This window comes from Polaromonas sp. YR568 (genome assembly GCF_943369675.1).
Lineage (GTDB): Bacteria > Pseudomonadota > Gammaproteobacteria > Burkholderiales > Burkholderiaceae_C > Polaromonas.
The window spans coordinates 57672-115342 of the sequence record NZ_CALROB020000012.1; the positions used below are offsets into that span (position 1 = coordinate 57672).

Below are 57671 nucleotides of genomic sequence, written 5' to 3' on the forward strand. Positions count from 1 at the left end.
GTGCTCGGTCATGGGCAGCGCGTCCATGTCGGCACGCAAGCCGACCATGGGCCTTGCACCCGGCTTGCCGGACTGCTGGCCCTTGATGACGGCCACCACGCCGGTCTTGCCGATGCCGGTGTGCACTTCGTCGACCCCGCAAAGCTTGAGCGCATGCACGACGCGGCTGGAGGTGTAGACCTCTTCAAAGCCGAGTTCGGGATGGGCGTGAAGATCGCGGCGGAAGGCGGTCAGCTCGGGGTGGTACTGCACGATCTGTGCAAAGGCACGGCCGGTGGCGCGCAATTGGGGCGGGCGGTCCCGGCTGTCGGCGGTGTCTACCGTCTCGGCCGGTTGGAGGGATGAGGCACTTGGAAGGGTTGCCGGAGCGCGCATGTCAGTGAGGTCCCGAGTCAGGAGGTTAAATATTAGTCTTGAAGGGATGGCGGCGCAAACACGGGACTTTGCGAGAGCTTCACCGATACCGCAGTCATCGCCGGGCCGGCGGCGTCAGGCATCGGCTTGCTCTGCAAGCGAAGCGGCCCGTACCAGGCCTTGGTCTTTTGCCGGGTGTTGTCGCTGTCTGTCATGATGGCAATGCCGACCAGCGCTCCGGGCGCCTCGCCGAAAGCCTTTTCATAGTCGGCGCGAATGTCGCGCTCGTAATCCAGCCAGTGGTCAAGCCGCGCGGGCCCGGATTCAATCACCACCTTGCGGATCCGGTCGGTACGGGTATTGATGAGCACGCTCTCCGGCGCACTGTGGCTGCCCCACACGTACATGAGGGTGGCGTACGGCAGCGGCTCACCCGTCAGAGCCAGCGCCAGTTCCGACAGCATGGCGTTTTTGGCAGAGAACTTCGAGCGGTCGCCTTCGAAAGCGAGCACCACGCGCACCGGGGAGTCGTCACCATCGCGCTGTGTCATGTCGGCGCCTGAGATCATCTTTGGCACCTTCCAGGAGAAACCGAGTTTGCCCAGATCTGAAGGCTCGACTCGAAGCTGCTGCCGCAGCATGCTGGCGGCGCTGTCTGATTCGCTGAGGACCGCATCGCGTCCGTCCAGCCGCACAGCGCGATAGCGTGTGGATTTTTTACCCGGGAAGGCGCAATGCTGCCAAGTAATAATGTCCGGCTTTGAAGGGAGATCCGAGTTTGGGTTGGCAGGCGACGTTGAAGTCCAGTTCACGTCCTGGCTGGCTGCGGGCGCGGAAGAACCTACTCCGGCACAAGCCGCAAGCACGGTCACGCAAGCGACAGCCGTCAAGCTACGAAGCGATCTCAAGGAAAAGTAATGCAGCGATAGTGTCATGAGAAAGCAAGCTGGGGGCGACGACAACATACTTTTGTGATCTGTAAGCAGCGGGCAGACAAAGAAGGCCTGACAGTTTTAACGCGGCTCAAGCACAAAAGTTTCAGAATCCGTGGAATTTATGGCGCACTCATTCAACCCATAAAAAAAAGCCGCCTCGGGTTTCCCCGGGGCGGCTTTTAGATCTTCATAAGAAACTGGCGTCAGGCCAGCTTCAAATTAGAACGTGTGGCGAATGCCAGCTGCGTACGTGGTGGTACGGGTGATGTTGCTGGTAGGAGCGATCACCATGGTGTTGGCAGCCACGTTTTCGTAGTTCTTCGTGCTCACGCCGCCGACGTACAGGGTCGTGCGCTTGCTCAAAGAGTACAGAGCCTGGACGCCCCAGCCGGTGCTGGAACCCAGATCGTCACCCTTGGAACGTGCATAACCAGCGCTCAGGGTCGTCGCGCCCAGAGGCACTGCAACGCTCAAGCTGTACTCTTTTTGTGCTGCCAGTTCATGGGCAACACCAGTACGGAAGGTCGTGGTGACGTCCTTGAACTTGGCGCGGTTGGCACCGAAGCCGACCTTGGCAACGCCGAAGTCATAGGAAACGTTCAACAGCGTGTTGGTCAGAGCAGGCTTGGCCGTTGCGGTGCGGGTAGCGCCTTCAGACTGGTAACCGCCGGAAATCAGCAGAGGACCATTGGCGTAACGCAGGTTGGCGGACGTCGAGTTGCTTGCGCCAACAGTGGTCGTCTTGTCTTCGCCGAAGGCGTACATGAACGAACCGGTGAAACCACCGAAGTTAGGCGAGACGTACTTGACGCTGTTGTTGAAACGGGTGTTGAAACCAACCCAGGTCACGTGAGCGCCAGAGCCGTTGACACCGTGGTTCAGCAGCACAGCATTGCCAGCCAGGGTGCCGATGGCGCCAGCTTGAGCGGTGGTGAAGCCGTTGTTGGTGTTCGAAGGATCGAACAGGGTAGCGCCCATCATGGCGTGGTCAGCAGACACGTCATCGTAGGAGCTGGAGTTGCGACCCAGGGTCACAGTACCAAAGCCGCTGGAAATACCCACGTTGGCACGACGGCCGAACAGTGCGCCTTGACCTTGAGCGCCGGTATCGATGCTGAAACCGCTTTCGAGGTTACCGACAACGGACATGCCGCCACCGATGTCTTCTTTGAGGCGAATGCCCCAACGCGAACCGTTCAGGCCGCCAGAGTCAATTTTGGACTGGCTGATGCCGGAGATGGCCGTTGCAGCAGCATTGACCTGGTTGGTCTTGTAGCTGCCGATGTTGGCGTCGAGCAAACCGTAAATGGTCACGGTCGACTGAGCTTGTGCTGCACCAGCCATCGCGCCGAGTGCGGCCAAAGCGATAAGGGTCTTTTTCATTGAGAGTTTCTCCAAGGTTAAACATAGGGCTCCGGCACGGGGGCTACGTCGGACTTGCGTCTTTGCGGCTCCACCAGAGACCCGGGCCAACCCCCTTTCGGGAAGTTGGCTCTATTGCACCAGACTGGGCTTCAATGCGCAAAGGAATGCCCAAAAAAACCACCAACCCGTTGTGATCAAGCCACAGAGGAAGACAACACGTGGAAAAGAAACAACGCTCGCAAACATCGGGAAGTCCCTATTGCCAGAATCCGGTTTTCCAACTTCGCCTCAGTCGACCTCATGAAAAAAGCCGCTTCAATGAAGCGGCTTCTTAGGAAAAACCCGCACACGCGGGGTTCAGATCAACCCTGGATCAGAACGTGTGGCGAATGCCAACGCCGTAGGTGCTGGTCTTGCGCTCGGTCGCGCCGCCGGTTTCCTTGCCGGTCTGGACACCTGCGTACAGGTTCGAACGCTTGGACAGGGCGTACAGGCCTGCGATACCGTAGCCGGTGCGCTTCAGGTCAGGAACGCCACCCAGCAGGGTGCTCTTGGAGCGGGCATAACCGCCGGACAGCGTGAAGGTGCTGGAGACGGGGAAGTCCAGGCCGATCTGGTATTCCTTCGTCTTGTCCGCTGCCACACCGGTGATGGGGGTGGTGCCGTTCTTCACGTTGCCGTATGCGCCGAGCAGCTTGACCACGCCGAAGTCATAGGAACCGTTCAACTGCGTGTACTTGATCGACGTGGCATTGCCGTTGGCTTTTTCGGTCTGGTAAGCCAGGGATGCGCCGATGGGGCCGTTCGCGTAAGCGACGTTCATGCTGGCGATTTTGCCGGCGCTGACAGCGGTGGTCTTGTTCTCACCAAAGCTGTACATCGCAGCAGCCGAGAAACCGCCGAAATTCGGGGTTTCGTAGTAGATCGAATTGCCGGGACGATCCTGGTAGCTGTTGCTGGACCAGACGCTGGTGGAAGGCGCGAACAGCAGCGAGTCGAAGTTGGCGGAACCGGAACCCTTGACCATGTCGTATGGGGTCCACATTTTGCCGAGTTTCAGTTCACCGAAGCCGCCAGAAAGGCCGACCCAGGACTGGCGTCCAAAGATCGCGTTGGAGGTTGCGTTCGTGAAGGGGTTGGTGTAGCTGTTGGCAACGCCGGTGCTGGGGTCAAAGCCGGCTTCCAGCAGGAAGTTGGCTTTCAGGCCGCCACCGAGATCCTCGGTGCCCTTCAAGCCGAAACGGCTGGTCTGCAGGCCGCCGCCGCTACCGGAAAAAGGATGCGCAACGTTCACGCCGGACTGGCTGAGGTTGTTGTCCTTCACGGTACCAACCCAAGCGTCCACGAGACCGTAAATGGTCACGGTGGACTGCGCGGAAGCGATGCCGGAAACGGCCAGCACGGCCAAAGCAACTAGGCTTTTTTTCATCATTTCGAAATCTCCAAAAAGGTGGGAAACATACATTGCGAAACACTTTTTAAAGGGCTGTCCGATCGACCCTGGTTCGATTTAACCAAACTGTCACAGGCTGCACCAAGCCCTTATCCGTTCAATTAGCAAAATTCATACCCAAGTGTTGGCCTCCAGCGACACCCGCCTCCAAGGCTGCGCTTTAGGGGTGCCCGCAAACCCATTCGGTGCGTCAAAACACACCAAAATGGCGCATTTTTTACCCGTGCATCGCAATGGGTCATACCTTGATGGCTGCGGTGATCCCGGTTCGCGCACATCCCTGAATGAACCGCTGGACATGGATAGTTCCGGCGATTCAGACCCTCCAGATGTGGCTCTCGTACCACGCGGCATAAAAAATAGAGATGAAGCCCTAAGCGACGTTCAACACCCTGCTCAAACGCCTTCAGGCCATTCTCCGCCAAGGCGGACGCATCACTGCACCAGAGGGGAACGGGGAAGAAACGGGGTGCTTGCCCGGGGATTTTCCGGGCTTTGCCCTAGCGGCAACAACCTCGGGTTTTCCCCTGTCGCGAAAGTGATACCCCCCGTAGTGGCACTCTTTACGGTTCACGGCATCGCCATTAATCTTTCCTTCACAAAGACGGCCTGCAGGGTAAAGACAGGCGCCAAATTTTTCCGCCAATCGACCGCTTCCTTATCAATTACAACTCCTGGAGACTCCATGAAAAAACTGACCCTCGTTGCAACTGCGATCATGGGACTTTTGTCCACCACGGCCGCCATGGCGCAAAGCACCGTGACCGTCTACGGCCTTCTTGATGGCGGCTACAACCGCGTCACCGGCCTGCGCAACGGCACGGCCAACCATATCGCCAGCGGCATCATGGAAGGTTCGCGTTTCGGCCTTCGCGGCACCGAAGACATCGGCGGCGGCTACAAGGCCATCTTCACACTCGAAAACCGTTTTGAGCTGGACACGGGCAGCACGTCAAATACGCCACCCTCGGGCACGCAGCTTCCAGACCGGATGGTATTTGCCAATCTATTGGTCCCGACCCTTACTGCAGGACAACAAGCTGCACTGCAGCCCGTGTTCACCGGAATTGCCGCCAATGTCGGCGCAGGCGTTGGCGTCAACATCTCGCCTAACGCTTTGTTTGACCGGCAGGCATTTGCAGGCCTGATCACGCCAGTCGGCGCCTTTACCCTGGGCCGCCAGTACACGCCGGGCTACCTGGTAGGCGCAACCTTTGACGCATCGCAAACCCAGTCCAGCCTTGCCGCAGGCCAGGTTGGCAGCTTTCCTCCGACCTTTGACATTCGCCTGAGCAACACGATCCAGTACGGCATCCAGGCCGGTGGCGTCACGGCCGCGCTGATGTACGGCGCCGGTGAAGTCGCAGGCGCCGGCAATTCCGCCGGCCGCTTCTTCGGCGGCATGGTCATCTACAAGGGCAACGGTTTCTCGGTTGGCTTTGGCCACAACGAGAAAAACAACCGCGTCGGCCAGAAATCCCTGACCAACAATGTTCTGGGCGGGACAGTTGATATTGGCCCCGGCACGCTGTACGGCCAGTACGCCACGATCAAGGATGAAAATCCGGATCTGCTCGAAGCCATACGCCCGGGCTTTGCTCTGGCGGGTGCATTCTCGGGCGTTGTGGCGAACGCTTACTCCAATGCGCTGCGGCAGGATGCCAATCTGGCACATATCGGCTACAGGATGACCACTGGCCCGCACACCTGGGTTGTGGCCTATAACCGTCTTGACGACAAGCGTCCGAACAATGCGGACACCAGCTCTTACGGCGCCACCTACACCTACGCCCTGTCCAAGCGGACCAATCTGAACGCTGTATTGACCCGGTTTAGCAATAAAGGCCTTGGCCAGGCAGCTCCAGGCGGCAACGGCTTCCTCGGTGGCGTGACGTCCAGCGCCGGCGTCGGCTCCACCAACCTCGCCCTGGGCATTCGCCACACGTTCTAAGCACAGCAGGCCCCGGATCACTCCGGGCCCTCTGGCAAAGCAAAGCCTCCTTCGGGAGGCTTTTTTCATGGGCGCCTCCATTGCGCGCAAGCGGCGCTAACATGGCGGCATGACCACCGCACTCGACACCGTGCTCAATGCCGCCGACGGCGCATTGCGCACCCTCTTCGCCACGCCGCATGCCAGCCGCACCTGCCCCACCGTGCCCGGCGAAAAAACCGAGCTCGCCCTGCAAGACAAGGCCTTGTCAGGCGCGCTGATGCGGGTCAACCATGTGGGCGAAGTCTGTGCACAGGCCCTGTACGCGGCGCAGGCGCTGGGCACCCGCGACCCGGCGCTGCGCGAGCATTTCCTGCAGGCCAGCCGCGAGGAAGGCGATCACCTTGCCTGGACCAAAGCCCGGCTGGACGAGCTGGGCGCGCGCCCCTCGCTGCTCAATCCACTCTGGTACGCCGGTGCCTTCGGCCTGGGGCTGGTGGCCAGCCGGCTGGGCGACCGCCTGAGCCTGGGTTTTGTCGTCGAGACCGAGCGCCAGGTCGAGGCGCACCTGGCCGGCCACCTGGAGCGCCTGCCGCAAGGCGACCATGAATCGCGCGCCATCGTGGCGCAGATGAAAGACGATGAGGCCTTGCATGCGCGGGAGGCCGAACAGGCCGGCGCCGTGCAGTTGCCGGCTCCCGTCAAGGCGCTGATGCGCTCGGCAGCGCGCGTCATGACGACGACGGCGCATTACCTCTGAGATTCGGCGCTTAAACCTCCACCACCTCAAAGCTGGTGGTGATCTCCGCGGTTTTGGCCAGCATGATGGTGGCCGAGCAGTACTTGTCGTGGCTCATGGCCACGGCGCGCTCTACGGCACTGGCGGCCAGGCCCTTGCCCGTCACCACGAAATGCATGTGGATTTTGGTGAAGACCTTGGGATCCACCGGCGCCCTTTCGGCGCTCAGCTTGACCGAGCAGCCGCGCACGTCCTGGCGGCCGCGCTTGAGGATCAGCACCACGTCGTAGGCGGTGCAGCCGCCGGTGCCGGCCAGCACGGTTTCCATGGGCCGCGGCGCGAGGTTGGCGCCGCCGTTTTCAGGCTTGTCCGCGTCGGGCGCGCCGTCCATCACCAGGGTGTGGCCGCTGCCGGTTTCGGCGAGGAAACTCATGTTGGAGCGTGACCCTGTGCTTGCGCTGTTGCCCGTCCAGCTCACCGTGCATTCCATAAAATCCGCTCCTTATGCATAAAATTTATAACTAAAACCGTGAAAAATGTCGAGTTTGCGCCACAAGATATTGTGCAGCGCAACATTGCTCCGCTATACTGAAATCATCGCACCAATACTGATTGCCCTCGCGTCACAAGGTATTTTGTGCCACTGGTTGTCTCCTCCACCTCCTCTAAGGGTGGATTTACAGGCCCAGACCGCAAGGTCTGGGCCTTTTTTCTTGGCCGCGCAGCTTCCGCTGCCGTCTCTTGCGGCGCTTTTTCTTGCGCCACTATGATGTCAGGCTGCGAGAAAACCATGCCCACCCCGACCAAAACCGCCAAAAGCCTCCCCAAAACAGCCCCCGCCGGCAAGCCGCTCAGCCCCGCCGACTACCTGAAAAAGATTCTCACGGCGCGGGTGTATGACGTGGCGGTGGAATCCAGCCTGGAGCCCGCCAAGAACCTGGGCTTGCGGCTGAAGAACACGGTGCTGCTCAAGCGTGAAGACCAGCAGCCGGTGTTCAGCTTCAAGCTGCGCGGCGCCTACAACAAGATGGCCCACCTGAGCCCGGCCCAGCTCAAGAAAGGCGTGATCTGCGCGTCGGCCGGCAACCACGCCCAGGGCGTGGCGCTCAGCGCGCAAAAACTCGGCACGCGCGCCGTCATCGTCATGCCCACCACCACGCCGCAGCTCAAGGTCGACGCGGTGCGCGCCTGGGGCGGCGAGGTCGTGCTGCGCGGCGACAGCTATTCGGATGCCTACGCGCACGCCGTGGTGCTCGAGAAAAAACAAGGTCTCACCTTCGTCCACCCCTTCGACGACCCGGACGTCATCGCCGGGCAGGGCACGATCGCGATGGAAATCCTCATGCAGCTGCAAAGCCTGGGCTCCAGCCGGCTGGACGCCGTGTTCGTGGCCATAGGCGGCGGCGGGCTGATCTCCGGCGTGGCCAACTACATCAAGGCCGTGCGGCCCGAGATCAAGGTCATCGGCGTGCAGATGAACGATTCCGACGCCATGATGCAGTCGGTCAGCGCAAAAAAGCGCGTCACCCTGAGCGACGTCGGCCTGTTCGCCGATGGCACGGCCGTCAAGCTGGTGGGCGAGGAAACCTTCCGCATCAGCCGCGAGCTGGTCGATGAATTCATCACCGTCGACACCGACGCCGTCTGCGCCGCCATCAAAGACGTGTTTGTCGACACACGCAGCATCGTCGAGCCCTCGGGCGCGATGGCCGTGGCCGCCGTCAAGCAGTACGTGGCCAGGCACAAGACCAAAGGCGAGACCTACGCCGCGATTTTGTGCGGCGCCAACATGAACTTCGACCGCCTGCGCTTCGTCGCCGAGCGCGCCGAAGTCGGCGAAGAGCGCGAAGCCCTGTTCGCCGTGACGATTCCTGAAGAGCGCGGCAGCTTCCGGCGCTTTTGCGAGGTCATCGGCGAGTTGCCCGGCGGGCCGCGCAGCGTGACAGAGTTCAACTACCGCATCAACGACGATGCCAAAGCCCACGTCTTCGTCGGCCTGACGACCTCGGCCAAGGGCGAGAGCGGCAAGATCGCCGCGAATTTTTCACGCCACGGCTTCAAGACCCTGGACCTCACGCATGATGAGCTCGCCAAGGAACACATACGCCACATGGTGGGCGGGCACAGCGCGCTCTCCAAGGAGGAACGCCTGCTGCGTTTCATCTTCCCCGAGCGTCCCGGCGCGCTGATGAAGTTCCTCTCCAGCATGCGCCCGGGCTGGAACATCAGCCTGTTCCACTACCGCAACCAGGGCGCCGACTATGGCCGCATCCTGGTGGGCCTGCAAGTGCCCAAGGCCGACAACAAGGCCTTCAAGGACTTCCTCGACACGCTGGGCTACCCCCATGTCGAGGAAACCGCCAACCCGGTTTACCGGCTCTTTCTTCAAAGCTGAAGCAAAGCCGACCCGGCACACCCGCCATGAACGCACAAGGCGCATCCCCGACAAAGCCCGCATCGGCCGACACCTCGGTGTGCCCGCGCTGCGGCGCCGGCCTGCGCTGCGGCATGGTGGCGGGCGATGCCGAATGCTGGTGCGTGCAACTGCCCCACGTCATGCCGGTCCCCGCCGAACGCTCCCCCTCACCGGAAGGCAGCGCGCTGTCCTGCTTCTGCCCCGCCTGCCTCAAGCTGATCACCGATGAACGCTCCCGACTTTCCGCCCCTGCTGCTGCCCGCGATTGAGCCCACCGCCGATGCCTTGCTGGAGGCGAAGCTGCGGCACAAAATCGACAACAAGACCAAGCCGCCGGGCGCGCTCGGCCGGCTCGAAAGCCTGGCGCTGCAGCTGGGCCTGATCCAGCGCAGTGACACCATCACATTGCGCGAGCCCCAGATGGTGGTGTTCGCGGCCGACCACGGCATTGCCGCCGAAGGGGTCTCGGCCTACCCGCAGGCCGTCACCGTGCAGATGGTCGGCAATATGCTGGCCGGCGGCGCCGCCATCAACGTGTTTGCGCGCCAGCACGGCTTTGCGCTGCAGGTGGTGGATGCCGGCGTGGCGGCTGACTTTGCGCCGCACCCGCAACTGCTGCAGCGCAAGATCGCGCACGGCACACGCAACATCCGCAGTGAGCCCGCCATGACGGCCGCGCAGGCGCGGGCCGCCCTGCAGGCCGGCATGGACGTGGTGAGCAGCCTGCCCGGCAACGTCGTCGCCTTCGGCGAGATGGGCATTGCCAACACCTCGTCCGCCGCGCTGCTGTTTGCGCGCCTCGCAGGCGTCGGTATCGAGGAAGCGACAGGCCGCGGCACCGGGCTTGACGACGCCCAGCTTGCGCACAAGCGCCAGGTGCTGGCAAATGCCCTGGCCCGCCACGCCGGCGTCACGCAGCCTCTTGATGCCCTGGCCGCGCTCGGCGGCTTTGAAATCGCCATGATGGCCGGCGCCATGCTGCAGGCCGCGAGCGAGCGACGCGTCGTGCTGGTCGACGGTTTTATCGCCGGCGCCGCCGCGCTGGCGGCCCGGGCCCTGGCGCCCGCCGTGCAGGACTACATGGTGTTCTGCCACCGCGGGGACGAACACGGCCACCGTCTGCTGCTGGCGCACCTCAAAGCCCAGCCGCTGCTGGACCTGGGCTTGCGCCTGGGTGAAGGCACCGGCGCGCTGCTGGCCTGGCCGCTGCTGCAGTCGGCGGCGAATTTCCTCCATGAGATGGCCAGCTTCGAATCCGCCGGCGTGAGCGGCAAAGAAGGCGCCTGAACCGTCATGGGCACCGTATGACCGCCATCGCCCAGTTCGTGCGCGAGTACCTGCTCGCCGTGCAGTTTTTCACCCGCATCCCCATCACCGGGCGGCTGGCCGACTGGGTGAGCTACAGCCCCGAGCTGCTGCGTGCCAGCGCCGGGCATTTCCCCGGCGTGGGCATCCTGGCCGGCGCCTTCGCCGCTGCGGTGTACGCCCTTGTGCAGGCCCTGCTGCCCGACACCACCTTCACGCCGCTGGTGGCCGCCGCGCTGTCCACCGCCGCCACCGTGCTGCTGACAGGCGGCTTCCACGAGGACGGCCTGGCCGACACGGCCGACGGCCTGGGCGGCGGCTACGACAGGGAACATGTGCTGCAGATCATGAAAGACTCGCGCGTAGGCGCTTTCGGCGCCATGGCGCTGGTGCTGGCCGTGCTGTGCAAGGTCTCGCTGCTGTCCATCCTCGGCTCGGTCGAAGGCGCGCCCACCGGCTGGGAAGAAGCCCCGTTCGACAGCTGGTACGTCTGCGCCGCACTGTGGACGGGTCACGTCGTCTCGCGCGGCCTGCCGCTGCTGCTGATCTACCTGCTGCCGCACGTGGGCGACACGGCCGCCTCCAAATCCAGGCCCCTGGCCGACCAGATCGCGCCGGGCGCGCTGCTGGTTGGCTTTGCCTGGTGTTTTGTCGCGCTGGCGCTGGCCGTCCTCGCGCTGGACGCCTGGAACCTGATCGTCGCCTGCAGTTTTGCCATGATTGCCCTGCTGTGGATGGGGCGGATGTTCAAGCGCCGGCTGCAAGGCTTTACCGGCGACTGCCTGGGCGCGACCCAGCAGGTCTGCGAGATCGCCTTTTATCTCGGCCTGGCGATCAGTTTGTGAGCACCGGCAAGCCATGAAACTCTGGCTGGCCCGCCACGCAAAACCCCTGATAGACCCCGGCATCTGCTACGGCCGGCAAGACGTGGCAGCCGATCCGGCCGCCACGGCCGAATGCGCGCAGGCACTGGCCGGCTTGCTCCCCGCCGGCACCCGCGTCACCCACTCCCCGCTGCAACGATGTGCGCAACTGGCGCAAGCCCTGCGCGAACTGCGGCCCGACTTGGCGTACCAAACAGATCCACGACTGCAGGAAATGGACTTCGGCGCCTGGGAAGGCCGCGCCTGGAGCGACGTCGCCCCCGCCGAGCTGCAGGCCTGGACCGACGCCTTTGCCGAACACGCCGTGGGCGGCAGCGGCGAAAGCACCCGCCAGGTCATGGCGCGCGTCGCCTCGGCCTTTGACGGCTTGCAAGGCCACACAGACACGCTGTGGATCACCCACGCCGGTGTCATCCGCGCGGCGGAACTGATTGCACGCGGCGTGCGTCAGATCGCCAGGGCCGATGAGTGGCCAATAGACGCACCGGCCTACGGCCAATGGTGCACACTCGAACTTCAAACACCCTCCTGAAAAAACCGCAAGGCAAAACACATGGCAGCAAATCTGGATGGTCAGCTCGTGGTGGCGATCTCGTCGCGCGCGCTGTTTGACTTTGAGGAAGAAAACCTCGTCTTTGAAACCGGCATGACGGCCGAGCCGCCGCCCGGCGTCAAAAGAGACGCGGCCTACATGAAGCTGCAGCTCGAACGCCTGGACGTTCCGGCCAAGCCCGGCGTGGCGTTTTCGCTGGTCAAGAAGCTGCTGGCCTTCAACGACGCGCCTGAAAGCGCCGGCGAGGCCGCCAGCCCGGCGGCGCCCGCGCAGCGCGTCGAAGTCGTGATCCTCTCGCGCAACGACCCGGTCTCGGGCATGCGCGTGTTCCGCTCGGCCCAGCACTACGGCCTCAAGATTGAGCGCGGCACCTTCAACCGCGGCGAGGCGCCCTGGCGCTACCTCAAGCCGCTGCACGCCAACCTGTTTTTGTCGGCCCACCTGAGCGACGTGCGCGACGCCCTGCTGGCGGGCGTGCCGGCGGCGCAGGTCTACCCGCATTCGGTGCGTGCCAGCGACGCCCATCCCAACGAAGTGCGCATCGCCTTCGACGGCGACGCGGTGCTGTTTTCCGACGAGGCCGAGCGCGTCTTCCAGGCCCAGGGCCTTTCCGCCTTCCAGCAGCACGAGCGCGACAAGGCCTCGCAGCCGCTGCTGGCCGGCCCCTTCAAGCCCCTGCTGGAAGCCCTGCACCGGCTGCAGCAGGCCGGCACCTCGCGTATGCGCATACGCACCGCGCTGGTCACCGCGCGCAGCGCCCCCGCGCATGAGCGCGCCATCCGCACGCTGATGGACTGGAACATCGAGGTCGACGAGGCCATGTTCCTGGGCGGCCTGGCCAAGGGCGAGTTCCTGCGCGAATTCGAACCCGACTTTTTCTTTGACGACCAGACCGGCCACGTCCATTCCGCCGCCCAGCACGTGCCCTCGGGCCATGTGGCCAGCGGCGTTTCCAACCAGCTTTCCTGAATTTCAAAAAACAAAACCACCATGAACCCAACGCCTACGCCCAGCCTTTCCGCCAGGTTCAGCGCTTTTCGGCACTTTGTGGGCCGCATCGTCGCGCTCGCCGCGCCCTATTTCCGGTCCGAGGAAAAGTGGAAGGCACGCGGCCTGCTGCTGGCCATCGTGCTGCTCAACCTGGGCACGGTCTACATGGCGGTGCAGTTCAACGACTGGTACCGCGTGTTTTACGACGCGCTGGAAAAACGCGACCAGGCCGTCTTCTGGCAACAGCTGGCCAGGTTCGGCTACCTGGCCTTTGGCGCGATCATCATCGCCGTCTACAAGTTCTACCTGACCCAGCTGCTGCAGATGCGCTGGCGCGCCTGGATGACACGCGACTACCTGCGCCGCTGGCTGTCGCACCATGCCTTCTACAAAATGGAGCTCGCCCGTTATTCGGCCACCACCGACGTCAACGCCAGCCCCGACAACCCGGACCAGCGCATCCAGGAAGACGTGCAGTCTTTCACCGCGTCCACGATCACCTTGACCATGGGCGTGCTCAACGCCGTCGTGACCCTGGTCAGTTTTGTCGGCATTCTGTGGACCCTGTCGGGCCCCTTCGGTTTCACCCTGGGTGGCAGCAGCTACAGCATCCCGGGCTACATGGTCTGGGCCGCGGTCGCCTATTGCCTGGTCGGCAGCGTGCTGGCCCACTACATCGGCAGGCCGCTGATCAAGCTCAACTTCATGCAGCAGCGCTACGAGGCCAACCTGCGCCACCACCTGGTGCGGGTGCGCGAATACAGCGAATCCATTGCGCTGGACCACGGCGAGGCCGTGGAGGGCGGCCAGCTCGACGGGCGCTTCACCACCGTGCTGGCGAACTACCTGAACCTGATACGCGCCAACAAAAAACTCATCTGGTTCCAGAGCTTCTTCGGCCAGGCGGCCGTGATCTTCCCCTTCATCGTTGCGGCGCCGCGCTTTTTCGGCGGCGCGATCCAGCTGGGGCAATTGATCCAGATTTCCTCGGCATTCGGCAAAGTGCAGGATTCGCTGAGCTGGTTTGTGGACAACTACGACGCCCTGGCCAGCTGGCGCGCCACCACCGACCGCCTGACCAGCTTTGAAGACAGCATGACGGCCCAGACACAAGACAACAACGCGCTCGTCACCACCCCCTCAAACGCGCTTGAATCCACGGGCCTCCAGCTGGCGCTGCCCACAGGCGCCGTGCTGCTGGCGGATATGTCGCTGAAGGCCCAGACCGGCGACCACATCCTCCTCAAGGGCCCCTCCGGCAGCGGAAAATCCACCCTGTTCCGCGCCTTTGCCGGCATCTGGCCTTTTGCCAGCGGCCGCATCGCCAAACCCGGCAATGCCATGTTCATCCCGCAGCGCCCCTATTTCCCCAACGGCTCGCTGCGCGATGCACTGGCCTATCCGGAACCCGCCACGGCCTATAGCGACGAGGCCCTCAAACAGGCGCTCGAAGATGCCTTGCTGCCCGACCTGACGGCGCGGCTTGACGAGGAAGACGCCTGGAGCCAGAAACTTTCAGGCGGCGAGCAGCAACGCCTTGCGATTGCCCGCGTGCTGCTGAAAAAGCCGACGTGGATCTTTGCCGATGAAGCCACCAGCGCACTCGATGAGGCCGCCGAAAAAACGCTGTACGAGCGCCTGCTCGCGCTCGTGAAATCGTCGCAAGGCGCCATCGTCTCCATTGCCCACCGGCCCAATGTGGCGGCCTTTCACGACAAGCAATGGACGCTGCAAAAGCAGCCGCCCGGCTCAGCCGCCCTGTACAGCCTGACCGCCAGCCAACTCCCCGGGGGAAGCGCCGCGAATGCCTGAAGAAATGTCCAGGCCCGCCGCGACTGAGGCCGCCGACCTCTCCGCCTGGGGCCCCATCAAACGCCCGGTGTTCCGCATGCTGTGGAGCACCTGGCTGGTCGCCAACATCTGCATGTGGATGAACGACGTGGCGGCCGCCTGGATGATGACCTCCATGACCACCTCGCCGATCTGGGTGGCGCTGGTGCAGTCGGCCTCCACGCTGCCGGTGTTTTTGCTGGGCCTGCCCAGCGGCGCGCTGGCCGACATCCTGGACCGGCGGCGCTACTTCATCATGACGCAGTTCTGGGTGGCCGGCGTGGCCACGCTGCTGTCCATCGCCGTGATTTCGGGCGTCATGACGCCGGCCCTGCTGCTGGCGCTGACCTTTGCCAACGGCGTGGGCCTGGCGATGCGCTGGCCGGTGTTCTCCGCCATCGTGCCGGAGCTGGTGCCGCGCGTGCAGCTGCCCGCCGCGCTGGCGCTCAACGGCGTGTCCATGAACGCCTCGCGCATCGTCGGCCCGCTGGTGGCCGGCGCGCTGATCGCCGGCGCCGGCACCGAATACGTCTTTGTGCTCAACGCCGTGCTGTCGGTGATCTCGGGTTTTGTCATCATGCGCTGGCGCCGTGACCACGCGCCCAGCCCGCTGGGGCGCGAGCGCCTGGTCAGCGCCATGCGCGTGGGCCTGCAGTTCGTCGGCCAGTCGGCGCGCCTGCGCGCGGTGCTGCTGCGCATCGCCATCTTCTTTTTCCACTCCACCGCACTGCTGGCCCTGCTGCCGCTGGTGGCGCGTGGCCTGCACGGCGGCGATGCCGGCACCTTCACCTTGCTGCTGGCCTCCATGGGCGCCGGCGCCATCGTCGCCGCGCTGAACCTGCCACGGCTGCGCCAGATGATGCCGCGCGACGTGCTGGTGATGCGCTCCACGCTGCTGCAGTCGGTCTCCATGGCGGCCATGGCTTTTGCGCCCAACAGCTGGGTGGCGGTGCCGGCCATGGTGCTCAACGGCATGGCCTGGATCACCTGCGCCAATTCGCTCAGCGTCTCGGCCCAGCTCGCGCTGCCCGACTGGGTGCGCGCCCGCGGCATGTCGATGTACCAGATGGCCATCATGGGCGCCAGCGCCGTCGGCGCCGCGCTGTGGGGCCAGGTGTCCACCTGGAGCAGCGTCTCTACCGGCCTGCTGGTGGCAGCCGCCAGCGGCACGGCCATGATGCTGGTGGCGCAGCGCCTGGTGTCCGACCTCAGCATCGAGGAAGACATGACGCCCTCGCGCCAGTTCAAGGTGCCCGTGGCCGAAGAGCCACCCGGCGCGGGCAATGTGGTGGTGACGATTGAATATCTGATAGACCCGGCGCGCGCCGACGATTTCCGCGCGCTGATGCAGGAAAGCCGCCGCAGCCGCCTGCGCCAGGGCGCGCTTGAATGGGAACTGCTGCGCGACGTGAACCGGCCGGGGCGCTTTGTCGAGCAGATCGTCGACGAGTCATGGACCGAACACCTGCGCCGCTTCGACCGCGTCATGGCCAGCGACGTGGCGCTGCGCGAACGCAAGCTGGCGTTTCATGTCGGCGAGGAACCGCCGGTAGTGACGCGCTGCGTCGTGGAAAGCCTGATGCGGACCTAGGCGGGTGTTACTCCTTCCCCCAGCGGGGGAAGGAGCAAGAACGGATCAGCCAGCCGCGGAGTAGCGTTCAAAGCCCCTTGCGCGCAACTCACAGGCTGGGCAGCTGCCACATCCATAACCCCACGCATGCCGATGCACACGATCACCCAGGTAGCAGGTGTGTGTGTGCTCCACGATCAGGGTCACCAACGCCTCGCCACCCAGCGAATGCGCCAGCCGCCAGGTGTCGGCCTTGTCTATCCACATCAGCGGCGTTTCGATCAGGAAACGTTTGTCCATGCCCAGCGACAGCGCCAGCTGCATGGCCTTCATGGTGTCGTCGCGGCAGTCGGGGTAGCCCGAAAAATCGGTTTCGCAGACGCCGGTGACCAGCACCTGCAGGTCACGCCGGTAGGCCAGCGCCGCCGCCAGCGTGAGGAACAGCAGGTTGCGCCCCGGCACAAAGGTGTTGGGCAGACCCGAGCTTTCCATCTTGAAAGCCACGTCGCGCGTCAGCGAGGTGTCGCTGACCTGGCCCAGAACCGCCAGGTCCAGCAAATGGTCTTCGCCGAGCTTGTGGGCCCACTGCGGAAACTGCTGTTTGATTTCGCGCAGCACATTGAGCCGCGCCTCCAGCTCCACCTTGTGGCGCTGGCCGTAGTCGAAAGCCACGGTCTCGACGCGTTCGTATTTGGACAGCGCCAGCGCCAGGCAGGTGGTGGAATCCTGGCCGCCGGAGAATAAAACGAGTGCGGAAGTGTGCATGGCGATTAAATGAGGCCGCGTTTGGCCAGGCTTTTCATCAGCGCCGAGATGCCGAAAGTCCAGGGCGCGGCCTTGTCGGACGTGGTCACGCGGTTCACCAGGCTGCCCAATTGCGGCGTGGCCACCGTCACCACGTCGCCCACCACATGGGTAAAACCCTGGCCCGGCCCGTGGCGGTCCTGCGTGGGCGCGAACATGGTGCCCAGGAAGAGCATGAAGCCGTCCGGGTACTGGTGGTTGGCGCCTATGGCCTGGGCCACCAGGTCCAGCGGATCGCGGCTGATCTTGCTCAGCGAACTGCCGCCCTTCATCTCAAAACCTTCCGGACCGGTGACCGTCATGCTGAGGTCGCTGCGGCGCACATGGTTGATGTTGAATTTCTCGTCGAACAGGCGGATGAAAGGGCCGATCGCGCAGGAGGCGTTGTTGTCCTTGGCCTTGCCCAGCAGCAGCGCGCTGCGGCCTTCAAAGTCGCGCAGGTTCACGTCGTTGCCCAGCGCCGCACCCACCGTCTCGCCGCGCGAATTGACGGCCAGCACAACTTCAGGCTCGGGATTGTTCCAGTGGCTGTGCGGGTGTATGCCCACCTCGGCGCCCGTGCCCACCGCGCTCATGGGCTGGCTCTTGGTGAAGATTTCAGCGTCGGGGCCTATGCCCACTTCCAGGTACTGCGACCACACGCCTTGCGCGATCAGCACTTCCTTGAGTTTGTCGGCCTCGGGCGAACCCGGCTTGATGCTGCTGAGGTTGTCGCCGATCACGCCGACCACCGCCTTGCGCACCGCCTCGGCCTTGCTGGCGTCGCCGCGCGCCTGCTCTTCAATCACGCGCTCCAGCATGGACGCCACAAAAGTCACGCCGGCCGCCTTGAGCGCCTGCAGGTCGCAGGGCGCCAGCAGCCAGGGCAGCGCGGGCTTGCGCGCATCGGCCGCCGAGTTGGCCAGCACCTCGGCCGTGCCCGCCAGACGCGGCAGCAAGGGCATGGTGGCGCGGACGGCCTTGGCCACCTCGGGCAACTCCAGCAGTTGGCTGGCCGTGGGCGCGAGGCTGGAAAGGTCGAACACGCCTTCGGGCGTGACCAGCGCGAGCACCGGCCCGCTACCCTCCACCCACACCCGCGCCACCAGCAGGGCGTCGGCGGCATCAACAGGCAAGGCGGAAGCAAGGCTCAGGGAGTTTTTCATGGTGGTTAAAAAAGGAATGGGCCCAAAAAACGGGCTGGACTGCGAATACTACAGGGGACGGCGCCCGCCGGCGCCAACGGGCGCCAAGGCAAACCACCGCGGCGTGCCGCCAGGCGAAACAATCCACTAAAAAATCCGGCTTGCGCATGCCTGCGCCTACACTGAGCCACGTCAAAAACCCGTCACCTCTTTCCCCAAGCACCATGTCGCTCACCCCCGAACACATCACGCAAGCCGCCGCGGAATTGGCCGCCAGGCGGAGCAGCGGAAAACCCGGCCCGCGCCTGCCGGAAAGCTACCGGCCGCTGGACCTCGAAGACGCCTGGCAGGTGCAGCAGGCGGTCACCCTCGCCTTGGGCCAGGTTGTGGGCGGCTGGAAGGCGGCTCTGCCGAGCCCCGGCAAGCTGGTGGTCGGGCCGGTTTACCAGCCCGCCATCAGCCGCGCGGCGCTGTGTTCCGTGCCTTTTCCCGTGGACAGCACCCCGGACAGCCTGAAGGTCGAGACCGAACTGGCGTTTGTACTGGCCAGGGACCTCCCCGCGCGCGAGCAGCCTTACACCGAGGCCGAGGTCGACGCGGCCGTGGGCAGCGTGCATGCCGCGCTGGAGATCTGCGCCAACCGCTACACCGACGCCACCGGCTTGCCCTTTCCCGAGATGCTGGCCGACGGCCTGGTCAACAACGGCGTGTGGCTGGGCCCCGAGCTGGACGCGCCCGAAAGCCCGGCCTTTGAGCTGGGCTGGCAGGCCGGTGACGAGCCCCGGCAAACCGTGCAGGGCAAGCACCCCAACGGCCACCCGCGCGCGCCACTGTACTGGCTGGCGAATTTCTTGCGCGAGCGCGGCCTGGGCCTGAAGGCCGGGCAACTGGTGATCACGGGTTCCTATGCCGGCGTGCTCACGGTGCCGGCCGGCAAGACCTTGCGTTTCGACTACGCGGGGCTGGCCCGGTTTGAGGTGGAATTCAGCAGGCGCTGAGCGGCTTTCAAGGGGCGCCCCCGTATATAGGGCTGGAAGTGGCCGGGAATGGCCGAAAATGGCCAGCGATGCCGCCCCGCCTTGCTAAGCTGGCGGCTTCCTCTTTTTCCAGCGGAGACAGCTTATGCGCGCACTTCACCACCAGCAGTTCCTGGAACTCCACCAGGCGCCCCACGGCCTGCTGCTTTTGCCCAATGCCTGGGACGCAGCCAGCGCCCGGATTTTTGAAGCCTCGGGCGCCACGGCCGTTGCCACCAGCAGCGCTTCGCTGGCCTGGGCCTGCGGTTATGCCGACGGCGGCGCGCTGCCGCCCGCAGAATTGCTGCATGCCGTGCGTAACATCACCCGCGTCCTGAAGGTGCCGCTCACGGTCGACATGGAAGACGGCTACAGCGCCGACCCGGACCAGGTGGGGCAACTGGCCGCCGAACTCGTCGGTGCGGGCGCCGTGGGCATCAACCTCGAAGACGGCAGCGATGCGCCCGCGCTGCTGGCGGGCAAGATACGCGCCATACGCGCGGCGCTCAAAGGCACGCCGCTGTTCATCAACGCCCGCACCGACGTGTATTTGCGCCAGCTCAAGGTCGACGGCAGCCCCGCCCAGGCCAGCATTGAGCGCCTGAAGCTCTACCACGCGGCCGGCGCCGACGGCGCTTTTGTGCCCGGCCTCACGGCCCTGCCCGAGGTGGAAGAAATCTGCGCCGCCGTGCAAATGCCGCTCAACCTGATGGCCATGCCCGGGCTGCCGGCGATTGCCGCGCTGCAGGCGGCCGGTGTGCGGCGCGTCAGCGTGGGGCCGGCCCCTTTCCAGGTGGCTTACCAATACGCCAAGACCAGTGTCGAAGCTTTGCTGAAACAAGACCTGTCGCCGCTGCTGGGCCCCAAGCTGGACTATTCGGCGATGAACGCCTTGCTGGCGCCGCGCTGATTCCCTGCATCCGCGCCCGAACCATCGCCTGACTCCCCTGGGACTCAGGCGATTTTTCATGGGTTTCATCTTTTTTGAGGGGAGGCGTCACAAACGGCAGAGCTGGATCGTCAATACGGTGTCACACCCAGTTTTTAACCACCGTTAAAGGAAACACCATGACCGCCGCCGCTACCTCCGCCAACACCGCTCCCGTCCGCTTTGACCTCGTCGTGCCCGACGTTTTCCCCGCCCTGCTCAAGGTGCATGAAGCCGTGGGCGGCCACGGCCTGGACAAAAAACTCCACCACCTGGTGCACCTGCGCGCCTCGCAGATCAACGGCTGCGGCTTCTGCGTGAAGATGCACACCCGCGAAGCGCGCCAGGACGGCGAAAGCAACGACAGGCTGGACCGCCTCGTGGTCTGGGCGCACGTCAGCGACTTCAGCGAAGCCGAGAAAGCCGCGCTGGCCTGGACCGAAGCCCTGACCGTGCTCGACCCCAAAACGGATTACGCCAGCCTGCGCGGCCGCCTGCGTGCATTGTTCAGCGACGAGGAAATCGGCGCGCTGACCGCTACCATCGGCATGATCAACCTCTGGAACCGCATCCAGATCTCGGCACACTAAGGCAAGGCCTGCACCATGAACAGCATCGACCCCACCGCCGTGTTTGAAGAAAGGCGCAGGCATTTGTTCGGCCTGTCCTACCGCATCCTCGGTTCACGGGCCGATGCCGAAGACGCCGTGCAGGACGTGTTCATCAAATGGCTGGCGGCCGACCACGCGAGCATCGCCACGCCGGCCGCCTGGCTCACCGCGATCTGCACGCGGCATTGCATAGACATGCTGCGCGACGCGCAGCGCAGCCGGGTCGACTACGTCGGCACCTGGCTGCCCGAACCGATACAAACCCGCACCGACGAGACGCCCGAAACGCACGCGCTGCTGGCCTCCTCGCTGAGCATGGCTTTTTTGCTGCTGCTGGAGCGCCTCACGCCCAAGGAGCGCGCCGCCTACCTGCTGCATGAGATTTTTGACACGCCCTACCCCGACATCGCCGAAATGCTGGACATGGAAGAAGCCGCCTGCCGCAAGCTGGTCTCGCGCGCCAGCGTCAACATCGCCCAGGGCAAGGTGCGGCACGTGACGCCGCCCAAGGTGCAGGACGGCCTGCTCGCCGCCTTCCGCGAAGCCATCACCGCCGGCAGCACCGAGGCGCTGGCCGGCCTGCTCTCGGACGACATCGCCCTGTGCGCCGACAGCGGCGGCAAGGTCAGCTCCATCGAAGGCGTGGTGCAGGGCAAGGGCAGCGTGCTCACCCTCATCGCCACCCAGCTGGCGCGCTACTGGGCCGCCTACGAATGGCTGCCCTGCGAGATCAACGGCGGCCATGCTATCCAGTTGCGCCAGAACGGTGAGATCGCCGCAGCCATCACCTTCGCCTACAACGAAGAAGGCAAGGCCACCAACATCTACATCATGCGCAACCCCGACAAGCTCGACGGCCTGCATTTCGGGCCCGAGGCAGTGGCCTAGTTCCTGGTTACTTGCGCGAAGAGCGCAACGCGTCCAGGCCCCAGGCGCCGCCGCCGGCGGCGGCCAGGAACAGGAAGACAAAGCAGAACAGCACGGCCGATTCGCCGCCGTTCAGCATGGGCGACAGCACAAAGCCCTTGGACGCGTGGCCCATGAAATAGGCAAATGCCAGCAAGCCCGACAGCACAAAGGCCACCGGCCGCGTGAACAGCCCCAGCAACAGCAGCGCGCCGCCAAACAGCTCCAGGATGCCGGCAAAGCCGATCAGCGACATCACCTGCAGCCCGTCAAAGTAGGCCACGTGGGGAAAGCCCAGCAGTTTGGCCATGCCGTGCTGGATCAGCAGGTAAGCCGAGATGATGCGCAGCACCGAGAGCGCGCGGGAAGTGAGCTGGTTGTTGTTGCTGGTGGCGAACGCCATGGTTATCCCTCCGTTAAAAGAAGGTGTGACGGGGGCCGGGCCGAAAAGTTCAGTGGGCGCGGCACAAAGCGCGCGCCACGCCCCCTCACTTGCCGGCCGGCGCCGCGCTCTTTTCGGCCAGCAGGTCGACCAGGTGCCGGCGTATCACCGAGGTGATGTGCTCTTTCCCCTGCTCCAGCATGCCGATCAGCCGCGTCGGCGGCCGGCCCGGCAAGGGCAGCACGCGCAGCAAGGCGTCGTTGGCCCAGTCGGCGTTCTTGATGTGCGGCACCATGGTGATGCCGACGTTCTGGCGCACCAGCTCGATGATGGCCGACAGCGAGCTGAGCTCCAGGAAGTCGCGCGGCACCACACCCAGCTTGCGCAGGGTCTGCTCGACGCGTATGCCGCTGGGCGTGCGCCGGTCGAAGCGCAGAAAGGGTTGCTCGCGCAGCAGTTTCTTGAAGTCGCTGCCGGGCGGCGCGCTCTGGGAAATTGCCACGACCGTCAGCGGCTCCGTATAAAGCGGTGTCCACAGCATGCCCTTGAGTTCCTGCTCCGAGTCTTCGACAAACACCGCCGCGTCCAGCTCGCCGCTCTTGACGCTGCGCGCCAGGCCGCCATTGCGCCGCTGCGGGGCCTGCCCGGCACGATGCAAGAATCAACGCAGGTGATGCCGAAAAAGCATAGCCAAACAATGTCTTTCTGCCGACATTGCGAGATCATTCCAACTACAGCGATCCAAGGCCATACGCGCGAAATTCAGGGCACAACCCGTAGCGCATGAGTCCCTTGCAGCGTCCCCAAACCCCGGGGCCCCATGCACCGTCGCGACCACGCTGAAGTCGATACACAAGCAGGCGGAGTCACAAACCCGTCGCGCAGGCAACTGCGGTAACCGGGAAACACCACCAAGGAGGTGAATGACATGGAAGCCATCAATGCGGGGAATGCAATGTCCATTTATCTGCCTTTCGCGCTGTACGCGATCGTCTCCCTCGTCGGCTGGCGCTTGATGAAGCGGCAGCGAAAGTCCAGGGCCGAAAGGGCCACCTACTGGCAGGCGGGCTACATCAAGCTGGACAGCCTGGCGAGGTCCCACCGCCGGCGGGCCGCCGAGTTTGAAATCCAGGCCGAAAAATTCCGCCTGCGGTGGATGAAGGAGCAAAGGGCCTCACGCAAGCAGGCCTTCGACGAGATGTTTGTCAAGAAGTAGGTAGCCCGCGCGCGGGCCGGCTGTCGCGGGTGTCAGTCGCGGTCGAACAGCTTCTTCATGATGTAGCCCCAGGCGGCAATGCCCAGCAGTACGCCCCATCGGGTGTACCAGGCCGCCCACCAGGGAAGCATCTCCTGGCGAACCAGGTGGGGCGCCACGCCTTTGACGGCCCAGAAGTCCAGCGCCGGCCACCAGCACAACCAGTGCAGCGACAGCAGCAAGGGCCATATCGCCTTCAATCCCAGCGCGGGAAATTCATCCGAGAGCTTCCAGGAAAGCCCCACGGCCACCACCCACACCGCGAGGCGAGCTAGCACCATGCCGCCCGTGGCCATGTCCAGGCCAAGATGGGGCGAGAATTTCGAAACGATAAAGGCGGCCAGCGCCACACCGACCACAAAAAGAATCCAGCTGTCTTCGCTGTCGACTTTGCTCACACATCACTCCCTTTTTTTGTTTTTCATCCAGGCTTGCGGCGCCCGGGCGATTTGCGAGGCGGAGTCTACGCATCCGGGCGCGCCCAGGCGTCCAGCGCGGCCGTAATCTCGTCGATTGCCGCGCGCCAGTCCTGCGCCCGCGCCTGCCTGAACAGCCGCAAGCCCGGATACCAGGCTGAGCCGCTTCCTTCCAGCCCCCAGCGCCAATCCGTGTCGACGGCGGGCAGCATCACCCAGCAGGGTTTTCCCAGCGCGCCGGCCAGGTGCGCGACCGCCGTGTCCACGCAGATGACGAGGTCCAGCCGGCTCACGATGGCCGCCGCATCAGCGAAGTCCTCCATCTGCGCTCCCAGCGCGATCAGGGGCTGGCCCGCCGGCGGTGAGGAAGCCTCTTCCTCGCCCTGACCTTTTTGCAGGCTGATAAAGGCCACACCCGACACCCGCCACAGCGGCGCAAGACTGGCCAGGCCGGGCAGCGAGCGGTTGGCATCGTTGCCGTGTCCCGGGCTGCCCTTCCAGACCAGCCCGACCTTGCGGCCCGCTGTAGGCAAGTGCTTTTGCCAGCGCGCCACACGGGCCGGCAGGGCATGCAGATAGGGGATGGGCACCTCGCCTATCGTCTCCGCCGTGACCGAAAAATGCAGCGGCAGGCTCAGCACAAAACACCAGTAGTCATGCGCGGGAAGCCGGCTTTCGTCGGTGACCACCGCGTCCACGCCGTCCACCGTTTCCAGCAGAGCCGCCAGCGGCGCGCGGCACAGCAGCGTCAGGCGCGAGACGCCGCGCGCCTTGAGCATAGGGGCGTAACGCACAAACTGGATGTAGTCGCCAAAGCCCTGCTCAGGCCAGATCACCAGCGACTTGCCCGCCAGCGACTCGCCCCGCCACTGCGGCCAGGGAAGGGACGGAAAAGGAACGACCAGGGTTTTGCGCTCCGGGGCATAACGCGACTCATACAGCGGCCAGGCCTCGGCATAACGCCGGGTGCTGAGCAGCAGCAGGCACAGGCTCAGGCGGGCTTCCACATAAGCGGGAGCAATTTCCAGCGCGCGCCGGTGCGCCGCCTCGGCCTCGGCCAGGCGCTGGTTGGTCTTGAGCATGATGCCCAGGTTGTTGTGAATCTCCGCGCGGTCCGGCTGGAACTCCAGCGCGCGCCGGTAGGTCGCCTCTGCCTCCGCCAGCCGCCCGTCGCTCTTGAGCAAGAGGCCCAGGTTGTTGTGCGCCTCGGCATAGTCCGGTTTGAGCGCCAGCGCGCGCCGGTAGGCCGCTTCCGCTTCAACGGGTTGTGAACTTTCCTTGAGCAGGTTGCCGAGGTTTTGGTGGGCGTCGGCGTAGCCGGGCCGCAGTTCCACGGCCCGCCGGAAAGACGCCTCCGCCTCCGGCCAGCGCCCGCTGTTCTGCAGCAGCAGGCCTAAATTGTTGCAGGCCTCGGCGTAATCCGGCTTGAGCGCAAGCGCCTGCCGGTAGGCGGCCTCGGCCTCAGCCAGGCGCCGGCCCAGCTGCAGCAGGTTGCCCAGGTTGTTCCAGGCCGCGACATAGTCCGGCTTGAGTGACAGCGCACGCCGGAAAGCCGCCTCGGCCTCAGCCAGGCGCTCGGCATTCTTCAACAGCACCCCCAGGTTGTTGTGCGCCTCCGCGTACTCAGGCCAGGCCTCCAGCGCCTGGCGGTAGGCCGCCTCGGCCTCGGCGGGGCGCCGGTTGGTCTGGTGCCGGTTGCCCAGGTCGTTCAAGGCCCTCGCATGGCCCGGTGTGGCCTGCGCCGCGTCGCGGGGCGCCGCTGCGCCATCGCGTTCATCTTGCGTATGACGGCTGTTCTTCAGCAGGACGCCCAGGTTGTTCAGCGCCTCGGCGTAATCCGGCCGGAGTTCCAGCGCGCGCCGGTAGGCAGCCTCGGCCTCGTCCAGGCGCCCGCTTTTTCTCAGCAGGTTGGCCAGGTTGTTCAGCGCCTCGGCATAGTCGGGCCTGAGCGTCAGCGCGCGCCGGTAGGCCGCCTCTGCTTCGTCCGGGCGCCGGCCTTCTTTCAACAGGACACCGAGGTTGTTGTGCGTGCTCGCGTCATCGGGGTCCAGCAGCAGCGCCCGCCGGAAAGCGGCCTCGGCCTCGTCCAGGCGCCGCTGGTCCTTCAAAGCGTTGCCCAGGTTGGCGAACAGGGCGGCTTTTTCCTCCAGTGCGAGCGCCTGGCGGATCCGCTTTTCCGCCTCGGCGGGCTCACGCCTTTGCAGGTGCACGACGCCCAGCATGTGCAAGGCGTCCGCATGGCCGGCCTCTGCCTGTAAAAACTGGAGGTATGCGGTGCGGGCGTCGTCCAGCCGGCCTTGCTGGTGGGCGGCAAGCGCCGCGTGGAAAAGGGTGGCATGGGAATGCATGGCGTGCGCGGTGCTCATGGTGGCGTCGAATCCTGGCCCATGGAGAGCCGGCTCTCCATGCGCTTCACGGGACTTCAGTCAATGGCTGCTGGCAGGCTGTCCCGTCAGCAAGGCCAAGCCGTGGGGCGTCAACTGCCTTTGCGGGTCCGGCAGCCGGCCGCCCCTTTCCAGTTCCGCATCGGTGCGTTTGCGAACCACGAATTCAATGGCCGATTCACCGGCCGGCGTGAGCGTCTGGCCAAAACGCGGCAAGTCATAGCAAAACGTAGCGTCCAGCAGTTCCGCCTTGACCACCTCCGCGGCATTGCCCAGCGTCTGCAGCAACTCCAACACGCTGAGCGAACGCACGCTCCAGGATTTTTCCTTCCACAGGGTGAAGGTCCACTTGGGGTCGCCATTGAAGGTGGAAGGGGAGCATCCCTGCCCATAGTGGTCTTCATCGGGTACCACGCACACCAGGTGACCGCCCGGCTTCAGCACGCGAAACCAGTGATGCAAGGCCTCCTGCGGATTGCGCAAGTGCTCCAGGTAATGCGAGGCGTGCACAAAATCCAGGGAGGCATCGGGTACCTCTCTCAGGTACTGTGCATCGCCCTCGGGCAAATCCCAGCTTTTCACCTGCTCCACGCGCGGAAACAGCTCCGGGTACAGCGAAATTGGGTCCGGGCCACGGCCAAGATCCATGCCCTTGCCCACAAAATAACGCGTGGCGAACCTCGCATCCGCCAAACGCCGCACCAAGGCTTTGCTCGCCTCTCTCATACCGCTCCCTTCATGCCGCCGCATTCAAATGCCCGCCCAGGGCCCGAACCACGCCCGCCCACTCACCGGGCGTGTTCTGGCTGAAGATCCTCAGGCCCGGATACCAGGGGCTGTCCTCGCGCGGCGCCATCCAGCGCCAGCAGGCGTCAAATCGCGACAGCATCCAGGCCGGGCGGCCCAAGCTGCCCGCGAGGTGAACGCAGGCCGTGTCCACACTCACCACGCCGTCCAGGCAACTCATCAGCGCGGCCGTTTCGCCGAAATCCGTGAGGTGGTGGCTCCAGTCCACGATGCAGCCCTGCCACGCCGAGGTCGCGATGTCGGCCGCCGCCGGGCCCAGTTGCAGGCTGTGCCACTGCACGCCGCGCACCGACAGCAAAGGCTCCAGGTCGGCCAGGCTCATGTTGCGGCGCTGCGCCATCGTCTGCGCATCGGAGCCGCTCCAGACCAGGCCCAGTTGCCGCACCGCACGGCCGCGGACTGTTCCTCTGGCGGTGCGCGGCATGGACGCGAAACAAAAGCGCGTCATGCGCTCATGCCACACGTCTATGCGCTCCTGGCTCGCGGCCAGCGGCGCCGGCGGCGGCAGTTGCTCCAGCCTGCAGCCCAGGTGCAGCGGCAGGCTCAGCAAGGGCACGTGCACGTCATGGCCCTGCACCCGCCCCGGCACCGCGTCTTCCGCCGGCATCAATGCGATGCGCTCGCGCGCCGCCATGCCGGCCAGCACCGGGTGCAGGGCGCGGCGGCACACCAGCAGCAAACCCGCTTGCGGGTACGCGGCCCGCAACGGCGGCAAAAAGCGCGCGAACTGCATCGCATCGCCCAAACCCTGCTCGGCCCAGACCAGCAAAATGCGCTCACCCAGTTCGTCACCCGCCCAGGGCGTGCCGTAGTCGCGCCAGCTGCCCTGGGCTTGCGACACCTTCCAGCGCCATTCATGCGCCGGCCAGCCGGCCTCAAAGTCACCCTCGGCCAGCAAGCCCAGCGCGCGGCTGAACTGCGACTCCGCGTACGCCGGGTCGGCCTCGCACGCGGCCTCCACCAAGGGCCTGGCGGCCGGCCAGCGCGATTCTTCGAGCGCCACCGCGCCCAGCGCCGTGTAAACCCGCGCCTGTGCCGCGCTGTCACCGGTCGCCAGCGCGATGTCGAGTTCGGGCTGCCACAGCATGCGCGCCTCGGCAAAGCGATATTGCGCGCGCAGCATGCCGGCCAGCTGGCGCAGCACCGCCTCCCTGTCCGTGGCGCCCAGCGCCAGGGCCTTGCGATAAGCCTGCTCGGCGCGCTCGCTCAGGTCGGGCCGGCGCGGTTGGTCCAAGGCCGAGCCCAGGTTGAACCAGTCGTCCGCGCCGCCTTCGCCGCTTTCGCCGCCCAGCGCCGCAGCCAAAGCCAGCACCTTCTCGAATGCCGCCTGGGCCTGGGCCGGCCGGTTGCCCTGGAAGGCCAGCGCACCGGCCAGCCGCCAGGCCTGCACCGACTCCGGCTGCGCCGCCAGCGCCTGCTGCACCAGGCGCTCGCAATCGGCCCAGCGTTTGTCGCCATAGGCGCGGTTGGCCGCGCGCAGCGGTGCGTCGGCCGGCGAAGACGAAAGAGCTGGCGCGTCGTTCACGTCAGACCACCGTGGTCGACAGCAAGGTGTTGATCAGCAGCGTCAGCGTATGCCCGCCGTGCTGGTACTGGTACACGTCGTAGGTTGAACCGCCTATGCTCACGTCGTTGGCCATGGCATTGCCGTTGGCGTGCGCCACTACGTCATAAGTAACGCCATCCACGTCCGTCAGGTTGCCCGTTCCCGGCGCCGGCGTGCTGAGCGTCTTGCCCAGGGCCTGCAGGTTCAGGATGTCGCTCGCATTGCCGGTGATGCGCAGCGTGTCCGCCACCGTGTTGCCGCTGGTGAATTCGAGCACGTCTTGCAAGCTCAGGTTAACGGTCTGGTTGCCCGTGGCCGTCATGTCAATGATCTCAAAACCCTTGACAAGGTTGCCCACTGAAGCCGTGGTGCTGAAGTTATACGCCGTCGTGTTGGTACCGAGTTTCAAGGTGTCAACGCCCGCGCCGCCTATGTACTGCGCGCCATTGACCAGGAACAGGGCTGCGGTATTGGTATTGAGCGTGTCATTTCCGTCACCCAGGTTGATCACCGTGTTGACGGTGGACGCTGTTGCCCCTATGGTCACCACGTCGTTCAGGTCGCCGGTGTCCAGAATGCTGCCGCCCAGGTAGCTGCCGCTGGCCGTGCCTATGGTCAGGGTGTCAGCCACACCGGTTGCCATGGCCTGGGCGTCGTCGTCCAGCACCGTGGTGGTGGCGTTCGCCGTTCCGGTGGTGAAGCCGCTGTCGGTGGCGATCTGCGCGATGATGGTTTCGCTGCGCTCGGCGCTTGCGTCACTGGTCAAGGCCACGGTCACCACCTTGGTCACTTCGCCCACGCCCCAGCTCAGGGTCTGCCCGGCAACCGCGGTGAAGTCCCCGCCTGCGCCTGCACCTGCGGTGGCGGTGCCGGTTCCAAGCGTATGGAAATAGCTGGTGCTGGCAATCGCGAGGTCACCGCTTCGCGTGATGGTATAGGCGGCTACACCGGTGGATTCATAGGGCGTCCCCGTGGTGGCAATCGCATAAGTGTTCACGCCGGCCGCGGTGTCGTTGTCCAGGATGGACAGGTCGGCTGTGGCCGTTCCCACGGTGAAGCCGCTGTCGGTGGCGATTTGCCCGGTGATCGTCTCCGTGGCCTCGGTGGCCGCATCGCTCAGCAGCGTGACCTGCACCATTTTGCGGGCCTCCCCCGCCGCCCAGCTCAGCGTCTGCGTCGTGACGGCCGTGTAGTCATTGCCCACCCCTGCCGCGGCTGTGCCGCCGTTGGTGCGGAAGTAGGTGACCGCACCCGCGCTCAGGTCGCCGCTGCGTGTGATGGTCCAGCCCCCCACACCCAGATCCTCGTAAGCGTTGGCGAGGGCGGCAATCGCGTAGGTGGCCGTAGCCGCGGTTTCCGCGTCGCTCAAGGTCACCGTGGCGGTGGGCGTGGTGATCGCACCGCCCGAGGCATTGCGCAAGCCCACGATCAGGGTCTCGCTGCCCTCGACCAGGGCGTCGGGCAGCAGGTTCACCGCCACCGTCTTGGTGGTTTCGCCCGCGGCGAAGCTCAGGGTGGCCGGGCTCAGGGCGGTGTAGTCCGCGCCCGAGGCGGCCGTGCCGCCCGCGACGTAGTACTCAATCGTTTGCGCCGCGGCCAGGTTGCCGCTGCGGGTGACGACGTAGACCGCGCGCGGGTCGTCCTCGCTCAGGCTGGCCTGGCTTGCCGCAATGCTGAACAGGCTGCGCGTCTGGTCGCTGGCGGCGATGCTGGGGGAGGCTGAGGCGGTCACGATGGTGCCCGTGTCGGCATTGGCAATCACCCCCGTCATGAATTCAGCGACTTCAGCCAGGCTGTCATTGAGGATGGGCACCAGGACGGTTTTGCTCATCTCACCGGCTGCGAACACCAGCGACCAGGTCTGCGTCGTGAAGTCCGCACCCGCCATGGCCTGGGCCGTGGTCGTCGCCGCGTTCACGCCCATGCCCACGTAAAGGTTGATGTTGGCCATGGCACTGGCGCCGGTGCGGCTGATGGTGTAAACGGCGAAACCATTGCTTTCTTCAACCGAGCTGATGCCAGCGGCCACACTCCACAGGGACTGGTCGTCATCCGCGATCGTTCCAGTGATGGCTCCCGAGCCCAGAATGCCCGTGGTGGGGTTGCTGATGATCGCAGTCACGGTCTCGTTCAGTTCACCCACGGTGTCTGCGGTCACCGCCACGGTGACGGTTTTACTGAGTTCCCCGGCGGCAAAACTCAGGGTCGTCAGGCCCGGATTGGTGAAATCGCTGTTCGAATCGGCCGTTCCGCCGACGACCAGGAATTCGATGCTGGCGCCAGCCGCGCCGCTGCTACGGCTCACGGTGTAAGTCATGAAACCCGCGCTTTCGCTCACGGTACCGGGGCCGGCGAGTGTCCAGGTGCTCGTGTCGTCGTCGGAAATGACGAGGCCGGCGCTGGCCGTCGTGATCTTGCCCGCGCTGGCCTCGCTGAGCATGCCATTGAACTGCTCGTTGCCCTCGGCCACGCCATCGCTGGCGATCGCCACGCGAACAGCCTTTTGCGACTCGCCGGCGGCAAAGCTCAGGGTCTGGACCGACGCGGTGTAGTCCGCGCCCGCCGTCGCGGTGCTGCTGCCCGTGCTGAAGACGATGGTGGCCGCGGCCTCCGAATTGCCGGCTCGGGTCACCAGGAAATACCCCGACCCCCACGACTCATAGTTGCCCGCGATCGCCGCCACCCGCCAGTCGGACTGGTCGTCGTCGAAGACGCTGACGCTATCGGTTGCCGTGAGGATGGTGCCGCTGGTCGCGTCATGGATGACACCGAAAATGGTTTCTTCGCCCTCGGGCACACTGTCGTTGAGCAGGTCGACAATCACCACCTTGTGCATCTCGCCCTGGGCAAAGTGCAGGGTCTGGTTGGGGATGGCGGTGTAGTCGCTGCCCGCCGTGGCGGTGCCGCCCACGGTCGAGAACACAATGTCGGCGCTGCCGGCCGCGCCGGTGCGGCTGACGACGAAACTGATCACGCCATTGGCCGTCTCGACGGGGCCGGCACTGCCGTTGTCACTGACCGACCAGATCGACTGGTCGTCGTCGTTGAGGGTGATGGTGGTGCTGGCCGTCGCGATGGCGCCGCCGATGCTGGCGTTGCTGATCTGGCCAACAACCGTCTCGTTCAGCTCGGCAAGGCCGTCGTTGGTGACCTGCACCAGCACGGTTTTTTTGCTTTCGCCGGCGGCAAAGCTCAAAACCTGATGGTTCAGGGCCGTGTAGTCGACGCCCGCCGTGGCGGTGCCGCCGGCGGTGGAAAATTCGATGGTGGCCGCGTCCATCAAGCCGGTGCGGCTGACGCTGAAACTGATGAAACCCGAGCCTTCGGCGCTGACCGCGTTGTCGGTATTGGCATCCGCGGGCCCCACGATCCAGGTGGACCTGTCGTTGTCGACCACGGTGCCGACCTGACGGGCAGTGGAAAACACCGGGCGCCCCAGGTCGGAAGCGAGCAGTATTACGTTGACGGTTTCATTGGCCTCGGGTTCCGTGTCGTCGTTGATGTTCAGCAGCACGATCTTGCTCAGCTCGCCCTCGGCAAAGTTCAAGGTCTGGAAGACCGGAACCGGGCTGAAGTCGGCACCGGAACCCGTGCGCGAATACCCCATCACCACGGTTGCCGCCACGGGATCCAGGCCGCCGGTGCGCTGAACCACATAAGCCAGCGTGCCCGATGACTCATTCACGCGGCCGGACGCCAGCGGTTCGGCCCGCCAGTTGACGCCATCGTTGTCGCTGATCAGGGCGTTGATGAAGGGCGTGAGAATTTCGCCGCTGCTGGCGCCGTATAACTCCATATAGAAGGTCTCGCGCGACTCGAGCAGCGTGTCTTCGGCGATGGGGATCAGGATGGTTTTGCTGGTCTCGCCCGCGGCAAAACTCAGCGTTGTCCTGAGGGGGGTGTAGTCCACTCCCGGCAAGGTTGTGTAAGTGGACTCGGTGGTGAACCCAATGGTCTCGGCGGTACCGGTGGCGCCGCTGCGGCTGACGATCACCGTGTAGAAGCCGTCGCCTTCCTTGCCCGACGATGCGCTCGCGAAACTCCACAGCGACTGGTCGTTGTCCACGATGGTGGCGCTGGCGGCCTGGGTCACGATGTTGCCGCCGGTGCTGGCGTCACTGATGACCCCCAGCACGGTTCTTTCGCCCTGCGCCAGGGCATCGTCACGCAAGGCCACCGTGACCGTCTTGCTCATTTCGCCGACGGCGAAATTCAAGGTTTGGTCCGTGCTGGTGTAGTCGCCGCTGCTGCCGTTGCCGCCCGTGGCGGAGCCGCCGGCGGTGGTAAAGCGGATGCTGGCAGCGCCGCCTGTACCGGTGCGGCTGACGGTGTAGGTCAAAAAGCCCGCGCCTTCGTTCACACTGCCGGGGCCGGCGATGCTCCAGTTGGACTGGTCGTTGTCCTGGATGGTGACGGTGGCCTCGTTTGCGCTGGAGCCTCCGATACTGGTACCGGCAATGATCAGGGACAGCGTTTCATCACTTTCGGCCGCCGCATCGTCCGTGATGGCCACCGTGACGGTTTTGCTCATTTCGCCGGCCGCGAAGCTCAGGGTTTGCGTGGACAGAACATAATCAACGCCCGAGCCGATGGCCGTTCCCTGCGCCACCAGCTGTACGGTGGCGGTACCGGTGCTGCCGGTGCGGCTCACGGTATAGGTCGCGGCGCCCGCGCCTTCGCTGACCGTGCTTGCCGCGGCATCGACGCGCCACACCGCCTGGTCGTTATCCTGGATGGTGACGTTCGCCGTCGCCGTGGCGATGGTGCCGCTTTCGGCGTCGCTGATGCCGACGCTCAAACCCTCCCCATCCTCTTTCACCGTGTCATCGATCACGGACACATACACGGTTTTGATCATCTCGCCGGCATTGAAGCTCAAGACCAGGTCGGTGACGGGCACATAGTCTGTCGCGGAATCGGCACCGTTCGACGAACCTGATCCCCGCGTGCTGAACTTGATGGTGGCTTGCGGAGCCGCACCCGTACGGCTGACCGTGTAACCCACCAGGCCCGCGCTTTCGTCCGCCGTGGTATTGGGTGCGGACACACTCCAGATCGACTGGTCGTTGTCCTGGATGGTGGCGGTGACTGTGCCCGTGGCGATGGAGCCGTGCTCCGCATTGCTGATGGCGGCCACCACGGTTTCATTGCCTTCGGCAACGGCGTCGTCGTTGATGGCCACCGTGACTGTCTTGCTCATCTCGCCGGCTGCGAAGCTCAGTGTCTGGTTGGCGATGGCCGTGTAGTCATTGCCCGCTCCCGCCGTGGCCGTGCCGCCGGCCGTAGAGAACTGGATGGTGGAGGCGTCGCTCGCGCCGGTTCTTGTCACTGTGAAGCTCAGGAAACCCGCGCCTTCGCTGACGTCGCCCGCGCTGGCCACGGCCCAGATCGACTGGTCGTTGTCCTGGATGGTGGCTGTGGCCGTGGCCGTGGCAATACTGCCGTTCTGTGCATTGCTGATGGCGGCCACCACGGTTTCATTGCCTTCGGCCACTGCGTCGTCGTTGATGGCCACCGTGACGGTCTTGCTCATCTCGCCGGCCAGAAAGCTCAGTGTCTGGTTGGCGATGGCCGTGTAGTCATTGCCGACGCCCGCCGTGGCCGTGCCGCCGGCCGTGGAGAACTCGATGGCGGAGGCGCCGCTCGCGCCGGTTCTTGTCACCGTGAAAGTGAGGAAACCCGCGCCTTCGCTGATGTTGCCCGCGCTGGCCACGCTCCAGATCGATTGGTCGTTGTCCTGGATGGTGGCGCTGGCTGTCGCTGTGTTGATGGTGCCGCTGCTGGCGTTGCTAATCGCCACGTTCACCGTTTCATTGCCTTCGGCGACTGCGTCATCGGTGACGGCTACCGTGATGGTCTTGCTGGTTTCGCCTGCGGCGAAGCTCAGGGTTTGGCTGGCGGCTGCGGTGTAGTCGGCGCCTGCCGTGGCAGTGCCGCCGGCGGTTGCAAATTGAATCGTGGCCGCTGCTGTGGCTCCGGTGCGCGTGACCGTGTAGGTCAAGAAGCCCGCGCCTTCACTGACATCACCGCTGCTGGCCACGCTCCACACCGATTGGTCGTTGTCCAGAATGGTGGCGGTGATGCTTGCCTTGCCGGTGTCGACCAGTGCGCCGGACGACGGGTTGATCAATTGCAGGTTGAAGGTCTCGTTGCCCTCGGCCGCCGCATCTTCATTGATCGTGACGGTAACGGTTTTGCTGGTCTCGCCTGCGGCAAAGCTGATCGTCTGGTTGACGATGGCGTTGTAGTCATTGCTGCCGGCGCTGCCTGGCGTTGCGGTACCGCCGGCGCTTTGCACGACCACGGTGACGGCGCTGCTGATATCCCCGCTTCGGGTGACACCGAAAGTCACCGTGCCCACGCCTTCGCTGAAAGCGACGCCGGCGGCGGCATTGTCAATGCTGATGATGGCCGCTTCGTTGTCCTGGATGGTCGCGGTGATGCTTGCTTTGGTACCGTCGATGATGGCGCCGGACGACGGGCTGCTCAATTGCAGGTTGAAGGTTTCATTGCCTTCGATGGCCGTATCTTCATTGACCGTGACGCTGACCGTCTTGCTGGTTTCACCGGCGGCGAAGCTGATCGTCTGGTTGACGGTGTTGTAGTCGTTGCTGCCAGCGCTGCCTGGCGTTGCGGTACCGCCGGTGCTTTGCACCACCACCGTGACGGCGGTGCTGGTGTCCCCGCCTCGGGTGACACCAAAAGTCACCGTTCCCACACCCTCGCTGAAGGCAACGCCGGCGGCGGCGTTGTCGATGCTGATGACGGCGGCCTCGTTGTCCTGGATGGTGGCGGTGATGCTGCCTTTGGCGGGGTCGATCAGCGCGCCGGCTGAAGCGCTGCTCAGCTGCAGGTTAAAGGTCTCGTTTCCTTCGACAGTCACATCCTCATTAACAGTGACGGTGACGGTCTTGCTGGTTTCACCTGCGGCGAAGCTGATCGTCTGGTTGACGGCGTTGTAGTCATTGGTGCCGCCCGTGCCGGGTGTGGCCGTGCCGCCGGCGCTTTGCACGACAACCGTGGTGACGCCGCTGGTGTCACCGCCGCGGCTCACGCCGAAAGTCACCGTGCCCACGCCTTCGCTGAAAGCGACGCCGGTGGCGGCGTTGTCGATGCTGATGACGGCCGCTTCATTGTCCTGGATGGTCGCGGTGATGCTGGCGCTGGCGCTGTTGATGATGGCGCCGGCCGAAGGTGAGCTGAGTTGCAGGTTGAAGGTTTCGCTGCTTTCGACCAGCGCGTCTTCATTGATCGTGACCGTGACGGTCTTGCTGGTTTCACCGGCGGCGAAGCTGAGCGTCTGGTTGACGATGGCGTTGTAGTCGTTGGTGCCGCCCGTGCCGGGTGTGGCTGTGCCACCCGTGGTTTGCACCACCACCGTGACGGCGGTGCTGGTGTCCCCGCTGCGGGTGACACCAAAAGTCACCGTGCCCACGCCTTCGCTGAAGGCGATGCCGGTGGCGGCGTTGTCGATGCTGATGACGGCGGCTTCGTTGTCCTGGATGGTGGCGGTGATGCTGGCATTGGCGCTGTCGACGATGGCGCCGGCAGAAGGCGCACTGAGCTGCAGGTTGAAGGTTTCGTTGCCTTCGACCAGCACGTCTTCATTCACCGTGACGGTGACGGTCTTGCTGGTTTCGCCGGCGGCGAAGCTGATCGTCTGGTCGACGGCGTTGTAGTCATTGCTGCCAGCGCTGCCTGGCGTTGCGGTACCACCGGTGCTTTGCACCACCACGGTGACAGCGGTGCTTGTGTCCCCGCTTCGGGTGACACCAAAGGTCACCGTACCCACGCCCTCGCTGAAGGCGATGCCGGTGGCGGCGTTGTCGAGGCTGATGATGGCCGCTTCGTTGTCCTGGATGGTTGCGGTGATACTGGCATTGGCACTGTCGACAATGGCGCCGGCAGAAGGCGCACTGAGCTGCAGATTGAAGGTTTCGTTGCCTTCGACCAGCGCGTCTTCGTTCACCGTGACGGTGACGGTCTTGCTGGTTTCACCGGCGGCGAAGCTGATCGTCTGGTCGATGGCGTTGTAGTCATTGCTGCCAGCGCTGCCTGGCGTTGCGGTACCACCGGTGCTTTGCACCACCACGGTGACAGCGGTGCTTGTGTCCCCGCTTCGGGTGACACCGAAAGTCACCGTGCCCACGCCCTCGCTGAAGGCGATGCCGGTGGCGGCGTTGTCGAGGCTGATGACGGCCGCTTCGTTGTCCTGGATGGTCGCGGTGATGCTGGCATTCGCGCTGTTGATAATGGCGCCGGCCGAGGGTGTGCTGAGTTGCAGGTTGAAGGTTTCGTTGCCTTCGACCAGCACGTCTTCATTCACCGTGACGGTGACGGTCTTGCTGGTCTCGCCGGCAGCGAAGCTGATTGTCTGATTAACGGCGTTGTAGTCGTTGCTGCCGGCGCTGCCTGGCGTTGCGGTACCGCCGCTGCTTTGCACCACCACCGTGACGGCCGTGCTGGTGTCCCCGCTACGGGTGACACCGAAGTTCACCGTGCCCACGCCTTCGCTGAAGGCGATGCCGGTGGCGGCGTTGTCGATGCTGATGACGGCGGCTTCATTGTCCTGGATGGTGGCGGTGATGCTGGCGCCGGCACTGTCGACGATGGCGCCCGCCGAGGGGCTGCTCAGTTGCAGGTTGAAGGTTTCGTTGCCTTCGACCAGCACGTCTTCATTCACCGTGACCGTGACGGTCTTGCTGGTTTCACCGGCGGCGAAGCTGATCGTCTGGTCGACGGCGTTGTAGTCGTTGCTGCCGCCTGTGCCGGGCGTGGCGGTGCCGCCCGTGCTTTGCACCACCACCGTGACGGCGGTGCTGGTGTCCCCGCCCCGGGTGACACCGAACGTCACCGTGCCCACACCCTCGCTGAAAGCAACGCCGGTGGCGGCGTTGTCGATGCCGATGATGGCGGCCTCGTTGTCCTGGATGGTGGCGGTGATGCTGGCGCTGGCGCCGTTGATGATGGCGCCGGCAGAAGGCGCACTGAGCTGCAGGTTGAAGGTTTCGTTGCCTTCGACCAGCGTGTCTTCATTCACCGTGACGGTGACCGTCTTGCTGGTTTCGCCGGCGGCGAAACTGATGGTCTGGTTAACGATGGCGTTGTAGTCGTTGCTGCCCGCGCTGCCGGGGGTGGCGGTGCCGCCCGTGGTTTGCACCACGACCGTGACGGCATTGGTCGTCAGGCCGCTGCGCGTGAGGCTGAAGGTGACGGTGCCCGCGCCTTCGCTGAAGGCCAGGCCGGCGGCGGCGCCGTCCATGCTGATGACGGCGACCTCGTTGTCCTGGATGGTGGCGGTGACGCTGGCATTGGCGGGATCGATCAGGGCGCCGGCCGAGGCGCTGCTGAGCTGCAGGCTGAAGGTCTCGTTGCCTTCGACCAGCAGGTCTTCATTGACCGTGACGGTGACGGTCTTGCTGGTCTCGCCGGCGGCAAAGCTGAGCGTCTGGTTGACGATGGCGTTGTAGTCGTTGGTGCCCCCCGTGCCGGGTGTGGCGGTGCCGCCGGTGGAGTTGACCACGACGGTGGCCGCGCCGGTGGTCAGGCCGCTGCGGTTGACGGTGAAGGTGTAAGTGCCGACCCCCTCAGAGAAGCTCACGCCCGTGGCCGTGCCGGCTATGCTGAAGAGCGCGCCTTCGTTGTCGACGATGGTGGCCACCGCGCTGGCGGTGCCCAGGATGCCGCCCGTGGGGCTGCTGAGCACCAGGCTCAGGGTCTCGTTGCCTTCGACGTTGGCGTCGTCAATGGTGGTGACGGTGACGGTTTTGCTGGTTTCACCGGCCGCGAAGCTCAAGGTGGTGGCGCCGACGCTGGTGTAGTCGCCGGGGGCGGTGGCGCTGCCGTTTTGCGTGGCGTAAACGACGGTGCCGGCGCCGCTGGTGTCGCCCGAACGGGTGACGGTGAAGACGGCATTGCCGCCTTCGGTGACCTGGTCGCTGGCGATGCTGGCGCTGTAGCTGGTGGTGGTGCTGACGGGCAGGGTGATGACGGTGGCGGGGCTGCCGAGGCCGGAGACGGATTGGGTGACGCTGACGCTGGCGGTGCCGGCCACAAAACTGGGCGTGCCGCTGGCGGGCGTGGCGGTGGCCAGGTTCAGGCTGTAGTCGCCGTTGGCGTCGGCCGTGACGGCGTAGGTAAAACTGTTGCTGGTGGCGGCGTTGTTGTCGGGGTCGATGGCGATGGTGACGCTGGCATTGGCCGAGGCTTTGCCGCTGATGACGGATTGGCCGCTGAGGTTGGGGGCGGTGCTGACGTTGACGGTGGTGACGGCCGAAGATACTCCGGGTGTTACCGTGGCCCCGTCAAAGCCGCTGACCGCGGACAGCGCAACGGAGGGATTGCCGGCAAAGGCGGTCCTGATGTTGTTCGAAAACGCCGCCCCGTCGGCAAAGACCAGCTTGTCGTTAGAGGCGCCTGTACCGGCTGCGACGATGACGCTTTCGGTATTGCCGCCCAAGGGTCGCGTAAAGACCATGGTGCTGCCGGAAATAGACTTCGTATAGCTGGCCCAATTACCGGTGAAGTAAACCAGGTCATTGCCCCCGCCCAAACTTGACGCATCAACGGTTGTGCCGGCCTTGATATAGACGGTATCAACACCGCTGCCGCCGAGAATCTTGAAGCTCATGCCTGGGCTTGCCAGGGCAAACGTTTCCCCGGTGGCATCCAGGGCCACGGCCTTCACCGTGGCATTGAGCGTCGCTGGCAGATTCGGCGCCAACGAAGTTTCACCGCTACGCACCGGCTCTGACGCCGTCCCTTTGACGAAATTAATGGTGGCCAGGGACGTCACCGTGCCATCGGCAAACACCAGCGTATCGTTCGACGGGCCGGTTCCACCAATCACTGATACCGTTTCGGTCTTCCCGCTAACGGTGCGCGTCAAGGTCAGCGTCGAGCCGCTGGCCGACTTGCCGTAATCCGCAAAATTGCCACCCAGGTATATCTTGTCGGCACCGGCGCCTGCCGAGGTGAAATCGAAGGTCATGCCGGGGTGCACAAAAACCGCGTCAACCGCGGACGACCCCAGATATTTGATCTCCTCGCCATCAAGCGTCAGTGTCCCGTAGCTGAGGGCGAAGTCGATGAAATTCGAACCGGGGGACGTCAATAAAACATATTTGGAAGTGATCGCCATGGCGTGGCTCCTGAAGTTGAGGGATAGGGCTGGAGTCGATTTGCCGATTAACCGCTAATGACGGCGTGATTGCTGGTGGCGGCCTGGAACTCTGCCAGACTGGTAAACGTCGGATTCAATCCGGGCACAGTCACATCGAGAAAGGCCTGGCCCGCTGTGGAAGCAAACTGAACCGAAGTCGGAGGGCTGCTTGTCGCCGCGTTGTACGACGACAGGGAAAAATCGTTCACCTTGGCCGCATCATTGAACTGGTCGTCAATGTAAATCGTGTCATTGGCGCCAAAACCCATGAGCGCCACCCAGTAGGTGTTCAACACCGTAATTCCGTCATAAGCGCTGCCATCTCCGCCGGCAACGTCATTGTCTTTGCCGCCCACGATGACAAAACTTCCGGTGGAAAGATCGTAAGTGGCGCCTGCCGCTGTGGCTGAGCCGGTCGGGTCGCCAACCCCCACAACATCCAGCCATTTGCTTCCCGTCGTAACGGCATCGACACCATTGGCCATCATCACGGATGTGGCGGCACCCACCAAACCGCCCGTTCCCGGTGTCACTGTCGAGAAATTCATGGCAGTCACATCGCTGACCGCAATGCTGGCTTGCCCGCTGACCGTTCCGAGAAAAGCCCCGACATCTACGGTGATGTGATAGTTGTTGGCGAGATCCAGGTCAAAAAGGAGATCAGGGTTGATGGTGATCTTGTTGCCGGTGATGGTCACCTTGCTCGTATCGCTGACGTCGATGTCGAAGCTGTGAACAGTTGACTCGCCCTGATAGCCGGTACCCACCTCATTCACGATGTGGATGAACTTTCCTCCCACCGCTGTGACGTTTTCGGAAGCCGTCAGAACAATATTGGAAGTGACGTCGAGGTTGGTGACGTTGTCGATGGTGCTGGTGATGGTGGGCGCCGTGACGGAGTTGATGACGAAGTCGTCAAACACATGGAGGTTGCCCGTGCCGCCGTCGTTGGCCGTCACCCGCACGGTCATGGTGCCGCTGGCCGGAGGGTCACCACTGAAGGTGCGGGTTCCCGCGTCAAAGCTGAGCCAGGCGGGAAGCGCGCCGCCATCGGCCAGTGTGGCCGTGTAGGTGAGCGTGTTGTTGGGTGCGGTGGTGTCAGGGTCGGCGAAGGTATTGGCCGCGAAGGTGAAGGTGTCGACCGCGCCGCCGACCAAAAAGGTCTGGTCGGGGATGGCATTGGCCACAGTGGGCGCCTCGTTCACATCGGTCAGGTTGACGGTAATGGCCTGCGTGGTGGTGTTGCCGGCCGTGTCGCTGACCTGCACGCTGAGGTCGTAGACGTGGTTGGCGCCGTTGTCGTCGGGCGCTTCGAAGTCCTTCGCACCCTGGAAGGTGAGGACACCGTCGCTGGTCATCGAGAACATGCCTGCGTCATCTCCGGTCAACGTGGTACTCCAGGTCAGGGCATTCGTATCGGTGGCCGTGAGTGTGGCCACGGCAGTACCGTTCTCGGCTGCATTGAAGGTGATGGTGCCCATCGCCGGCGCCACGGTGTCCAGAACATAGGCCTGTGAATGCACGGTGCCGGAGTTGCCTGCCGTGTCGGTGACGCGCACTTTGAGCGTGTCACTGCCCGTGAGGGTGACACCTGTCAGCGACCAGGCGTTGGAGCCCAGCGTGGTGGTGGCCGTGGTCCAGCTGGTGCCGTTGTTGATGGAAACCTCGACGATCTCGTCGGCCACCATGTTGGCGCTCAGCGTGCCGGTAATGTCTTGCGCGGCTGTCGCGGTGTTGAAGTCACCGGCCGTACCGGTGTCGGCCGAGAAGACCGTTGTGGCGATGGTGGCCGTGGGAACCATGGTATCCAGCGTGATGTCGCGCGTGGCCCCTGTGCTGGTATGGCCGGCCGCATCGGTCTGCGTGACGGTGAGCGTTTCAGGGCCCTCCCCCATGTTGGTGATGTCCGCTGCCGTGAGGGTGTAGCTCCAGGTGGTGTTGGTGACGGTGGCCGTGCGGTTGACGCCGCCCAGGTTCAGCGAGACCGTGGCGCCGGCCTCGTTGGTGCCGGTAATGACGCCCGCCTGTTCGCCGGCGTTGACGACGTCGTCGGTGGCAACCATGTCGATGGCGGCCGCTGCCGGGGTTGTGGTGTCTATGGTGATGGTCAACCCGCTGGAAGCAACGCTGACGTTGCCGGCGGCGTCGGTGGCTTTGGCGGTAATGGTGTGCGCGCCTTCGATGAGCGTGTTGCTCACGATGGAATAGGTGCCGCCGGCGGTGGCCGTGCCGGTGCCCAGCACCGTGGTGCCGTCGGTGTCGTACAGCGTCACCGTGGAATTGGCTTCCGCCGTGCCGGTGATGGTGGGGGCGGTGATGCTGGTGATGTTGTCGGTGTTGGAGCCACCGCTGTCGCTGCCGGCGTCCAGATCCGGCATGCCCGGCGCGGTTGGGACGATGGTGTCATAGGCCTGGGCCGCAGCTTTCTGGGCGATGGTGGCCGTCATGGTGCTGTGGTGGCCGATGCCGCCTGTACCCGAATTGACGGTGACGCCGACGTCGGCGCCTTCCGCATTGGCCGTGGGCGTGACGACCAGGGTGTAAACCATGGCGGTGACCGCGGTGAAGGTGCTTTTGGTGCCGTTGGTGACGGTGATGTCGGCCGCGTCGAACCCGGTGACGGCGTCGCTGAAAGTGAAGGTATAGGTCACCGCATCTGTGGCGGTGCCGCCCTCGCTGTCGGTGATGGTCAAGGTGGGGTTGTTCACCAGGGTGACGGCGGCGGTGTTGACGCCGGCCTCGAAGTTGGCGGCGCCGGTGATCAGCAAATTATTGAGGGCGGTTTGCCGCGCAACGGGATCGACTGTGTTGATGGCGGCCAGGAAGGCCGCCAGGGTGGCGCCAATACTGCCGCCGGGGGCGTGGTCATAACCGTCGAACTTGGCCAGCAGTTGCCCGTAGATTTCAGCCGCGCTGAGGCCGTTGCCTTCGTTGTAGTCGGCGCTGAGCACCGTGGTGACGGCGCCCAGGATGTCGGTCACCCCCAGCGTGGCGCCGACCAGGGTATTGGTGGCGGCCACGGTGGCGGCGGAGGCCGTGGCGGCGTTGGTGGTGATACCCATTTTTTGAACGGCGAGGTCGGTAATGGGGCTGACGGTGATGCTTTGGGCGGAGCCCGTGGCCAAAAAGGCGGCGCGCAGCGGGGTGCTGCCCAGGCTCGTGCCCCCGCCTGCCGCGTCGGCGGTTTCGCTGCGGAAGTCGGCTGCGTTGCCGTTGGCATCGGTGAGTGAGATCAGCAACGGCTGCCCGGCATAGGTGACGGGGATGTTGGCGGTGACCTTGCCGTTGGCGTCGGTGACGCCTGAGACGACCACGTTGCCTTGCGCGTCGTAGATCTTGTAGTTGAGCGCGGCGGTGACGGGGCCGGCGACCGCGGCGATGCTGACGGCGAAGGTGCTCACGGTGGGAGGCACCACGACAGCCGCGGCACCGCCACCACCGCCGATGGCCGCCAGGCCCAGCCCGCCGCCGGCAATGGGAAGCCATCCCGTGCTGCTTGCAGTGGCGGTGCCGGACCCGCCAGCCGCCGTGGCTGCTTCCGCAGGCGCGGCGGCTTCGGTGGCGTTGGCGGCGACCACATCGTATGACGAGTCGGCCGACGATTCGGCGTTCTGGTCGTCCTCCGATTCGCCGAGGCGCTTTTTACGCAGGAGCTTGTCGGCGGATTGCCGCGCCTGGCTGGCGGCGGCTTCCTGTTCCATCTGGATGGCGGCGGCGGCGTTGGGTGGCGGCGCCTTGCTTGCCGTCGCTGGCTTGGGGGCAGGTTTGTCGGTGGCAGCGCCTTGCTGCACAACTGCCTGCGGCACGACGGTTTGCGCGGCGGCGACGGTGACCGGCAGGTTTTCTGCATGGACCGGGTTTGTATTGGCAACAGTGTTGTTGGCGGCTTGGTGGGGCATCTGGTTCATGGCAGGTCTCCTGGTTAAAAAAAGAAAAAAGTAAAAATCGAAAGGTCAACGTTCGGAAAAGGCTTCGGAAAATGTCTTGGTGATGGGCTTGGTGAGGTAGCGGAAAATCGAGTGGCTGGTGCCGCGGATGTCGATGCTGGCCGTCATGCCGGGCTGTATCTCGACGGATTTGTGCCCGGTGACCTTGTGCCGCTGCACCGGGTCGAGCTGGACTTGCACGCGGTAATAGATGTTTTCGCCGGCGCGGGTGTCTTCGGTGAGGGCGTCGGCGCTGACGTACTTCACGGTGCCGGAGAGCACGCCGTAGACGGCGTAGTCATAGGCGTCGAGCTTGACCGCGGCCGGTTGGCCGACGTGGATGCCGGCGATGTCGGCGGGCTTGAACTTGCCTTCCACCACGAGGTCGCTGCCGCTGGGGGTGAGCTCCATCACCACGTCGCCGGCCTTGACGCGCGAACCCAGGGTGGTGAAACGGATGTTGCGCACGGTGGCGTCGGCGGGCGCGCGGATTTCGGTGCGCTCAAAAGTGGTGGCGCGGTCGGCGAGCACTTGCTCCTGCGTGGCCAGGTCTTCCTCGGCCTTGGTCATTTCGGCCTGGGCGTCCTGGAAATATTTGTTGCGGCGATTGGTGATCTGCCCTTCGAGTTCGGCGACCTGTTTTTTGAGGCGGATGATTTCAACGCGGGAGATGTCGCCGCTTTTGAGCAGCGGCTCGCTGATGCCGAGCTCTTCGCGCGTGGACGCCAGCATGGATTGCAGCGCGGCGGCTTCCTGGTTGACGGCGCGCTGGCGGCGCTGGAAGAGCTCCGTCTGGTTGCTGACGAAGGCCGGAAACTGCTGCACATCGGGGGGGAACACCAGGGGCCGGCCCAGGACCTCGGCGTGCAGGCGAACCAGCGCGGCCTTGAGGGCGGCGACCTTGGCGCGGCTGTCGCTGAGCGAAGCCAGCCCCTGTTCGCGCTCAAGCATGACAAGGACTTCACCTTTTTTGACGTGGCCGCCTTCGCGCACCAGGAATTTCTCGATCACGCCGTCGTTGGTGGCTTGCACCAGCTGGGTGCGGGAGCTGGCAATCACCTGGCCGGTGCTGCGCGCGATCTGCTCGACGTCGAACCACAAGCTCCATGCCAGGAAACAACCGATGATGAGGATGAGCAGGGCGATGAGGCGTTGCGCCGAACGCAACGCCGGCGATGAGGGATATGCGGATTTCATGCGACGGCCTCCAGGGGTGCGCCGGGACGGCCAGCGGGCGCAGGTGCGGGGCGGGAACGGGCGGCGAGCTGTTGCAATACCAGCGCCTTGGGGCCGTCGATGACGACGCCGGTGGGTGAGAGGATGACCAGGCGGTCCACCAGTTGCAGCAGCGCGGGTTTGTGTGTGACGAGGATGAGCGTCTGGTCGACCTGCACGCTGGCGCGCAGTGCGGCGATGGTGCGCGACTCCAGGGTTTCGTCCATGGACGCCGTGGGTTCGTCGAGCAGCCAGACGTCGGGCGCGGCCAGCACCATGCGCGTCAGGGCGATCAGCTGCTTTTGCCCGCCCGACACGCCGGTGCCGCCTTCGGCGATGGGCATGTCGAAGCCTTTGGGGTGCGCGGCGATCACCTGACGCAGGCCGGTGAGTTCGCAGGCGGCGAGCAGGTGCTGCTCGGTCTTGCCGAGAACGCCGGTGGTGAGGTTGTCGCGCAGGGTGCCGGCGAAGAGGCGCACGTCCTGCGGGAGGTAGCCCAGGCGGTCGCTGAGATGGGGCCGGGAGATGTGCTGCAGGTCAATGCCGTCGAGTGAGACGCGGCCTTTGGAGGGCATGTACATGCCGGACAGCAGCTTGAGCAAGGTGCTCTTTCCGCTGCCGACGGGCCCGAGCAGGCCGACTTTTTCGCCGGGCTTGATGTGCAGGTTTTCGAGCTGCAACACGGTGGCGTGGCCGCGGTAGCCGAATTCGAGGCCCTGCACCGCCACCTCGCCGCGCAAGCGGTCTATGGCCAGGGGGCGTTCGACGGCGTGGTTGTCCTGTTCCAGGCTGAAGATGTGCGAGAGACTGCGCATGGCCGACTTGGCGTTGGCCCACTGGACCATCAAACCGGGTAGCATGCCGGCCGGCGTGAGCACGCGGCCGGAGATGATGGAGCAGGCGATGATGCCGCCCGCGGTGAGCGAGGTGGACGTGGAAGCGACGTAAGCGCCGGTGGCGACCAACAGCACATAGCTGATCTGCTGCAAAAAGCCGGCGTAATAGGTGGCCGAGTCGCCCAGGTGGCGCAGGCGCATGTCTTCGTCGATGTTGGTACGGGTCAGGCCGTTCCAGCGCGCGAGGAACTGCCAGCCGGCGCCGCTGGCCTTGATGGATTCCGCGCCTTCGACCGCCTCGACCAACAGGCCCAGCTTGCGGTTGGAAGCTGCCTGGCCTGAGAGCGCATGGCGCTCCATGCCGCGGCGGAAAAGAAAGCCGACGGCCAGCGCGACGATGAAAAATACCACGGGCACCGCGGCAACCAGGGGACCGCCCAAAAGGTAGATCACGGCCAGGAAAAGAATGGCAAAGGGCGTATCGACCAGCAGGTAAAGCGTGACCGAGGAAGCGAAGGAACGGATCATTTCGTAACTGCGCAACTGGGCGGAGAGCGTGCCGACGCTGGCGGGGAACTGGTCCATGCGCACGCGCAGAAGCCGCTCGAAGATGCTGTGCGAAAGATCGACGTCCATGGCGCGTACGGAATGTTCCGTGATGGTGGCGCGCGCGAATTTGGCGATCAGCTCGAGAAAAATGCCCATCACGATGCCGGCCGTGAGCGCATAGAGCGTGGACAGGCCTTGCGTGGGAATCACACGGTCGTAGACCTGCATGCTGTACAGGGAGGTCAGCAGGCCGAAGAGGTTGATGACGACGGAGGCGATGGCCGCGTGGATGAAGTAGCGCCTGTTGTCGCGCAGCGCGCCGCGGAACAACTCGCCCGCCGTGCGGTAAAGGCTGCGGCCCGTGGCGTGGCTTGCCTGGATTTCGGTGTACAGCGCGCCCGGGGGCAGGACCGTGACGTGGCGATTGCCGGAGGCGTCTTCGAGCAGCCAGCCGCCTGCGGGCGTGTGCTGATGCAGGATAAAAACGCCGACGTCGGGGTGGATGGCGACGGCAGGCAACCTTGCCGCTGCGCTGCCTTCGCCCCAGGCCTGCGAGCGCGCACCCATGGAGGCAAAAGCATAGTCAACGCAGGCGCGCAAGCCGTCGCGGTTGATACCTTGTTCCTGCGCGGCGGCGAGGCGGCTTTCGAGTTCGGCCATCATGTGCGACTGCAGGGGCCGCAAGTCCTTGACGATGTCGGGCAGGCGGCGGGCCAGCCACAGCACGTTGTGCGCGGCGGACGATGGCGTATTGGCGGGGGGCGGAGTGTTCACGGGAGCTCGCTTTCTGGAGACCACATCGGGATGCCGAGCAGCAGGCCCAGGCGGTAATAGGCGCCGACGCTGACGGCGCGGGCCTCGGCCTCCGCCTGCTCGGCCTGGGCGATCTCGCGCACGGAGTTGAGCAGGTCAATCCAGCTGCGGCGGCCGGTGACGAAAAGGCGGCGGTTGGAAGCCAGGACCTCGGTGGCGCCTTCGCGGCTGCGCTGCAGCTCGGGCAGGCGCCGCTGCGAGGATTCCAGGTCGCGCCATTCGGCCTCGACACGCTCGGTGACGTCGCGCCGGCTGGCTTCAGCCGTGCGCTGGACCGCCGCCAGGTGACGCTCCGCGGCCTCGATCTGCGAGCCCAACGAAAGGCCCGAGCCCGGCGCGTACTGCACCGATACATAGACACGGTTGCCGGGCGCGGTGGAACCCAGGTATTCACCGACCTGGCGCTCCAGCCGCAAGGAGACGGTGGGCCACATCGCGGCGCGCGTGCGGTCTATCTCGATGGCGGCGAGGCGCGTGTCGATTTCAGCGAGGCGCAGGTGGGGGTTGTCCTGCACGGCGCGCTCAAGCAGCCGCGCGAGCATGGGCGGGCGCGGTGGTGTGGCCGGCAATTCAAGCGAGCCGGGCTCCACGGGCCGGCCTGCGGCGCTGCTCAATTGGGCCAAAGCGGAATTTTCGGGCGCACGGAAGGATTCGAGGTCGGCCTGGGCCTGCGCAAGCCGCGTTCGCACCATGTTGACGTCCGTCGTGGCGGACACCTCCGCCTGGCTGCGCCGTTCAATCATGCGCAACAGGTCGTTCAAGGTGTCCACATTGCGTTGCTGCGCGACGCGGCGGCCGACGTTCAGCAGGTAAGTCTGGGCAATGCCCGCCACGCGCGTGGCCAGCGTGATCTGCGTATCCGAAATGGATTCACGCGCCTTGAGTTCGCGCACCTCGGACAGGCGTAGATCGGCGGTAAGCCGGCCGCCCGTCCAGAGTGGCTGTGTGAGGCGGAATGTGGTGGCGCTGCGCCCGGACAATGAGTCGGTCTGCACACCCGGCGCGGGGAAAAACTGCATGCGCGCGGCCTCGATCATGCTTTGCGCGGATTGCTGCTCGGAACGCGCGCTGGCCACCGTGGGGTGCGTCTCGACGGCCATTTGCAGCAGCTGGCGCAGGCCCAGGCTGGCGGTGGCTTGCGGTGCAGCCGCCGCTTGATCGGCCAGGGCATACAGCGCATCGCAGGCGACACACAGCTTGGTCATGGCAAGGTGTATGCCCTCACCTTCGGCGGCCCGGGGTGTCCCGGCTTCGGGTTGTGAATATGCGGTGCCGCAAATGCACAGAGACAGCAGTGCAAGGGCGATCAGGTTTTTCATGAGGGCACCGGGCAAGGTTGGCGACTGAATCAGTACGCCGCTGACAGCGGGCGCACCTTGGTGGCAGTGGACGCGCTAGCGCAGAACATGCAGACGGGATTGGCGGCGTTGCGGGCGGCGTTTTCAGGCGTCGCCGCCATGGCCGCGTTAGCCAGCGTTGCGTGGAACGCATCGTCGGGAGTGGCTACCGGGGCCAGCTTTTTCATCAAGGTTCTCCCGTTAAAAAGGCAAATGACCCAAGGCATTTCGACTTGAGAAGCGGACGCTGCTGAGGGTGAAACAGGTCATGAGAATTGGTGCATTAAATTAAAACCAAGTAACCAATAAAAACAAAATGTCGGGCTGGTTTTCAGCTTATCGATGCCAGTTACGAAGATGTAAGTAATAGTCCGCGCGATGACAATCTTTGTTGGCTTCTTGAAATTTCCCTCGCGCTTGTGGGTAAAAGGCATCGAGGGATAACCCCCTCCCTGCGCAGCGGGGTTTGCCAAACGGGCACGCCACAGACCTCGCCAGGAAGAAAGAAACGGGGGAACGGCCAAGGCCTCTCCCCGCCCTCTAGCGCTCGCGCAAACCTTCCTGCGCGGCCTGCACCAGCGGGCTAAGGAAGAAGGAAATCACCCGGCGTTTGCCAGTCTTGATTTCGACATGGGCCACCATGCCGAAGCCGAGCGGCACGTCGGCACCGTCCACCTCGATGCGGGTGCGCGACAGCTGCACGCGCACGGCGTAGAGCAGACCACGCTTTTCGTCGGCGATGGCGTCGCGCGAGACGTCCAGCACCACGCCGGGAATGGCGCCATAGGTGGTGTAGGGAAAGGTTTCGAGCTTGACAACGACTTCCTGGCCGGCGCGCACAAAACCGATGTCCTTGTTTTCGAGCATGGCCTCGACTTCAAGCGGGTGTTCCCCGGGCACAACGACCATCAATTGCTGGGCCGGCGTGACGACGCCGCCGACGGTGTGCAGCGCCAGCTGCTGCACGGTGCCGGCGACCGGCGACAGCAAGCGGGTCAGGGTGTCGCGTGATTGCGCCTTGCTCAACTCCTGCTCGAGCGAGGCGGCGCGCTGCTGGCCCTCCTTGAGGCTGTCAAGGGTGGCGCGGCGGATCTCGGCCTTGAAGGCTTCGCTCTGGCGGCGGCTTTCCATGACGGAGGCCTGCAGTTGCTGCACACGCTCGCGCTGCACCGAGAGTTCGCCGGACTGCTCAAGATAGGCTTGCTGGCGCTCCAGGAACGTGTGCCTGGCGACATAACCATCTTTGGCAAGGCCATCGAGGTCGGAGGCTCGCTGTCGCATCATGGGCAAGGTGGCCTGCAGTTTGGCCACCTGCTCGCGGCTGGCGCGCAGTTCGGCCTGGCGGGTGGTGATCTCCGCCTCGCTGCGCGCCAGCTTGGTGGTGTATTCGCTGTATTGCCCTTCAAGCATGCGCGCTGCTTCAGCGAGACGCCCGGCCGAAGCCTGGGGCATGGGCGGCAGGACGGGAGCGGTACCGTGGGCCATCGCGTCGAGCAGGGCGCTGGAGCGCGCGGCCTGCAGCAAGGCGGCTTCGAGTTCGGCGCGGGAACGCTCGATGTCGGCGGTTTCGGTGCTGGCGTCGAGCTCCACCAGCAGGTCGCCGGCCTTGACGGTTTGCCCGTCTTTCACATGAATGGCCTTGACCACCGCGGCGCTGAGCGGCTGCACGACCTTGGTGTAGCCGCTGGGAACGATTTTCCCGCTGGCGACCGCGACGATGTCGATCCGCCCGAACACGCTCCAGAGAACGGCTATCACGGCAAAGACGATGAGCAGCCACATGAAGACGCGTGGCGCCGCGGGCACCGGCGTTTCTTGCACGGCAAGCACGGCGGGCAGGAACTGGGCTTCGGCGGCGCTATAACCGCGGGCGTCGGATTGTTGCCGGTCTTTCCAGGCGAGCGCGAAGACGGCTTTGTAGCGCTGCAGGAGTTCGCCAATCGCGCCGAGGTGTTGCTTGAAGGCACTCATGCTCATACCCCCTGCATGCGGTGCAGATGCGCGTACTGCCCATTGGGCCGGGCCACCAGCTCGTGGTGCGGCCCCTCCTCAACGATCTGGCCCTTGTCGACCACGATGATGCGGTCGGCGTCGCGGACGGTCGAGAGACGGTGGGCAATGATGAGCACGGTGCGCCCGGCGCAGATAGCGCGCATGTTGTCTTTGAGGATGCGTTCGGACTCGTAGTCCAGCGCGCTGGTGGCCTCGTCGAATATCAGGATGCGGGGGTTGCTGATCAGCGCGCGCGCGATGGCAATACGCTGGCGCTGGCCGCCCGAGAGGGTGGCGCCATGTTCGCCCACCATGGTGTCGTAGGCCTCGGGCAACTCGATGATGAATTCATGGGCGCCGGCCAGCTTGGCGGCTTCAATGACTGCCTCCAGGGACAGCCCGGTGTTGGCCAGCGCGATGTTGTCGCGGATGCTGCGGTTGAACAGCATGTTCTCCTGCAGCACCACACCGAGCTGGCGGCGCACCGTGGTGGCGTCGGTGGTGGCGAGGTCGACACCGTCTATCAGCACCCGCCCCTGGTCGGGGATGTACATGCGCTGCACCAGCTTGGTCAGCGTGCTTTTGCCCGAGCCTGAACGGCCCACGATGCCGATGACTTCGCCGGCGGCCGCGCTGAAACTGATGCCGCGCAGCACCTGCGGCGCGTCGGGCCGGTAGCGAAAACTCACGGCGTCGAATTCAATGGCACCGTCGATCCTGGGCATGGCGCTTTTGCTGCCGGCAATTTCGGGCCGGGTATTGAGGATGTCGCCCAGGCGCTGCATGGAGATGCCGACCTGCTGGAATTCCGTCCACAGCTGCGCGAGGCGGATGACCGGCGCCGCGACGTAACCGGCGAGCATGTTGAAGGCGATGAGTTGCCCCACGGACAGTTTGCCCTCCACCACCAGTTGCGCGCCCAGCCAGATGGTGGCCACCGTGACCAGCTTGCTGACCAGTGACACGCCGTTGTTGGCCAGGGTGCCGATGGTGGCGGTGCGAAAGCCGGCCGAAACATAGGCGGCGAGCTGGTTGTCCCATTTTTGGGCCCATTGCGGCTGCACCGCCATCGACTTGACGGTGTCTATGCCGCCTATGGTTTCGACCAGGAAGGCCTGGTTTTCGGCGCCGCGGTTGAACTTCTCATTGAGGCGCGCCCGCAGGATGGGCGTGAACAGCACCGAGAGCAGCGCATAGCAGGGCAGCGAAACCACCACGACCAGCGTCAGCCAGACGCTGTAATAAAGCATCACGGCGAGGAAGACCACGGAGAACAGCAGGTCCAGCACCACTGTGATGGCGTTACCGGTGAGGAAGGACCGTATGGTTTCAAGCTCCCGGATGCGGGCGACGGAATCACCGACGCGCCTGGCCGTGAAGTAGGCCATGGGCAGGTTCAGCAGGTGGCGAAAGAGCCGAGCGCCGAGTTCCACGTCGATGCGGCTGGAGGTGTGGGCGAAGACGTAGCTGCGCAAGCCCGTGAGTACGACGTCGAACACCGAGATGACCAGCAGGCCTATGCACACGACGTGCAGTGTGGTCAGGCCGTTGTGTACCAGCACCTTGTCCATCACGACCTGGAAAAACAGCGGCGTGACAAGCATGAAGAACTGGAGCACGAAGGAGACCAGCAACACCTCGAGCAAGGCGCGGCGGTATTTGACGACAGCGGGAATAAACCAGCTGAAATCGAACTTGGCCAGGTCGCCGGCCAGCGAGGCGCGGGACGTGATCTGGATCAGGTCGCCGGACCAGCGCTCCTGGAGCGCCGCCATGTCCACGATCTGCGGCCCCGAGGCGCCGGGCTCCTGAATCAGTGCTTTGCCCTGGTCGACTCGCGCGATGATAAAGAAGCGGCTATCTTTGGCGATAGCGATGGCCGGCAGCGCCGCCATTGCCAGCCGGGCGGGCGAGGGGCGCCTGCGTGCCGCCACCAGCCCAAGGCTTTTGGCGGCATTGAGGATGTCAACGGCATCCAGGGGCATTCCGCCCTGGCTGAATTCGTGCTTCAGTTTTTCCGGATCGGCGGCCACCGCATGGAACTGGGAAAGCATCACGAGGCAGGCCAGACCCGTGTCAATGGGTTCATGTGCTGATGCATTCGCAGTGTCGGCGCCTGGCCCGGCGTGCGATTCGCCCAACGGCGGGATGGATGTAAAAGTATTCATGACTGCCCGCTCTGGTGATCACCGGCCGGCCCGCTGAAAGTAGAAAGAAGCCGAATGCGCAACGACATTCAGGGCACCTTTTTACAAAGCAGCCGCAAACCGAAATCAGTCTTCAGGTTTCCGTGGTATCTGGTGAAATCAAACAGGTGCTTTGCGCCACATCGCTACTTCCTTGGTGGTACATCGCTTTGGTGTCGAGCATAAATAAGGCCGCAAAATTTGAAGCGCGGCATTGTCTTCTTAAGGACAATGTTTGGACGATTTATGGAGAACCCTGATTCGATTAGCGGTTGGCAAGGCCCATTCCCGTAGGTTGGAATCGGGAGAGCAGCTTGTGCTTGGGCGCCAATGGGCAAGGCCAGGCGCTGGCCGTGAAAAGACCGTTGAAGGCGGAAGGGTTCAAGCCGCCTGCCGTGAGCGCGGCACCGCTGCCCGTCGCGCGCGGCTCACGGATCCGGTGCAAAGAATCGCGGCAGCCGCCTTTCGGTGGCGGGCCTTCCGGGAAGTCAGGTCTTGGCCGGCCGGAAGAGAGGCGGCACGTAGCCCCCCGTGGCGCTACACCTTGGCGGCTTCTTCCATCAGCAATAGAAGTTCTTCCAGGGTAGGCTTGGTGACGCCCATTCGGGCCTGGCGCTGGGTACGCGAAAAGCGCAACCACGCTTCAGAAGAACGAAGCTCCAGCGTCGCATAGTTCACGCGCAGCCAGCCCGCCGCGGCGAGGTGCTGCACCAGTTCGGAGAAAACGCCCCGCGAAACACCACAAACGGAAGCGATGACCGACTGCTTGACGGGAATTTCCAGAGAGGGGCCCTCAAGCCCATGGGTGGGAGGGCGCGACGAGTTGTAGTTCAAGGCCTCGGCAAACAGCGCCAGCCCCATGACCACCCGCAGAGGCGGGCTGCCTTGTTTCATGAGCACGATCATCTCGGAATTCTGCCGGCTCCGCCACGCCATCAGCAGAGCGATGTAGCGGGAAAAATCCGGCTCGCTATGAAAGGCCGCCAGGGTGTCTTCGGCCGGTATGCTCACGGCGCGCACCGGTGTGAGACACACGTACTCCAGGCAGGACGGATATCGATTGAGCAGGGCCTCTTCGCCAAACCAGGTGCGGCGGCCGTAGACATTGACGTGGATACAGCTGCCCTCCTGCAAAGGAACGCTGGCACCCACCAACCCGGAAACGATGTAGGTCCAGGCCGCTACCTGCCCACCCTTGGGCCAGATCACCTCGCCTGCATCGTAGGCGGTCATCTTGACGCGCCGTAGCGTTTTGAGCACGCACGACTCATCAAGCCCAAGCCCTTTTAGCAGTTGGTATATATATGCGCTGGACATAGGGGAAGTACCTTTCGCGTCAAGCGAAATCCGCAAATACATTCATGGTTCTTGGTCCGCAAGGCATGGTGGCTTTACGGCCGTGCATTGAGAGGCATGGGTGTCGTGTCGACTTCCCGTGCGAACCGGCGTTGGGATCCCGATACCAGGGTGGGCAACCCCGGTGCCGCACGGAATCCCGGGGGCGGCATAAATTGCAGCAAGTCGTCCAGTTCTGCCACACAGGACAATGTTGGCAAGGCAAACAGCGACTCATGGCGGCCCGTGAGGACAACGGTTTCAGCGGCGCATTGATCGAGAATCGCTTTGAGCTGCCTCCAATCCAGGCGCGCCGCATTGATGAGCGTGACATCGGGCCAGGAGTCGGGGCCGGCCTCAGCGGCATGCCATTCGGCCCAACGCACGGCGTTGCCTTTGCTCAATCCCATCTGATCCCTCAGCACCTTGGCGAGTGAAGAGTCCTCGACCGAAAATTGGCTGAGCTCAATAAAGTACATCATTTTTAATACCCCCTTGTATGCTCCCGCTCCGGGTTCACATGCAACCACCGCTGAAAACCGCGATGAATCAAGCATAGTCAGCCCGCAGAGAATGGGGGGCCACATTGTCCGCAGGAAGGCAATGTCCACGACTTTTTAAGATTACGCGTGAAGTGGTTCTCGAAAGTGCACATCTGAAGTCATTCTTCAACAGGGCGAGGCACTTCGCGCCTTGAAGCGGCCTCAGGGTAAACCAGAGCTTCGCGGCAAAGGTCTTCGACGGGGTTAGCGGTCACCACCAAACACCCGCCTGCCGCCGTCGCTGGTTCACAGCCGGATACCCCACGCGAACGGATCGTCGTCTTCAATCAGCAGTGTGGCCTCCGCGCTCATGTGGGCCCGGCCGCGCAGATGCGGGATAAGCCGACCCTCCTCCATGACATAACCGGCTTCGAACCGGCTGCCGATGATGCTGGCCTGGCGCCAGACCTCTCCGGGCGCAAGCTTGCCATCCGCGGCCAGGCAGGCGATCTTGGCGCTGGTGCCGGTGCCGCAGGGAGAACGGTCGTAGGCCTTGCCGGGGCACAGGACGAAGTTGCGGCTGTCCGCGCCTTCATCATCCTTCGCGAACAGTTCAATGTGGTCGATCTCCGCGCCACCGGCACCGGTAATGCCCTGGGCTGCCAGTGCTTCGCGCAGCAACACGCTGTAGGCGGTCAACACATCCAGGTTGTCGCTCGCCACGCGCTGACCGTGCGCATTCACCAGAAAGAACCAGTTGCCGCCCCAGGCCACATCGCCGTGCACCGTGCCGTGGCCCGGCACCTCGACGGCGACTTGATGCAGATGCCGCCAGGCGGGCACGTTGCGCACGCTCACGGCGCCATCGGCATGCAGCGTCGCAGTGACCGTGCCGACGGGCGTTTCGATGCGATGCTCCCCAGGCGCAATCAGTCCCAGGTACGCCAGTGACGCCACCAGCCCGATGGTGCCGTGGCCGCACATGCCCAGGTAGCCGGTGTTGTTGAAGAAGATCACGCCGGCGGCGCTGGCCGGATCCACCGGCTTGCACAGGAGTGCGCCCACAATCACGTCGCTGCCGCGCGGCTCCAGTACGGTGGCGGCCCGCCAGTCGTCGTGCTGCCCCACCAACAAGGCACGCCGCTCGGCCATGCTTCCGTTGCCCAGGTCGGGAAATCCATCCACCACCAGACGCGTTGGTTCGCCGCCGGTATGGGAGTCGACCACCTTGATTCGTTTCATGCAAGCTCCGTGTTGAGTTCATTGACTAGCTTACTTCGCCGGCCGCGGGGAGTGCCAGCGAACGGTACCGAGTCTCGGGGCCTCGCATAGATAGCAACGGCGATAAAAGGCCTGGCCGACAGCGTATTCCATGCGAATTCTTGAAACAGAAGAAGCAAGTTAATTGAGTATTAATATATTAACTAGATATTAAAATTTGCATCATAGGTATTAAAGCGCTTGCCAAGCCGTCTTTTTTGCGCTGGGGAGGAAATTTGACGAGGAATGGTTGCCAGGCGCCCGCCATGCGGCAATGCGGCGATGGCCCGTCACGACTCCAGGCAACCGTGTCCGCCTATCCCGATGACGCCGATGACGTGCCGGGCAAAACCTTCGAGGCGAGCCGCAGGCCGTTGCTGCTGCGCGATACGATGCTCAGGCGTGGACGCTCGATATCCTGCGGGATCGCGCGGTGGACCTGGAAAACCCGTAGGTATCCAGGATGTGAAGGAGATCGTCCTGCGCGAAATGCGCGCCGAGGTACAGCGGGCTGATGGAAGAAAGATGATGGCGGAAGAAATCCACCGCGGCCCGTCTGCTGGCGACCGGTATCACGGCGGCCGTCTGAAGCTCCGCCATCTGCGCCAGGAAATCATCCATGGCGGCAAAGTCCGCGTGCATATGCCGATCGCACAGCCGGATAAAAACGAGGTGGTGTCTGAACGCCTCGATCGCTGAAGGCGCGCCCGGCAACGTCGTGCTGTCCACGCGTGCAACAGGTGTCAAAGGAGCCGCCATTTGCAGGCGGCTGCGAAGGACGTCAACTTCCAGTTCATTGAACCCGGCTAGCAAAACACGGGCGCCAATGCCTTTGAACAAGGCATGGATCGCGAAAGAGTCTCTGGCACTCATAGTGGGGTCCTCTCCCTCATCAAGGCTGGGCGTAGGTTTCGGTATCCGGGCGAGCCGCTCCAGATAACCGGATCACAGTGTCAGAGAGAACACCCAAAAAGGAAGGGGACTTTGTATGCCTGCAGACAAACCTTGCTCGAAATCTGAATTTTCTGGGATTTATTTACGCGCGGTGTGCGTCCAGGTCGATTACCGCAGGGCAAAGCCGCAAAAAATATTCCTGTTGCCGACATTGATTGTCCGGCGCAGAACATTGTTGGCTTGTTTACACCGACCCAATTCCTACAATGCCCAAGACGCTTTGGCGTTCCTTGTTCTCATCCCAGACAAGGCTGCCTCCAGGCAGTTCGAGCCCCTGCAGTGACCTCTGCTGCAGGGGCTTTTTTTATTGCTTGAAGCGGTGCCTCCAACACCAGGCAGCCCTCTTCGCGCCGGTAATGCACCCTTTTTGTATTCCACTGTATCCACACGTCCCCGCGATACCCGGCCTTACGCACCGGCCCCTGGCAAGACACACGGGTGATACCTCGCGGCATTCCAATGCCTGCATCGGCTGCTGATTTCCTTCAGCGCCGGGTTTCATCCACTTCACCAAGGACCCGACCATGAACGCTCGCCGTCAATTTCTGGCCACCGCCGCCGTCGCGACAGCCGCCGCCTGTGCAACGCCCTACGCCTCGGCCTTCTTTTCGCTGGGCCGCGCGTCTTCGGTGGCGCCGGAGTTCGCCGGCATAGACACCTGGTTGAACTCGGCGCCGCTGCGCATGGCCGACCTGCAGGGCAAGGTGGTGCTGGTCGATTTCTGGACCTACACCTGCATCAACTGCCTGAACCACCTGCCTTCCGTGAATTCCTGGCATGAGAAGTACAAGGACAAGGGCCTGGTGACCGTCGGCGTGCACACCCCTGAGTTCGCCTACGAAAAATCGACGAAGAACGTGCAGTCGGCCATAGCCCGCCTGGGCATCAAACATGCCGTGGCCCAGGACAACAGCTACACGATCTGGCGCGCCTTCAACAACAACTACTGGCCGGCCGTCTACCTGATCGACAAGAAGGGGATGATCGTTTACAGCCACTTCGGTGAAGGCCGCTACGCCGAGACCGAAAAGACGATTCAAGCGCTGCTAGCCCAATAAGAGGCTCTTCGCCCGAACCAGAGCGCAAAATGCCGGGATCACGAATTTCGCCAGGACCTTGCCA

The 57671-nt window shown here is 64.2% G+C and carries 42 protein-coding genes (2 of these 42 cut by a window edge); 17 read left to right on the top strand and 25 right to left on the bottom strand.

What is annotated here, in order from left to right:
* From ACLV8F_RS08645 to ACLV8F_RS08660, 4 genes are all read right to left on the bottom strand, one after another.
* Nucleotides 1–375, bottom strand: partial view of a M20 aminoacylase family protein gene (locus ACLV8F_RS08645; RefSeq protein ID WP_411883824.1) — the 5' end (the start) only. Its footprint begins 954 nt before the window's first position; 375 of the gene's 1329 nt are visible here — the first part of the coding sequence; it begins with the start codon at nt 373–375; its stop codon lies off the left edge, out of view.
* A gap of 32 nt (nt 376–407) precedes the next feature.
* Nucleotides 408–1289 (bottom strand): DUF3047 domain-containing protein, encoded by an 882-nt coding sequence (locus ACLV8F_RS08650; protein WP_411883825.1) that lies wholly within the window; start codon nt 1287–1289, stop codon nt 408–410.
* A 219-nt stretch (nt 1290–1508) separates the two neighbouring features.
* Nucleotides 1509–2672 carry a porin gene (locus ACLV8F_RS08655; protein WP_411883826.1) on the bottom strand — a complete coding sequence of 388 codons (1164 nt, stop codon included), beginning with the start codon at nt 2670–2672 and terminating at the stop codon, nt 1509–1511.
* Nucleotides 2673–3027: 355 nt separating this feature from the next.
* On the bottom strand, nt 3028–4086 hold the full coding sequence (locus ACLV8F_RS08660; RefSeq protein ID WP_411883827.1) for a porin: 1059 nt from the start codon (nt 4084–4086) through the stop codon (nt 3028–3030).
* A 706-nt stretch (nt 4087–4792) separates the two neighbouring features.
* On the opposite strand from ACLV8F_RS08660, the gene ACLV8F_RS08665 reads away from it, so the two are divergent.
* Nucleotides 4793–6058, top strand: coding sequence for a porin (locus ACLV8F_RS08665; protein WP_411883828.1), 1266 nt, complete (start codon nt 4793–4795; stop codon nt 6056–6058).
* Nucleotides 6059–6167: 109 nt separating this feature from the next.
* On the top strand, nt 6168–6797 hold the full coding sequence (gene coq7 / locus ACLV8F_RS08670) for a 2-polyprenyl-3-methyl-6-methoxy-1,4-benzoquinone monooxygenase (protein WP_411883829.1): 630 nt from the start codon (nt 6168–6170) through the stop codon (nt 6795–6797).
* Between the two features lie 10 nt (nt 6798–6807).
* Here coq7 and ACLV8F_RS08675 read toward each other — a convergent pair whose 3' ends face one another.
* The gene (locus ACLV8F_RS08675; protein WP_411883830.1) at nt 6808–7266 is read right to left on the bottom strand and encodes an OsmC family protein; all 459 of its coding nucleotides are present in this window, start codon (nt 7264–7266) and stop codon (nt 6808–6810) included.
* A 300-nt stretch (nt 7267–7566) separates the two neighbouring features.
* Here ACLV8F_RS08675 and ilvA point away from each other — a divergent pair, with 300 nt between their 5' ends.
* The 8 genes from ilvA to ACLV8F_RS08715 are packed head-to-tail and all read left to right on the top strand — an operon-like array spanning nt 7567 to nt 16345.
* The gene (ilvA, locus tag ACLV8F_RS08680) at nt 7567–9171 is read left to right on the top strand and encodes a threonine ammonia-lyase, biosynthetic (RefSeq protein WP_411883831.1); all 1605 of its coding nucleotides are present in this window, start codon (nt 7567–7569) and stop codon (nt 9169–9171) included.
* Nucleotides 9172–9197: 26 nt separating this feature from the next.
* Nucleotides 9198–9461 (top strand): cysteine-rich CWC family protein, encoded by a 264-nt coding sequence (locus ACLV8F_RS08685; protein ID WP_411883832.1) that lies wholly within the window; start codon nt 9198–9200, stop codon nt 9459–9461.
* Entirely contained in the window at nt 9418–10479 is a 1062-nt protein-coding gene (gene cobT / locus ACLV8F_RS08690; RefSeq protein WP_411883833.1) for a nicotinate-nucleotide--dimethylbenzimidazole phosphoribosyltransferase, read from the top strand. Before ACLV8F_RS08685 ends, cobT begins: the two co-directional genes overlap by 44 nt.
* Nucleotides 10480–10496: 17 nt before the next feature.
* Nucleotides 10497–11342 carry an adenosylcobinamide-GDP ribazoletransferase gene (locus tag ACLV8F_RS08695; RefSeq protein WP_411883834.1) on the top strand — a complete coding sequence of 282 codons (846 nt, stop codon included), beginning with the start codon at nt 10497–10499 and terminating at the stop codon, nt 11340–11342.
* A gap of 13 nt (nt 11343–11355) precedes the next feature.
* Nucleotides 11356–11913 (top strand): histidine phosphatase family protein, encoded by a 558-nt coding sequence (locus tag ACLV8F_RS08700; protein WP_411883835.1) that lies wholly within the window; start codon nt 11356–11358, stop codon nt 11911–11913.
* Nucleotides 11914–11934: 21 nt separating this feature from the next.
* Nucleotides 11935–12903 carry a 5'-nucleotidase gene (locus ACLV8F_RS08705; protein ID WP_411883836.1) on the top strand — a complete coding sequence of 323 codons (969 nt, stop codon included), beginning with the start codon at nt 11935–11937 and terminating at the stop codon, nt 12901–12903.
* 21 nt (nt 12904–12924) lie between these two features.
* Nucleotides 12925–14736, top strand: coding sequence for an ABC transporter ATP-binding protein/permease (locus ACLV8F_RS08710; protein WP_411883837.1), 1812 nt, complete (start codon nt 12925–12927; stop codon nt 14734–14736).
* A 4-nt stretch (nt 14737–14740) separates the two neighbouring features.
* Nucleotides 14741–16345 carry an MFS transporter gene (locus ACLV8F_RS08715; RefSeq protein ID WP_411883838.1) on the top strand — a complete coding sequence of 535 codons (1605 nt, stop codon included), beginning with the start codon at nt 14741–14743 and terminating at the stop codon, nt 16343–16345.
* A 45-nt stretch (nt 16346–16390) separates the two neighbouring features.
* On the opposite strand, the gene queC is transcribed toward ACLV8F_RS08715, so the two are convergent.
* Both queC and ACLV8F_RS08725 read right to left on the bottom strand, forming a co-directional pair.
* The gene (queC, locus tag ACLV8F_RS08720) at nt 16391–17089 is read right to left on the bottom strand and encodes a 7-cyano-7-deazaguanine synthase QueC (RefSeq protein WP_411883839.1); all 699 of its coding nucleotides are present in this window, start codon (nt 17087–17089) and stop codon (nt 16391–16393) included.
* A gap of 5 nt (nt 17090–17094) precedes the next feature.
* The gene (locus ACLV8F_RS08725; RefSeq protein ID WP_411883840.1) at nt 17095–18273 is read right to left on the bottom strand and encodes a fumarylacetoacetate hydrolase family protein; all 1179 of its coding nucleotides are present in this window, start codon (nt 18271–18273) and stop codon (nt 17095–17097) included.
* A gap of 203 nt (nt 18274–18476) precedes the next feature.
* Here ACLV8F_RS08725 and ACLV8F_RS08730 point away from each other — a divergent pair, with 203 nt between their 5' ends.
* From ACLV8F_RS08730 to ACLV8F_RS08745, 4 genes are all read left to right on the top strand, one after another.
* Nucleotides 18477–19250, top strand: a complete 774-nt coding sequence (locus tag ACLV8F_RS08730; protein ID WP_411883841.1) for a 2-keto-4-pentenoate hydratase — start codon at nt 18477–18479, stop codon at nt 19248–19250.
* 124 nt (nt 19251–19374) lie between these two features.
* Nucleotides 19375–20178: an isocitrate lyase/phosphoenolpyruvate mutase family protein gene (locus ACLV8F_RS08735; protein ID WP_411883842.1), complete on the top strand. Its 804-nt coding sequence runs from the start codon at nt 19375–19377 to the stop codon at nt 20176–20178.
* 158 nt (nt 20179–20336) lie between these two features.
* Nucleotides 20337–20786 carry a carboxymuconolactone decarboxylase family protein gene (locus ACLV8F_RS08740; RefSeq protein WP_411883843.1) on the top strand — a complete coding sequence of 150 codons (450 nt, stop codon included), beginning with the start codon at nt 20337–20339 and terminating at the stop codon, nt 20784–20786.
* A gap of 15 nt (nt 20787–20801) precedes the next feature.
* Nucleotides 20802–21695 carry a sigma-70 family RNA polymerase sigma factor gene (locus ACLV8F_RS08745; protein ID WP_411883844.1) on the top strand — a complete coding sequence of 298 codons (894 nt, stop codon included), beginning with the start codon at nt 20802–20804 and terminating at the stop codon, nt 21693–21695.
* A gap of 7 nt (nt 21696–21702) precedes the next feature.
* Here ACLV8F_RS08745 and ACLV8F_RS08750 read toward each other — a convergent pair whose 3' ends face one another.
* Nucleotides 21703–22116, bottom strand: coding sequence for a DoxX family protein (locus tag ACLV8F_RS08750; RefSeq protein WP_411883845.1), 414 nt, complete (start codon nt 22114–22116; stop codon nt 21703–21705).
* An 85-nt stretch (nt 22117–22201) separates the two neighbouring features.
* On the bottom strand, nt 22202–22753 hold the full coding sequence (locus tag ACLV8F_RS08755) for a LysR substrate-binding domain-containing protein (protein WP_411883846.1): 552 nt from the start codon (nt 22751–22753) through the stop codon (nt 22202–22204).
* 270 nt (nt 22754–23023) lie between these two features.
* Between ACLV8F_RS08755 and ACLV8F_RS08760 the strand changes: the two genes are divergently transcribed.
* Nucleotides 23024–23311: a hypothetical protein gene (locus tag ACLV8F_RS08760; RefSeq protein WP_411883847.1), complete on the top strand. Its 288-nt coding sequence runs from the start codon at nt 23024–23026 to the stop codon at nt 23309–23311.
* A gap of 32 nt (nt 23312–23343) precedes the next feature.
* Here ACLV8F_RS08760 and ACLV8F_RS08765 read toward each other — a convergent pair whose 3' ends face one another.
* From ACLV8F_RS08765 to ACLV8F_RS08840, 16 genes are all read right to left on the bottom strand, one after another.
* The gene (locus ACLV8F_RS08765; protein WP_411883848.1) at nt 23344–23748 is read right to left on the bottom strand and encodes a hypothetical protein; all 405 of its coding nucleotides are present in this window, start codon (nt 23746–23748) and stop codon (nt 23344–23346) included.
* Nucleotides 23749–23813: 65 nt separating this feature from the next.
* A complete protein-coding gene (locus tag ACLV8F_RS08770) occupies nt 23814–26132 on the bottom strand; it encodes a tetratricopeptide repeat protein (protein ID WP_411883849.1) in 2319 nt (772 codons plus the stop codon).
* Between the two features lie 60 nt (nt 26133–26192).
* Complete coding sequence (locus tag ACLV8F_RS08775) at nt 26193–26876, bottom strand: methyltransferase domain-containing protein (RefSeq protein ID WP_411883850.1); 684 nt, start codon at nt 26874–26876, stop codon at nt 26193–26195.
* 10 nt (nt 26877–26886) lie between these two features.
* Nucleotides 26887–28482 carry a tetratricopeptide repeat protein gene (locus ACLV8F_RS08780; protein ID WP_411883851.1) on the bottom strand — a complete coding sequence of 532 codons (1596 nt, stop codon included), beginning with the start codon at nt 28480–28482 and terminating at the stop codon, nt 26887–26889.
* A gap of 1 nt (nt 28483) precedes the next feature.
* Entirely contained in the window at nt 28484–39643 is an 11160-nt protein-coding gene (locus ACLV8F_RS08785) for a beta strand repeat-containing protein (protein ID WP_411883852.1), read from the bottom strand.
* A 47-nt stretch (nt 39644–39690) separates the two neighbouring features.
* Entirely contained in the window at nt 39691–43572 is a 3882-nt protein-coding gene (locus ACLV8F_RS08790; protein ID WP_411883853.1) for a beta strand repeat-containing protein, read from the bottom strand.
* Nucleotides 43573–43617: 45 nt separating this feature from the next.
* Nucleotides 43618–44787 (bottom strand): HlyD family efflux transporter periplasmic adaptor subunit, encoded by a 1170-nt coding sequence (locus ACLV8F_RS08795; protein ID WP_411883854.1) that lies wholly within the window; start codon nt 44785–44787, stop codon nt 43618–43620.
* A complete protein-coding gene (locus ACLV8F_RS08800) occupies nt 44784–46964 on the bottom strand; it encodes an ATP-binding cassette domain-containing protein (protein ID WP_411883855.1) in 2181 nt (726 codons plus the stop codon). The genes ACLV8F_RS08795 and ACLV8F_RS08800 overlap by 4 nt, the downstream gene beginning before the upstream one ends.
* Nucleotides 46961–48208, bottom strand: coding sequence for a TolC family protein (locus tag ACLV8F_RS08805; RefSeq protein ID WP_411883856.1), 1248 nt, complete (start codon nt 48206–48208; stop codon nt 46961–46963). The genes ACLV8F_RS08800 and ACLV8F_RS08805 overlap by 4 nt, the downstream gene beginning before the upstream one ends.
* A 143-nt stretch (nt 48209–48351) precedes the next feature.
* Complete coding sequence (locus tag ACLV8F_RS08810; RefSeq protein WP_411883857.1) at nt 48352–48528, bottom strand: hypothetical protein; 177 nt, start codon at nt 48526–48528, stop codon at nt 48352–48354.
* Between the two features lie 352 nt (nt 48529–48880).
* Nucleotides 48881–50311, bottom strand: a complete 1431-nt coding sequence (locus ACLV8F_RS08815) for an HlyD family type I secretion periplasmic adaptor subunit (protein ID WP_411883858.1) — start codon at nt 50309–50311, stop codon at nt 48881–48883.
* Between the two features lie 2 nt (nt 50312–50313).
* Nucleotides 50314–52500, bottom strand: a complete 2187-nt coding sequence (locus tag ACLV8F_RS08820; protein WP_411883859.1) for a type I secretion system permease/ATPase — start codon at nt 52498–52500, stop codon at nt 50314–50316.
* 555 nt (nt 52501–53055) lie between these two features.
* Nucleotides 53056–53751, bottom strand: a complete 696-nt coding sequence (locus ACLV8F_RS08825) for a Crp/Fnr family transcriptional regulator (protein WP_411883860.1) — start codon at nt 53749–53751, stop codon at nt 53056–53058.
* A 158-nt stretch (nt 53752–53909) separates the two neighbouring features.
* Entirely contained in the window at nt 53910–54410 is a 501-nt protein-coding gene (locus ACLV8F_RS08830) for a hypothetical protein (protein WP_411883861.1), read from the bottom strand.
* A 231-nt stretch (nt 54411–54641) separates the two neighbouring features.
* Nucleotides 54642–55577, bottom strand: coding sequence for a 4-hydroxyproline epimerase (locus ACLV8F_RS08835; protein ID WP_411883862.1), 936 nt, complete (start codon nt 55575–55577; stop codon nt 54642–54644).
* Nucleotides 55578–55991: 414 nt separating this feature from the next.
* Nucleotides 55992–56468, bottom strand: a complete 477-nt coding sequence (locus ACLV8F_RS08840) for a hypothetical protein (protein ID WP_411883863.1) — start codon at nt 56466–56468, stop codon at nt 55992–55994.
* Nucleotides 56469–57073: 605 nt separating this feature from the next.
* On the opposite strand from ACLV8F_RS08840, the gene ACLV8F_RS08845 reads away from it, so the two are divergent.
* Together ACLV8F_RS08845 and ACLV8F_RS08850 are read left to right on the top strand one after the other, a co-directional pair.
* Nucleotides 57074–57607: a thioredoxin family protein gene (locus ACLV8F_RS08845; protein WP_411883864.1), complete on the top strand. Its 534-nt coding sequence runs from the start codon at nt 57074–57076 to the stop codon at nt 57605–57607.
* Between the two features lie 63 nt (nt 57608–57670).
* Nucleotide 57671, top strand: a 1-nt sliver of a protein-coding gene (locus ACLV8F_RS08850; RefSeq protein ID WP_411883865.1) for a response regulator. Its footprint extends 740 nt past the window's final position; a 1-nt sliver of its 741-nt coding sequence is all that appears in the window; its start codon straddles the right edge of the window (only 1 of its three bases is visible, at nt 57671); its stop codon lies off the right edge, out of view.

Coding starts and splice junctions, on each gene's coding strand:
- ACLV8F_RS08750 (WP_411883845.1), bottom strand. CDS start 22,116: ATGGCGTTCGCCACCAGCAACAACAACCAGCTCACTTCCCGCGCGCTC.
- ACLV8F_RS08825 (WP_411883860.1), bottom strand. CDS start 53,751: ATGACCGCCTACGATGCAGGCGAGGTGATCTGGCCCAAGGGTGGGCAG.
- ilvA (WP_411883831.1), top strand. CDS start 7,567: ATGCCCACCCCGACCAAAACCGCCAAAAGCCTCCCCAAAACAGCCCCC.
- ACLV8F_RS08675 (WP_411883830.1), bottom strand. CDS start 7,266: ATGGAATGCACGGTGAGCTGGACGGGCAACAGCGCAAGCACAGGGTCA.
- ACLV8F_RS08760 (WP_411883847.1), top strand. CDS start 23,024: ATGGAAGCCATCAATGCGGGGAATGCAATGTCCATTTATCTGCCTTTC.
- ACLV8F_RS08685 (WP_411883832.1), top strand. CDS start 9,198: ATGAACGCACAAGGCGCATCCCCGACAAAGCCCGCATCGGCCGACACC.
- coq7 (WP_411883829.1), top strand. CDS start 6,168: ATGACCACCGCACTCGACACCGTGCTCAATGCCGCCGACGGCGCATTG.
- ACLV8F_RS08700 (WP_411883835.1), top strand. CDS start 11,356: ATGAAACTCTGGCTGGCCCGCCACGCAAAACCCCTGATAGACCCCGGC.
- ACLV8F_RS08725 (WP_411883840.1), bottom strand. CDS start 18,273: ATGAAAAACTCCCTGAGCCTTGCTTCCGCCTTGCCTGTTGATGCCGCC.
- ACLV8F_RS08835 (WP_411883862.1), bottom strand. CDS start 55,577: ATGAAACGAATCAAGGTGGTCGACTCCCATACCGGCGGCGAACCAACG.
- ACLV8F_RS08810 (WP_411883857.1), bottom strand. CDS start 48,528: ATGAAAAAGCTGGCCCCGGTAGCCACTCCCGACGATGCGTTCCACGCA.
- ACLV8F_RS08710 (WP_411883837.1), top strand. CDS start 12,925: ATGAACCCAACGCCTACGCCCAGCCTTTCCGCCAGGTTCAGCGCTTTT.
- ACLV8F_RS08840 (WP_411883863.1), bottom strand. CDS start 56,468: ATGAGTGCCAGAGACTCTTTCGCGATCCATGCCTTGTTCAAAGGCATT.
- ACLV8F_RS08830 (WP_411883861.1), bottom strand. CDS start 54,410: ATGCTTGATTCATCGCGGTTTTCAGCGGTGGTTGCATGTGAACCCGGA.
- ACLV8F_RS08785 (WP_411883852.1), bottom strand. CDS start 39,643: ATGGCGATCACTTCCAAATATGTTTTATTGACGTCCCCCGGTTCGAAT.
- ACLV8F_RS08770 (WP_411883849.1), bottom strand. CDS start 26,132: ATGAGCACCGCGCACGCCATGCATTCCCATGCCACCCTTTTCCACGCG.
- ACLV8F_RS08845 (WP_411883864.1), top strand. CDS start 57,074: ATGAACGCTCGCCGTCAATTTCTGGCCACCGCCGCCGTCGCGACAGCC.
- ACLV8F_RS08795 (WP_411883854.1), bottom strand. CDS start 44,787: ATGAAATCCGCATATCCCTCATCGCCGGCGTTGCGTTCGGCGCAACGC.
- ACLV8F_RS08805 (WP_411883856.1), bottom strand. CDS start 48,208: ATGACCAAGCTGTGTGTCGCCTGCGATGCGCTGTATGCCCTGGCCGAT.
- ACLV8F_RS08655 (WP_411883826.1), bottom strand. CDS start 2,672: ATGAAAAAGACCCTTATCGCTTTGGCCGCACTCGGCGCGATGGCTGGT.
- ACLV8F_RS08745 (WP_411883844.1), top strand. CDS start 20,802: ATGAACAGCATCGACCCCACCGCCGTGTTTGAAGAAAGGCGCAGGCAT.
- ACLV8F_RS08740 (WP_411883843.1), top strand. CDS start 20,337: ATGACCGCCGCCGCTACCTCCGCCAACACCGCTCCCGTCCGCTTTGAC.
- ACLV8F_RS08650 (WP_411883825.1), bottom strand. CDS start 1,289: ATGACACTATCGCTGCATTACTTTTCCTTGAGATCGCTTCGTAGCTTG.
- ACLV8F_RS08775 (WP_411883850.1), bottom strand. CDS start 26,876: ATGAGAGAGGCGAGCAAAGCCTTGGTGCGGCGTTTGGCGGATGCGAGG.
- ACLV8F_RS08665 (WP_411883828.1), top strand. CDS start 4,793: ATGAAAAAACTGACCCTCGTTGCAACTGCGATCATGGGACTTTTGTCC.
- queC (WP_411883839.1), bottom strand. CDS start 17,089: ATGCACACTTCCGCACTCGTTTTATTCTCCGGCGGCCAGGATTCCACC.
- ACLV8F_RS08730 (WP_411883841.1), top strand. CDS start 18,477: ATGTCGCTCACCCCCGAACACATCACGCAAGCCGCCGCGGAATTGGCC.
- ACLV8F_RS08820 (WP_411883859.1), bottom strand. CDS start 52,500: ATGAATACTTTTACATCCATCCCGCCGTTGGGCGAATCGCACGCCGGG.
- ACLV8F_RS08735 (WP_411883842.1), top strand. CDS start 19,375: ATGCGCGCACTTCACCACCAGCAGTTCCTGGAACTCCACCAGGCGCCC.
- cobT (WP_411883833.1), top strand. CDS start 9,418: ATGAACGCTCCCGACTTTCCGCCCCTGCTGCTGCCCGCGATTGAGCCC.
- ACLV8F_RS08715 (WP_411883838.1), top strand. CDS start 14,741: ATGTCCAGGCCCGCCGCGACTGAGGCCGCCGACCTCTCCGCCTGGGGC.
- ACLV8F_RS08705 (WP_411883836.1), top strand. CDS start 11,935: ATGGCAGCAAATCTGGATGGTCAGCTCGTGGTGGCGATCTCGTCGCGC.
- ACLV8F_RS08695 (WP_411883834.1), top strand. CDS start 10,497: ATGACCGCCATCGCCCAGTTCGTGCGCGAGTACCTGCTCGCCGTGCAG.
- ACLV8F_RS08660 (WP_411883827.1), bottom strand. CDS start 4,086: ATGATGAAAAAAAGCCTAGTTGCTTTGGCCGTGCTGGCCGTTTCCGGC.
- ACLV8F_RS08815 (WP_411883858.1), bottom strand. CDS start 50,311: ATGAGTGCCTTCAAGCAACACCTCGGCGCGATTGGCGAACTCCTGCAG.
- ACLV8F_RS08790 (WP_411883853.1), bottom strand. CDS start 43,572: ATGAACCAGATGCCCCACCAAGCCGCCAACAACACTGTTGCCAATACA.